Annotated in this window: 59 protein-coding genes and 2 tRNA genes (2 of these 61 running past the window's edge); 40 read left to right on the top strand and 21 right to left on the bottom strand. The window is 62.1% G+C overall.

Going from position 1 to position 54,498, the window contains the following annotated elements; translation table 11 throughout:
- On the top strand, positions 1-96 hold the 3' end of the coding sequence (locus J8I29_RS19400) for a DUF6600 domain-containing protein (RefSeq protein WP_209432920.1). Its footprint begins 1,074 nt before the window's first position; only the last 96 of its 1,170 coding nucleotides appear in the window; its start codon lies beyond the left edge, outside the window; it ends in the stop codon at positions 94-96.
- An 85-nt stretch (positions 97-181) separates the two neighbouring features.
- A complete protein-coding gene (locus J8I29_RS19395) occupies positions 182-1,006 on the top strand; it encodes a creatininase family protein (RefSeq protein ID WP_209432919.1) in 825 nt (274 codons plus the stop codon).
- Positions 1,007-1,193: 187 nt separating this feature from the next.
- Here the strand turns inward: J8I29_RS19395 and J8I29_RS19390 are convergent, their stop codons facing one another.
- The 4 genes from J8I29_RS19390 to J8I29_RS19375 all read right to left on the bottom strand — a co-directional run bounded on the left by J8I29_RS19390 (position 1,194) and on the right by J8I29_RS19375 (position 5,150).
- Complete coding sequence (locus J8I29_RS19390) at positions 1,194-2,273, bottom strand: ABC transporter ATP-binding protein (RefSeq protein ID WP_209432918.1); 1,080 nt, start codon at positions 2,271-2,273, stop codon at positions 1,194-1,196.
- 20 nt (positions 2,274-2,293) lie between these two features.
- Complete coding sequence (locus J8I29_RS19385; protein ID WP_105864985.1) at positions 2,294-3,079, bottom strand: ABC transporter permease; 786 nt, start codon at positions 3,077-3,079, stop codon at positions 2,294-2,296.
- On the bottom strand, positions 3,076-3,897 hold the full coding sequence (locus J8I29_RS19380) for an ABC transporter permease subunit (RefSeq protein ID WP_245197171.1): 822 nt from the start codon (positions 3,895-3,897) through the stop codon (positions 3,076-3,078). The genes J8I29_RS19385 and J8I29_RS19380 overlap by 4 nt, the downstream gene beginning before the upstream one ends.
- A gap of 149 nt (positions 3,898-4,046) precedes the next feature.
- The gene (locus J8I29_RS19375) at positions 4,047-5,150 is read right to left on the bottom strand and encodes an ABC transporter substrate-binding protein (protein WP_209432916.1); all 1,104 of its coding nucleotides are present in this window, start codon (positions 5,148-5,150) and stop codon (positions 4,047-4,049) included.
- Between the two features lie 393 nt (positions 5,151-5,543).
- Here J8I29_RS19375 and J8I29_RS19370 point away from each other — a divergent pair, with 393 nt between their 5' ends.
- Both J8I29_RS19370 and J8I29_RS19365 read left to right on the top strand, forming a co-directional pair.
- Positions 5,544-6,833 carry an adenylosuccinate synthase gene (locus J8I29_RS19370; RefSeq protein ID WP_209432915.1) on the top strand — a complete coding sequence of 430 codons (1,290 nt, stop codon included), beginning with the start codon at positions 5,544-5,546 and terminating at the stop codon, positions 6,831-6,833.
- 307 nt (positions 6,834-7,140) lie between these two features.
- Positions 7,141-8,451 (top strand): hypothetical protein, encoded by a 1,311-nt coding sequence (locus tag J8I29_RS19365; protein WP_209432914.1) that lies wholly within the window; start codon positions 7,141-7,143, stop codon positions 8,449-8,451.
- A gap of 118 nt (positions 8,452-8,569) precedes the next feature.
- Here the strand turns inward: J8I29_RS19365 and rnk are convergent, their stop codons facing one another.
- Both rnk and rpoH read right to left on the bottom strand, forming a co-directional pair.
- A complete protein-coding gene (gene rnk / locus J8I29_RS19360; RefSeq protein WP_209432913.1) occupies positions 8,570-8,971 on the bottom strand; it encodes a nucleoside diphosphate kinase regulator in 402 nt (133 codons plus the stop codon).
- Positions 8,972-9,398: 427 nt separating this feature from the next.
- On the bottom strand, positions 9,399-10,286 hold the full coding sequence (gene rpoH, locus J8I29_RS19355) for an RNA polymerase sigma factor RpoH (protein WP_105864979.1): 888 nt from the start codon (positions 10,284-10,286) through the stop codon (positions 9,399-9,401).
- 533 nt (positions 10,287-10,819) lie between these two features.
- On the opposite strand from rpoH, the gene J8I29_RS19350 reads away from it, so the two are divergent.
- Entirely contained in the window at positions 10,820-11,185 is a 366-nt protein-coding gene (locus J8I29_RS19350) for a DUF883 family protein (RefSeq protein ID WP_105864978.1), read from the top strand.
- Positions 11,182-11,580 (top strand): hypothetical protein, encoded by a 399-nt coding sequence (locus J8I29_RS19345; protein WP_209432912.1) that lies wholly within the window; start codon positions 11,182-11,184, stop codon positions 11,578-11,580. The genes J8I29_RS19350 and J8I29_RS19345 overlap by 4 nt, the downstream gene beginning before the upstream one ends.
- A 162-nt stretch (positions 11,581-11,742) precedes the next feature.
- Here J8I29_RS19345 and J8I29_RS19340 read toward each other — a convergent pair whose 3' ends face one another.
- Positions 11,743-12,789 (bottom strand): RluA family pseudouridine synthase, encoded by a 1,047-nt coding sequence (locus J8I29_RS19340; RefSeq protein ID WP_209432911.1) that lies wholly within the window; start codon positions 12,787-12,789, stop codon positions 11,743-11,745.
- 221 nt (positions 12,790-13,010) lie between these two features.
- Between J8I29_RS19340 and J8I29_RS19335 the strand changes: the two genes are divergently transcribed.
- The 7 genes from J8I29_RS19335 to J8I29_RS19305 all read left to right on the top strand — a co-directional run bounded on the left by J8I29_RS19335 (position 13,011) and on the right by J8I29_RS19305 (position 18,394).
- Positions 13,011-13,086 (top strand) — tRNA-Glu (locus J8I29_RS19335).
- A 269-nt stretch (positions 13,087-13,355) separates the two neighbouring features.
- Complete coding sequence (locus tag J8I29_RS19330; protein WP_209432910.1) at positions 13,356-13,604, top strand: hypothetical protein; 249 nt, start codon at positions 13,356-13,358, stop codon at positions 13,602-13,604.
- Between the two features lie 13 nt (positions 13,605-13,617).
- The gene (locus J8I29_RS19325; RefSeq protein ID WP_209432909.1) at positions 13,618-13,824 is read left to right on the top strand and encodes a helix-turn-helix domain-containing protein; all 207 of its coding nucleotides are present in this window, start codon (positions 13,618-13,620) and stop codon (positions 13,822-13,824) included.
- A gap of 59 nt (positions 13,825-13,883) precedes the next feature.
- Positions 13,884-14,651, top strand: a complete 768-nt coding sequence (locus tag J8I29_RS19320; RefSeq protein ID WP_209432908.1) for a hypothetical protein — start codon at positions 13,884-13,886, stop codon at positions 14,649-14,651.
- A gap of 276 nt (positions 14,652-14,927) precedes the next feature.
- Positions 14,928-17,627 (top strand): DUF3987 domain-containing protein, encoded by a 2,700-nt coding sequence (locus J8I29_RS19315; RefSeq protein ID WP_209432907.1) that lies wholly within the window; start codon positions 14,928-14,930, stop codon positions 17,625-17,627.
- 288 nt (positions 17,628-17,915) lie between these two features.
- Positions 17,916-18,080: a hypothetical protein gene (locus J8I29_RS19310; RefSeq protein ID WP_209432906.1), complete on the top strand. Its 165-nt coding sequence runs from the start codon at positions 17,916-17,918 to the stop codon at positions 18,078-18,080.
- Positions 18,077-18,394 (top strand): hypothetical protein, encoded by a 318-nt coding sequence (locus J8I29_RS19305; RefSeq protein ID WP_209432905.1) that lies wholly within the window; start codon positions 18,077-18,079, stop codon positions 18,392-18,394. The genes J8I29_RS19310 and J8I29_RS19305 overlap by 4 nt, the downstream gene beginning before the upstream one ends.
- Positions 18,395-18,403: 9 nt before the next feature.
- Here the strand turns inward: J8I29_RS19305 and J8I29_RS19300 are convergent, their stop codons facing one another.
- The gene (locus J8I29_RS19300) at positions 18,404-19,102 is read right to left on the bottom strand and encodes a recombinase family protein (protein ID WP_209432904.1); all 699 of its coding nucleotides are present in this window, start codon (positions 19,100-19,102) and stop codon (positions 18,404-18,406) included.
- A gap of 135 nt (positions 19,103-19,237) precedes the next feature.
- Positions 19,238-19,729 carry a hypothetical protein gene (locus J8I29_RS19295; RefSeq protein ID WP_209432903.1) on the bottom strand — a complete coding sequence of 164 codons (492 nt, stop codon included), beginning with the start codon at positions 19,727-19,729 and terminating at the stop codon, positions 19,238-19,240.
- A gap of 455 nt (positions 19,730-20,184) precedes the next feature.
- Between J8I29_RS19295 and J8I29_RS19290 the strand changes: the two genes are divergently transcribed.
- From J8I29_RS19290 to J8I29_RS19275, 4 genes are read left to right on the top strand one after another with little or no spacing between them, the layout of a single operon-like run.
- Positions 20,185-20,751 (top strand): hypothetical protein, encoded by a 567-nt coding sequence (locus tag J8I29_RS19290; protein WP_209432902.1) that lies wholly within the window; start codon positions 20,185-20,187, stop codon positions 20,749-20,751.
- Positions 20,748-21,209, top strand: a complete 462-nt coding sequence (locus J8I29_RS19285) for a hypothetical protein (RefSeq protein ID WP_209432901.1) — start codon at positions 20,748-20,750, stop codon at positions 21,207-21,209. Before J8I29_RS19290 ends, J8I29_RS19285 begins: the two co-directional genes overlap by 4 nt.
- A gap of 9 nt (positions 21,210-21,218) precedes the next feature.
- Entirely contained in the window at positions 21,219-22,688 is a 1,470-nt protein-coding gene (locus tag J8I29_RS19280; protein ID WP_209432900.1) for a hypothetical protein, read from the top strand.
- Positions 22,688-24,829 carry a hypothetical protein gene (locus J8I29_RS19275; RefSeq protein WP_209432899.1) on the top strand — a complete coding sequence of 714 codons (2,142 nt, stop codon included), beginning with the start codon at positions 22,688-22,690 and terminating at the stop codon, positions 24,827-24,829. Before J8I29_RS19280 ends, J8I29_RS19275 begins: the two co-directional genes overlap by 1 nt.
- A gap of 243 nt (positions 24,830-25,072) precedes the next feature.
- Here J8I29_RS19275 and J8I29_RS19270 read toward each other — a convergent pair whose 3' ends face one another.
- The 3 genes from J8I29_RS19270 to J8I29_RS19260 form a co-directional block, all read right to left on the bottom strand.
- Entirely contained in the window at positions 25,073-25,822 is a 750-nt protein-coding gene (locus J8I29_RS19270; RefSeq protein WP_209432898.1) for a hypothetical protein, read from the bottom strand.
- Positions 25,823-26,007: 185 nt separating this feature from the next.
- Positions 26,008-26,193: a hypothetical protein gene (locus J8I29_RS19265; protein WP_209432897.1), complete on the bottom strand. Its 186-nt coding sequence runs from the start codon at positions 26,191-26,193 to the stop codon at positions 26,008-26,010.
- Positions 26,194-26,440: 247 nt separating this feature from the next.
- A complete protein-coding gene (locus J8I29_RS19260; protein ID WP_209432896.1) occupies positions 26,441-27,457 on the bottom strand; it encodes an IS110 family transposase in 1,017 nt (338 codons plus the stop codon).
- 404 nt (positions 27,458-27,861) lie between these two features.
- Here J8I29_RS19260 and J8I29_RS19255 point away from each other — a divergent pair, with 404 nt between their 5' ends.
- Complete coding sequence (locus J8I29_RS19255; RefSeq protein WP_209432895.1) at positions 27,862-28,770, top strand: hypothetical protein; 909 nt, start codon at positions 27,862-27,864, stop codon at positions 28,768-28,770.
- Positions 28,771-28,785: 15 nt separating this feature from the next.
- Here the strand turns inward: J8I29_RS19255 and J8I29_RS19250 are convergent, their stop codons facing one another.
- Entirely contained in the window at positions 28,786-29,541 is a 756-nt protein-coding gene (locus J8I29_RS19250; RefSeq protein ID WP_209432894.1) for an SOS response-associated peptidase, read from the bottom strand.
- A 128-nt stretch (positions 29,542-29,669) separates the two neighbouring features.
- On the opposite strand from J8I29_RS19250, the gene J8I29_RS19245 reads away from it, so the two are divergent.
- From J8I29_RS19245 to J8I29_RS19235, 3 genes are read left to right on the top strand one after another with little or no spacing between them, the layout of a single operon-like run.
- Positions 29,670-29,891, top strand: a complete 222-nt coding sequence (locus J8I29_RS19245) for a hypothetical protein (RefSeq protein ID WP_245197152.1) — start codon at positions 29,670-29,672, stop codon at positions 29,889-29,891.
- 26 nt (positions 29,892-29,917) lie between these two features.
- Positions 29,918-30,244, top strand: a complete 327-nt coding sequence (locus J8I29_RS19240) for a hypothetical protein (RefSeq protein ID WP_209432893.1) — start codon at positions 29,918-29,920, stop codon at positions 30,242-30,244.
- A gap of 15 nt (positions 30,245-30,259) precedes the next feature.
- Positions 30,260-30,727, top strand: a complete 468-nt coding sequence (locus tag J8I29_RS19235; protein WP_209432892.1) for a thermonuclease family protein — start codon at positions 30,260-30,262, stop codon at positions 30,725-30,727.
- 15 nt (positions 30,728-30,742) lie between these two features.
- Here J8I29_RS19235 and J8I29_RS19230 read toward each other — a convergent pair whose 3' ends face one another.
- The 3 genes from J8I29_RS19230 to J8I29_RS19220 are packed head-to-tail and all read right to left on the bottom strand — an operon-like array spanning position 30,743 to position 32,841.
- Positions 30,743-31,315 carry a hypothetical protein gene (locus J8I29_RS19230; RefSeq protein ID WP_209432891.1) on the bottom strand — a complete coding sequence of 191 codons (573 nt, stop codon included), beginning with the start codon at positions 31,313-31,315 and terminating at the stop codon, positions 30,743-30,745.
- A 3-nt stretch (positions 31,316-31,318) separates the two neighbouring features.
- On the bottom strand, positions 31,319-31,660 hold the full coding sequence (locus J8I29_RS19225) for an STAS-like domain-containing protein (protein WP_209432890.1): 342 nt from the start codon (positions 31,658-31,660) through the stop codon (positions 31,319-31,321).
- Entirely contained in the window at positions 31,657-32,841 is a 1,185-nt protein-coding gene (locus J8I29_RS19220) for a hypothetical protein (RefSeq protein WP_209432889.1), read from the bottom strand. Before J8I29_RS19220 ends, J8I29_RS19225 begins: the two co-directional genes overlap by 4 nt.
- A 423-nt stretch (positions 32,842-33,264) precedes the next feature.
- On the opposite strand from J8I29_RS19220, the gene J8I29_RS19215 reads away from it, so the two are divergent.
- Complete coding sequence (locus J8I29_RS19215) at positions 33,265-33,537, top strand: helix-turn-helix domain-containing protein (protein WP_245197151.1); 273 nt, start codon at positions 33,265-33,267, stop codon at positions 33,535-33,537.
- Between the two features lie 16 nt (positions 33,538-33,553).
- Here the strand turns inward: J8I29_RS19215 and J8I29_RS19210 are convergent, their stop codons facing one another.
- On the bottom strand, positions 33,554-34,801 hold the full coding sequence (locus J8I29_RS19210) for a site-specific integrase (RefSeq protein ID WP_209432888.1): 1,248 nt from the start codon (positions 34,799-34,801) through the stop codon (positions 33,554-33,556).
- Positions 34,802-34,922: 121 nt separating this feature from the next.
- On the opposite strand from J8I29_RS19210, the gene J8I29_RS19205 reads away from it, so the two are divergent.
- A tRNA-Glu gene (locus tag J8I29_RS19205) sits at positions 34,923-34,993 on the top strand.
- A gap of 145 nt (positions 34,994-35,138) precedes the next feature.
- Here the strand turns inward: J8I29_RS19205 and J8I29_RS19200 are convergent.
- Positions 35,139-35,438, bottom strand: coding sequence for a hypothetical protein (locus tag J8I29_RS19200; protein WP_068285434.1), 300 nt, complete (start codon positions 35,436-35,438; stop codon positions 35,139-35,141).
- Positions 35,439-36,067: 629 nt separating this feature from the next.
- On the opposite strand from J8I29_RS19200, the gene J8I29_RS19195 reads away from it, so the two are divergent.
- Entirely contained in the window at positions 36,068-36,736 is a 669-nt protein-coding gene (locus tag J8I29_RS19195; RefSeq protein ID WP_105864975.1) for a FecR family protein, read from the top strand.
- Positions 36,737-36,808: 72 nt separating this feature from the next.
- Here the strand turns inward: J8I29_RS19195 and J8I29_RS19190 are convergent, their stop codons facing one another.
- Positions 36,809-37,384, bottom strand: a complete 576-nt coding sequence (locus J8I29_RS19190; RefSeq protein ID WP_209432887.1) for a DNA-3-methyladenine glycosylase — start codon at positions 37,382-37,384, stop codon at positions 36,809-36,811.
- 164 nt (positions 37,385-37,548) lie between these two features.
- Here J8I29_RS19190 and J8I29_RS19185 point away from each other — a divergent pair, with 164 nt between their 5' ends.
- From J8I29_RS19185 to J8I29_RS19160, 6 genes are all read left to right on the top strand, one after another.
- Positions 37,549-39,144: a glucan biosynthesis protein D gene (locus J8I29_RS19185; protein WP_105864973.1), complete on the top strand. Its 1,596-nt coding sequence runs from the start codon at positions 37,549-37,551 to the stop codon at positions 39,142-39,144.
- A 138-nt stretch (positions 39,145-39,282) separates the two neighbouring features.
- Positions 39,283-39,936, top strand: a complete 654-nt coding sequence (locus tag J8I29_RS19180) for an alpha/beta hydrolase family protein (protein WP_245197150.1) — start codon at positions 39,283-39,285, stop codon at positions 39,934-39,936.
- A 133-nt stretch (positions 39,937-40,069) separates the two neighbouring features.
- The gene (gene purE / locus J8I29_RS19175) at positions 40,070-40,594 is read left to right on the top strand and encodes a 5-(carboxyamino)imidazole ribonucleotide mutase (RefSeq protein WP_105864971.1); all 525 of its coding nucleotides are present in this window, start codon (positions 40,070-40,072) and stop codon (positions 40,592-40,594) included.
- Positions 40,591-41,685 carry a 5-(carboxyamino)imidazole ribonucleotide synthase gene (locus J8I29_RS19170; protein ID WP_209432885.1) on the top strand — a complete coding sequence of 365 codons (1,095 nt, stop codon included), beginning with the start codon at positions 40,591-40,593 and terminating at the stop codon, positions 41,683-41,685. Before purE ends, J8I29_RS19170 begins: the two co-directional genes overlap by 4 nt.
- Positions 41,686-41,821: 136 nt before the next feature.
- Positions 41,822-42,055 (top strand): 30S ribosomal protein S21, encoded by a 234-nt coding sequence (rpsU, locus tag J8I29_RS30310; RefSeq protein WP_068285423.1) that lies wholly within the window; start codon positions 41,822-41,824, stop codon positions 42,053-42,055.
- Between the two features lie 392 nt (positions 42,056-42,447).
- Positions 42,448-43,317 carry a tetratricopeptide repeat protein gene (locus tag J8I29_RS19160; RefSeq protein WP_105864969.1) on the top strand — a complete coding sequence of 290 codons (870 nt, stop codon included), beginning with the start codon at positions 42,448-42,450 and terminating at the stop codon, positions 43,315-43,317.
- 213 nt (positions 43,318-43,530) lie between these two features.
- On the opposite strand, the gene J8I29_RS19155 is transcribed toward J8I29_RS19160, so the two are convergent.
- The gene (locus tag J8I29_RS19155; protein WP_209432884.1) at positions 43,531-44,988 is read right to left on the bottom strand and encodes a hypothetical protein; all 1,458 of its coding nucleotides are present in this window, start codon (positions 44,986-44,988) and stop codon (positions 43,531-43,533) included.
- A 312-nt stretch (positions 44,989-45,300) separates the two neighbouring features.
- On the opposite strand from J8I29_RS19155, the gene J8I29_RS19150 reads away from it, so the two are divergent.
- The 3 genes from J8I29_RS19150 to J8I29_RS19140 all read left to right on the top strand — a co-directional run bounded on the left by J8I29_RS19150 (position 45,301) and on the right by J8I29_RS19140 (position 47,847).
- On the top strand, positions 45,301-46,359 hold the full coding sequence (locus J8I29_RS19150) for a GTP-binding protein (protein ID WP_209432883.1): 1,059 nt from the start codon (positions 45,301-45,303) through the stop codon (positions 46,357-46,359).
- A 200-nt stretch (positions 46,360-46,559) separates the two neighbouring features.
- Complete coding sequence (locus J8I29_RS19145; RefSeq protein WP_105864966.1) at positions 46,560-47,582, top strand: hypothetical protein; 1,023 nt, start codon at positions 46,560-46,562, stop codon at positions 47,580-47,582.
- A gap of 4 nt (positions 47,583-47,586) precedes the next feature.
- Positions 47,587-47,847, top strand: a complete 261-nt coding sequence (locus tag J8I29_RS19140) for a hypothetical protein (protein ID WP_105864965.1) — start codon at positions 47,587-47,589, stop codon at positions 47,845-47,847.
- Positions 47,848-47,906: 59 nt separating this feature from the next.
- Here J8I29_RS19140 and J8I29_RS19135 read toward each other — a convergent pair whose 3' ends face one another.
- Entirely contained in the window at positions 47,907-48,293 is a 387-nt protein-coding gene (locus J8I29_RS19135) for a RidA family protein (RefSeq protein ID WP_209432882.1), read from the bottom strand.
- Between the two features lie 154 nt (positions 48,294-48,447).
- On the opposite strand from J8I29_RS19135, the gene J8I29_RS19130 reads away from it, so the two are divergent.
- From J8I29_RS19130 to J8I29_RS19100, 7 genes are all read left to right on the top strand, one after another.
- The gene (locus J8I29_RS19130; RefSeq protein WP_105864963.1) at positions 48,448-49,464 is read left to right on the top strand and encodes an ABC transporter substrate-binding protein; all 1,017 of its coding nucleotides are present in this window, start codon (positions 48,448-48,450) and stop codon (positions 49,462-49,464) included.
- Positions 49,465-49,588: 124 nt separating this feature from the next.
- Complete coding sequence (locus tag J8I29_RS19125; RefSeq protein WP_245197149.1) at positions 49,589-50,383, top strand: ABC transporter ATP-binding protein; 795 nt, start codon at positions 49,589-49,591, stop codon at positions 50,381-50,383.
- Positions 50,384-50,433: 50 nt separating this feature from the next.
- On the top strand, positions 50,434-51,273 hold the full coding sequence (locus J8I29_RS19120; protein ID WP_209432881.1) for an ABC transporter permease subunit: 840 nt from the start codon (positions 50,434-50,436) through the stop codon (positions 51,271-51,273).
- A 2-nt stretch (positions 51,274-51,275) separates the two neighbouring features.
- Positions 51,276-52,634, top strand: coding sequence for a cytosine deaminase (locus J8I29_RS19115; protein WP_348536083.1), 1,359 nt, complete (start codon positions 51,276-51,278; stop codon positions 52,632-52,634).
- Positions 52,635-52,672: 38 nt separating this feature from the next.
- Positions 52,673-54,082, top strand: a complete 1,410-nt coding sequence (locus J8I29_RS19110) for an FAD-binding oxidoreductase (RefSeq protein WP_105864960.1) — start codon at positions 52,673-52,675, stop codon at positions 54,080-54,082.
- 2 nt (positions 54,083-54,084) lie between these two features.
- A complete protein-coding gene (locus J8I29_RS19105; protein ID WP_209432879.1) occupies positions 54,085-54,393 on the top strand; it encodes a cupin domain-containing protein in 309 nt (102 codons plus the stop codon).
- Positions 54,393-54,498 carry the 5' end (the start) of an NAD(P)H-dependent oxidoreductase gene (locus tag J8I29_RS19100; RefSeq protein WP_105864958.1) on the top strand. The gene runs 476 nt beyond the window's last position, so only the first 106 of its 582 coding nucleotides appear in the window; it begins with the start codon at positions 54,393-54,395; its stop codon lies beyond the right edge, outside the window. The genes J8I29_RS19105 and J8I29_RS19100 overlap by 1 nt, the downstream gene beginning before the upstream one ends.

Raw genomic sequence — 54,498 nt, 5'->3', positions numbered from 1 at the left:
ATCACCCCCTCCAGCAACCCGGCTACGCCCAGTTCAGGCCAGCGCCGTCGCTGGCGGCCACGGCCGAACCCCGACGGGAATCCGTCGTCACGGTGAGTGATCCGGTGATCGCAGCAGGCGAGGCGTTGAAATAGCGCCTCGCAGCGGTATGGTTCAGGCAGTCCCCGTGCTGGATTCGATCATGCCCACCACCGCCTCCCTACCCCGCCGCCATTGGTTCGAGATGACGACGGAGGATTTCCGCACCGGCGATACCGCCAACTGGATCGCCGTGCTGCCGATCGCTGCCGTCGAGCAGCACGGGCCCCATCTGCCTGTCGGGGTCGACAGCATGATCATGCAGGGCTATCTGGAGCGCGCCATCCCGCTGATCCCCGCCGATATCCCGGCGACCTTCCTGCCGATCCAGACCATCGGCAAATCCAACGAGCATCTGGAATTCCCCGGCACCCTCAGCCTCTCGGCCGAGACCGTGATCCGGTCCTGGACCGAGATCGGCGAGAGCGTGCATCGGGCCGGCATCCGCAAGCTTTTGATCGTCAATTCCCACGGCGGCAACATGGCGGCGATGGACATCGTGGCCCGCGAACTGCGCGTGCGCCACGGCATGCTGGTCGCCTTCACCTCCTGGCACATGTTCGGTTATCCGAAGGGCACCTATTCCGATGACGAGACGCGGCTCGGCATCCATGCCGGCGAGATCGAGACCGCTCTGATGCTTGCCTTTCGCCCCGACCTCGTGCGCATGGACAAGGCCAAGGATTTCCGCCCGGTCACCTACGAAATGGAGCAGACCTTCAAATATCTGCGCACCGGCCGCCCCGGCGGCTTCGGCTGGATGGCCCAGGACATCCGCCCCGAAGGCGCGGCGGGCGACGCCAGCAAGGCGACGCCGGAGCATGGCGAACTCTCGGCCGCGTTCGGCGCACTGGCCCTGGTCGATCTGCTCAGAGACATCAGGGATTTCGACCTCTCGCGGCTGAGAAACGGGCCGTTGAAAGGGTAACTTCTTCTCCCCTTGCGGGTGTTGTCCAACCCGCTTGGAACGGCCTGGATGCCCTGAAGGCGCAAATGAGGGGGCGACGCCCCCCCCTCATGGTCGGCTGCCGGTCAAGGAGCTGTCAGGATGGCGCGCGAGACACCTCATCCGATGATGCGCAACGCCTTCTCCCATAAAGGAGAAGGAAGCCAGCTCAGGCCGCGACCTTCTCCACTTCCTCGAGCAATTGCAGGTCGCCACGGCCGAAGGACACCGTGACATCCTCGCCCATCTGCGGCGGCGGCGCGCCCGGATTGTTGAAGGTGTCGAGCGAGACCACGTTCTCGTTGAAGCGCACGCGGATGCGCACGATCGAGCCGAGGAAGCTGACGAGTTCGATGCGGCCGGTGAGGCTGTTGCGCCCCTCGTCGCCCGCGCCCAGCACCACGGCTTCGGGGCGCAGGGCCAGCGTACGCGTCTCGCCATTGCTGGCACCCTGCAGGCCGCGGCTGGTCACCACCTCCTGCCCGTCGACGGAGAAGCGGCCAGTGGCGGCATCGACGACCTTGCCGGTGAGAAAGTTGAGCGTACCCACGAAAGAGGAGACGAAGCGGGTCTTGGGAAAATTGTAGATCTCGAAGGGCGTGCCGACCTGTTCCATCTGTCCGGCGCTCATCACCACGATGCGGTCGGACATCGACAGTGCCTCTTCCTGGTCATGCGTCACGAACAGCGTGGTAATGCCGAGTTCCTGTTGCAGCACCCGGATCTCGTCGCGCAGGGATACGCGGATCTTGGCATCCAGCGCAGAGAGCGGCTCGTCGAGCAGGAGGATCTTCGGGCGGACCGCGATCGCACGGGCCAGTGCCACGCGCTGCTGCTGGCCGCCGGAGAGCTGGAAGGGATAGCGGTCGGCGATCTGCGGCAGCTTGATCATCTCCAGCATCTGCTTGACGCGGCTATAGATCTCCGCAGGCGGCTTCCTGGCGATCTTCAGGCCAAAGCCGATATTCTCGGCCACCGTCATGTTGGGAAACAACGCATAGGCCTGGAACACCATGCCGACATTGCGCTGGTTGGGCGCCAGGCCGGTGATCTCCTTGCCATCCATGCGGATGGACCCCGACGACGGCGATTCGAAGCCGGCCACCATGCGCAGGACCGTGGTCTTGCCGCAGCCGGAGGGGCCCAGCAGGGTGATGAATTCCCCCTTCTGCACCGACAGATCGAAACGCTTCACCACCTGGTTGGCGCCGAAGCTCTTCTGCAGCCCGGTGATCTCGAGAAAGGACATGCTGGCCTCCCAGTGCTGGTTCAACGTGCCGCCCGCGCGCCGCGCGAGCGGCCGACGAGCTGCAGCAGGCCCATGCAGGCCCAGGTGATGATAAAGGCGACGATGGCAAGCGCCGAGGGCTCATAGGCCCGGTTGGCGCCGATCAATTGCAGATAGGTACCGAAGACCGGCCGGTTGAGCAGGCTGGCGAAGGTGAACTCGCCGATGACGATGGCAAAAGCGATGAAGGAGCCGCTGAGCACACCGGAGCGAATATTCGGCAGGATGACCTGCCAGAGGATGGTGAAGCCACTCGCCCCCAGGCTCTGGGCTGCCTCGGTCAGAGTCTTGACGTCGATGGCGCGCAGGCCTGCATCGACGGACCGATACATATAGGGCAGCGCCAGCACGACATAGCCGAAGGTGAGCAGGAGGTCCGTGGTCCATTCGCTGTCGGTCAGCGGCAGCCAGGACGAGGAGTTGAACATCCGGATATAGCCGAAGACGATAATGATCGCCGGAATGACCAACGGCAACAGCGTGATGAATTCCACCGGCGACCGCCAGCTCGGCAGGCGCAGACGCACCAGATAGGCTGCCGGCACCACCAGGACGATGCTCAGCACGATGGTGGCGAGCGCAAGCAGGATCGAACGGACGAAAGCATGCTGGAATTCCGCCTGGGCGAACACCACGCGATAGGCTTCGAAACTATATTGCCCGCGCAGCATGCGCAGCGAGAACTCGAAGGTGGAGAGCAGCGGGATGATGAAATAGCTGATCGCCAGAAGGATGATCAGCCAGGACAGCACGGAGGACTTCTTCATCGCACCCACCGCTCGCTATAGCTGCGCAGCCAGATATAGGCGCCGCTGGAGATGCTGGTGATCACCACCATGCCGAAGGCGATGGCATAGCCCAGATTGGGATTGCTGAGCACGTCGCCTCGGATCTGGGCGAAGAGCTGGATCGGAATGATCGGCAGGCTGGATCCGGTCAGCGCATAGGCGGTCGCCACCGCACCGAAGGCATTGGCGAACAACAGCAGTGTCGCACCCAATATGCTCGGCAGCAGGATCGGCAAGGCGATATGCTGCCAATAGTGGAAATTGCTGCCGCCCAGTACGGCATTGGCCTCGCGCCATTCGCGCTTCAACCCGTCGAGAGCCGGCGCGATTACCAGCACCATCAGCGGAATCTGGAAATAGAGATAGACCAGGGTCAGGCCGGTGAAGCTGAGGATGTTGAAGCCCGTCGAGTAAAGGTTGAAGCCGAGGTAGTCCCTTAGCAGGACGGTGACGAGCCCGACCCGCCCCAGAGTCGCCAGAAAGGCGAAGGCCAGCGGCACGCCGGCGAAATTCGAGGCGACACCCGAAAACGTCATCACCGCGCCGCGCATCCACTCCGGCAGGCCGCCGAGAATGACCGCATAGGCCACGAAGAAGCCGATGAAGGCACCACCGAGGGCCGAGGCGAAGCTGATCTTGATGCTGAGCCAGAAGGAGGAAACGATCGCCGGATTGGTGAAGAGCTCGGTGATGTTGCCGAAAGTGAAATGTCCTTCCCGGTCGAAGAACGCCCCGACCAGCAGCAAGGCCGTGGGAACCACCAGGAAGAGCAAGGCAAAGAGCACGAAGGGAGCCATGCCCAGCACGGCAAGCCCTCCGCCGGCTCTGGCCGAGCCCGGAGCTGCAGCTGGGACGGTGTTTGTGGTGGTATTCATCGCGGCGACCACAATAGCACGCGTCCTGCCCGGAGAGCCCGGACAGGACGCGCAGGAGAGGACAATCGATCTTACTTGACGGCGGCGCCGACCACGCTGTCCCAATCCTTGGTGATCTCGGCCTTGGCCGCGCTCTGCTCATCCAGGGTCGGGAACACCGCCTTGGCGTAGGCCTCGGCCGGCGGGAGCTTGGCAAGCAGGTCTGCCGGGATCTTCTTGTTGGCGACGAGGTCGTTGAAGCGGATCGGATGGCAATAGCCCTTCAGATAGCCGATCTGGCCTTCGTCCGAATAAAGATATTCCATCCACAGCTTGGCGGCGTTGGGATGGGGCGCATACGCGCTGATGGCCTGGACATAGACGCCGGCAACCACGCCGCTGGCGGGAATCACCACGTCGACGTCCGGATTGCCCTTGAGCGTGTCACGATCGGTAAGGGCGTTGTAGTCCCAGCGCAGCACGATCGGGGTCGCGCCCTGGGCCAGCGAGGCGGCCTTGCCGATAGTGGGCACGAAATTGCCCTTCTTGTTGAGCTCGGCGAAGAATTTCAGGCCCTCGGCAGCGGCCTTGCTGGCATCGCCCTTTGCGGCCGACAGGCCGGCGGCATAGACGCCCTGGATGGCTTGGTTCGCGGTGCGGGGATCACCCGCCAGCGCCACGGCATTGGCATAGTCGGAGCTCAGCAGGTCGGACCAGTCCTTCGGCGAATTCTTGACGATGTCCTTGTTCACCTCGAAGGCAAGCACGCCGTAATAGTCGCCATACCAATAGCCGTCGGCATCCTTGGCATTGTCGGGAATGGAAGCCCAGGTCGCCACCTTATAGGGCTGGATCAGGCCGTCCTTCTTGGAGGTCGGACCGAAGGAAAGGCCGACGTCGATCACATCGGGAGCCTGCGGACCGGTGTTGCCCTTGTTGGCCTTGATGGCCTCGACCTCATCGCCCGAACCGGCATCGGGGTTGAGTTCATTGACCTTGAGGCCATACTTGGCCTTGAAGCCTTCGATGATGGCGCCATAACCGCACCAGTCATGCGGCAACGCGATCGTCGTGAGTTGGCCTTCCTTCTTGGCGGCGTCGATCAGCTCCTGGCTCTGGGCAAACGCGCTGCCCACCGAAGCCGCCAAAGCCAGTACGGATACCGATGCGATACCCAGCCACGTTTTCCTGCTCATCGTCCAACTCCTTGATGGTGCCGCAAGGCCCATTTTATCCGTAAGGGTTTTTACAGCGGCGCTGGTATCAATGACGGTTGACACTTTTGTGTCAATAGAAGCTGTCATATATGACAGCCCCCAAATTCACTGTTTGCAGCTATTTTTACGGGTTTACGACATCCGCCCGATCCGTTAGGAAGTGAAAAAGCCCGGCCATCGGATGAGCCGGGCTTTTGCGTGTCCGGGTTTTGGAATTCCGAGCGAAGGCGTTTTTGCGATTTGGTGGGACCACCAGCAGGAAAGCAAAACGCGTCGGAACGAACGAGTTGGGGCAAAATGGCGTTTCCATTCGAACCCGTTTTGCTCTGAGGAATTCCGGGGCCGAGGGCCAGAGAGAGAAGGGAGATCACCATGGCCAATGTCGTCGTGGTCGGGTCGCAATGGGGCGACGAAGGCAAGGGTAAGATCGTCGACTGGCTGTCGGAACAGGCCGACGTCGTCGTGCGCTTCCAGGGCGGGCACAATGCCGGCCACACCCTCGTCATCGGTGACAATGTCTATAAATTGTCCCTGCTGCCCTCGGGCATCGTGCGCGGCAAGCTCTCGGTGATCGGCAATGGCGTGGTGCTCGATCCCCGCGCCTTCGTCGCCGAGGTGAAGAAGCTGAAGGAACAGGGCGTGTCGGTGACGCCCGAGGCCTTGCGCATCGCCGAGAACACCCCGCTCATCCTTTCCCTGCACCAGGACCTCGACCGCCTGCGCGAGTCGGCGACCGACGGCACCAAGATCGGCACGACCGGGCGCGGTATCGGCCCTGCCTATGAGGACAAGGTGGGCCGGCGCGCCATCCGCCTGATGGACCTGGCCGACCTTTCCGCCCTGCGCCCGAAGATCGCCCGCCTGCTCAACCACCACAATGCCCTGCGCCGCGGCACCGGCCAGGGCGAGATCGATCCGGAGGCGCTCTATCAGGAACTGGCGGACATCGCGCCGCAGGTCCTGCCCTTCATGGACGATGTCGGCGCGCTGCTCGACAAGGAGCGCAAGGCCGGCAGCCGCATCCTGTTCGAAGGCGCCCAGGGCGCGTTGCTCGACATCGACCACGGCACCTATCCCTATGTCACCTCCTCCAACACGGTAGCCGGGCAGGCCGCCGTCGGCTCCGGCCTCGGGCCGGGCGCGCTCGATTATGTGCTGGGCATCACCAAGGCCTATACCACGCGCGTGGGCGAAGGCCCGTTCCCGACCGAGCTCACCGACGAGACCGGTCGCCTGATCGGTGAGCGCGGCCGCGAGTTCGGCACGGTCACCGGCCGGGCCCGCCGCTGCGGCTGGTTCGACGCCGCGCTGGTGCGCCAGACCATCCGCACCTCCGGCATCACCGGCATCGCCCTCACCAAGCTCGACATTCTCGACGGATTCGAGACCATCAAGGTGTGCGTGCGCTACGAGCTGGACGGTCGCGAAATCGACTATCTGCCGGCCAGCCAGGCCGCCCAGGCCCGCGTCAAACCCATCTATGAGGAGATCGAGGGCTGGCGGGAAACCACCGCCAAGGCCCGCTCCTGGGCCGACCTGCCGGCGCAGGCGATCAAATATGTGCGCCGCATCGAAGAGCTGATCGGCGCGCCGGTGGCCGTGCTCTCCACCAGCCCCGACCGGGACGATACGATCCTTGTGCAAAATCCCTTTCAAGTCTAAGAGCAGACCTAATCCCGTCAGATTCGGGCATTAGTGCGTGATCTGCTGCGATGGCACTGCGCGGGTTGCGACCCGCGCAGTGCCTGGATTGTCCGGCGGCGATCTTGTTCTCCGGAGCAGGATCGGGCGTGGTTTCCGCTACGTCATGGCGGCAAGGCCTGTCTGCAGCGGATCATGGGCCCGGAGCAAAGTGCGATTTCTCCGAATCGGATTTTGCTCTTACGTCTTGTTTTGACGCATTTTCCTAATCGAAAAGTCGACGACCTTTTCTGGGAAGTGCTTTCGTGAAGAGATCGAGACAGAACGCGTGTCGACGGACTATTTTCCTCCCATTCAGCGAGCCGTGCAGGGTCTTTCCCCCAATACGCAGGAAACCCGTCAGGCGCTCTATGAGAAAGCCCGCTCCGCTCTTCTCCGCCAGCTCAATGCCGCCGATCCCGCGCTGACCGAAGGGCAGATCGCCCGGGAACGCAACCTGCTCGAAGAAGCCATCCGGCGCGTCGAGCACCATTACGACGAGGCCGAGTTCACGCCTGAACCGGTGGCCTCCGAGCGTCCGGCTGCCCCCCAATCACAGTCCGACACTGCATCGACCGGCGACGAGGCATCCCAAGACGAGGCCTCGACCCCTGCCTCGCCGCGGCCCAATGGCCTACCGGCTTTTGCCGAGCGCAAGGCCGAGAAGCGGCGGCCGCAGGCGCCCCGCCGCAACAGGTCCAACGGCAATCTCAGGCGTTATGCCCTCATGGCCGCGACAGCGGCCATCATCATCGGCGGCGGCGCCGCTACCGCGCTCTATTTGCGCGGAAGCGACGACAGCCCCGTGCTGGCGCCCCAGCAGGCGGCCGCGCCGCAGGCAGCGCCCAAGCCCGCGCCCGAACCCGGCAAGTTGAACGACCGGCTCGGCGGTACGCCGGCTGCGCCCCAGACCGAGGTTGCCACCGGCAATCCCCCGCCCCCGGCGCCCGCGCCAGCCACCCCGGAGCCCGCTGCGCCGGCCCCGCAGGCTCCGTCTGCGCCCGCGCCATTGCTGCCCTCGACCCAATCCGAAGCGCCGGAGGGCCAGCGCGCGCGCCTGATGGAGGAAGATCCGAGCGCTCCCATGAAGGGCCGCCTGTTCGAAGGCACCGTGAATTGGCGCACGGAATCGCAGGCCAGTGGTACCAATGGCCCGCTCGATACCGTCGTCGTCGGTGAGATCAACGTTCCCGACCGCAAGATGAAGGTGCTCCTCACCCTCAGGCATAATTCCGACCGTTCACTGCCGGCGAACTATCTTCTGAACATCCAGATGAGCGTGCCGGCCGACTATCCCAGCGGAGCGGTCGGCGACGTCAAGAGCGTCAACGTCAAATCCGATCCGCAGGTCCCGGGCCTGCAACTCGACGGCGCCTTGATGAAGGTCACCACGGGCGTGTTCCTGATGGGCCTGCTCGACCCGCCAGACGAGAAGGGCCGCAACGCCAAGATGTTGCAGACTAACCAGTGGTTCGATCTGGTGTTTACCTTTGCCAATGGCCGCAACGCCGTGTTCACCTTCGAGAAGGGACCGACGGGCGAGAAGGCCTTCAACGACGCCATGGCAGCCTGGAACGCCGACGCCGCCGCGGCGCAATAGCCTTCCAGAACAAAGTGCGATTTCTCGGAATCGCACTTTCTCTCTAACTCTTTGTTTCAAGGCGTTTTCTTGATCGATAAGTCTATCGGCTTGTCTGGTAAAACGCTCCGGCGCCCCCTCAGGGCGCTTTCACGGCCGTGACGTGCAGTTCGTGCTCGCGGCCGTCACGGGCCTTCCAGGTGATCGACTGCCCCGGCGACAGGCCCAACAGGGCCGTGCCGATCGGCGTGAGGATCGAGATCTTGCCTTCGGCAATGTCGGCCTCGCCCGGATAGACCAGCCTTACCTCGCGCTTAGCGCCGCCTTCGGTCTCGAAGGTGACGACAGAACCGATCTGCACCACGCTGTGCCCCACCTCGGTCGCCGGAACGATCTCTGCCCGGTCCAGCTCGCCGAGCAACGCCTCGGCCACTTCCGGGAACCGATCGAGGGCCGAGGTCGCGAGTTGTGTCAGACGCTCGAAATCGACGTCGTTCACGATGATGCTGGGCCTGGCCTGATTCTTCAGGGGGTGATTCATGATTGGATACCTTAAAAGTTGGGCGCGATACGGCACGCCCGCTCCACCCGCGGCTATCCGCTGGCTGGGCATGGCGACAAGAACGGATGCACCGGCCCTCGCGCTTGGCGCGAACCTGCCGGCTGAGGCGTTGCGATGTGACGGACTGAGAATGCGCCGGATGATAGGCCGCACCTTAGAGGAGCGGCGCGCCCCGAAGCTCGGAGCGCAAATGGCCGAGCCCGGGGCTACGCTTCCGCGATCGGGAAAAGACGAAAGGTGGTTTTGACCACGGTGCTCATGGCTCCACCATGTTGGTCGAAGTCGATCCTGTCAAGCCGGCGCGGGCAATGCCTCTCCACCGGCGAAAATGCGCATTGTTTGAATCGCACTTTGCCCAAGGAAAAGCCGCCCGAAGGCGGCTTCCCATTCGTTATCGCAAGCAGCCTCAGGCCGGTGCGTGCGCCGCTTCCAGACGAGCGACACCGGAGCGCACCGCCGCCTGCACCTTTTCGAAGGCTCTTACCTCGATTTGGCGCACTCGCTCACGCGAGACACCGAACTCGTCGGAGAGCTCCTCGAGCGTGATGGGGTCATCGGCAAGGCGGCGTGCCTCGAAGATACGGCGCTCGCGATCGTTCAGGACGGTCAGGGCCTGGCGCAACGCGGTGGAGCGGTTCTCGCTCTGCTCTGTTTCGGCCAAGCGGGTCTCCTGGTTGGCGGAATCATCCACCAGCCAATCCTGCCACTCGCCATCGCCTTCCTCGCGCACGGGAGCATTCAACGAAGCATCGCCGCTCAGACGGCGGTTCATCTCCACGACTTCCTGCTCCTGCACGCCGAGCGACTTGGCGATCGACTTGACCTGATCGGGACGCAGATCCCCCTCATCCAGCGCGGAAATCTGGCTCTTGGCCTTGCGCAGGTTGAAGAAGAGCTTTTTCTGGTTGGCGGTGGTGCCCATCTTCACCAGCGACCAGGAGCGCAGAATGTATTCCTGGATCGAGGCGCGGATCCACCACATGGCGTAAGTGGCAAGGCGAAAGCCTTTTTCTGGCTCGAAGCGTTTGACGGCCTGCATCAGGCCGATATTGCCTTCGGAAACCACTTCGCCCAGCGGCAGACCATAACCACGATAGCCCATGGCGATCTTGGCCACGAGCCGCAGATGCGAGGTCACCAATTGATGGGCTGCTTCACGATCGCCATGCTCGCGCCAACGCTTGGCAAGCATGTATTCCTGCTCCGGCTGAAGCATCGGGAAGCGACGAATTTCTTCGAGATAACGCGACAGGCCACTCTCGGTGGCCAAGACGGGAAGCGCGGCAGAAGCCATATGTTCCTCTCCTCTGAACCCCCATCGAGGGCGGTTCAAATCGCCATCCCTCATCGAGAGCAGACGGCGCCTATGTGATATGGGGACGACGCCGGCCTTTGTGAAGACCTTGTCAGATCTTTCGAAGGCGCGATATCTAGCGGCCCCGCATGTGCCCACCCCGGCAAATCTATCGACCTGCTTCTACCGAGGAATCTCACCCGCCATGGGGCATTCGTCACCCAGGCGGCCGAGCACGGACCAATCCCGATCACCAACTCATCATGCGCCCGATTGCGGCGATTTCGCGTTGCAATCTTTCACGGGCGGCCATGCATTAATGTGACAGCTCGGTAACAGTGTCAAATTAAGGGTTGTTAATCGATTTCAGGCGGAGGGAACCGCCACCCCTTCCGCGCGTTTACCGTAACACTTTGTTTACCTTGCACCAACCGCCAGCCGGCCTAACCTTTCCAGCAATGCCTTCCGCCATCGCAGTCGGCGATGCTGGAAACCGGCCGTGGCCCCACTGCTGACCAACGGGAGACATCAGTATGGACGGCGATAAGCGAACTGCTCAGGCCAAGGCCGATCTGTCCGAGAGCCTCGGCAAGGACCTCGACGCCCTGAGGGCGGAAGTGGCCCGCCTGACCGAACAGCTCAGCGCCTATGTCGATGCGGAGAAGAGTTCCTGGTCGAAATTTCTGTCCAAGGAAGCCAGGCACGCCAGGCAAGTGCTCGACGAGAAGGTGAACGAGGCCGGTGCCAAGGCCAGTGAACTTCGCGGCGCCGCGCAGGAGCAGGTATCGGACCTTCAGAAGGCGATGCTCGACTACATCACCCGCAAGCCGCTGCAATCGGTGGCACTCGCCGCCGGTATCGGCTTGATCCTCGGCCTGTGGAGCAAGGGGCGTTCGTGACTCGTCTCCTTGCCCTGGGCGCCCTCGCCAAGGAGGAACTGAGCGCCGTCCTGCGTCAGTACGGGACCGTGATCCTTTGGCGCTTCGTCGCCGGCTGCTGCCTCCTCGCAATGGTGATCGTCGGGCTGATCAGCCTGCACCGTTTCCTCGCTGAAACCTATGGCCCCTATTGGGCCGACGCGGCGCTCGGCGCCGGATTTGCGGTGCTGGCCGTATTGGCGCTGGTGATGGCTCAGGCCGCCGAGAAGAAAGCCAAGCGCCGCCGGCTCCTGGCCGCAACCCTGGTGACGGCGGCGGGCGTCGTCGAGGAGAGCTTGCCGAATAAGAAAACGGTCAGCGGCGCCCTGGCGCTCGCGGCCCTGGCTGGCGGCTTCTGGCTCGGCCGCAAGCGCTAGAGCAAAGCGCGTCCAAGCGTGAACGCTTATTTGCTCTAGCTCATTGTTCTGACGCGTCTTTGCGATTCTTGGTGACTCCGTCCAATCGCAAAACGCCATAGAGCGTCAAAAACGGCGGAGAGAAAATGCGATTCGGAGAAATCGCGTTTTCTCCAGGCCAATCTAGCCGTTGCGCAGCGCATCGGCCAAGGCTGCCAGGTCGGCCGGCAGCGGGCTTTCGAACACCAGATGCCTGCCGCTGACGGGATGCTCGAAACCGAGCAGCCGGGCATGCAGCGCCTGCCGACCGAGCCCGGCAAGCACCGCGCGGGGGACCTCCGGCAGCAGCGCAGCCTTGGTCTTGAAACCGCTGCCATAGACTGCGTCGCCGAGCAGGGGATGGCCGAGATGGGCCATGTGGACGCGGATCTGATGGGTTCTGCCGGTCTCCAGCCGGCATTCCACCAGACTGACCAACGGCTGCCCGCCTTGGCTGTCCGAGACTTGCCTGCCGAAGGCCTCCACCAGCGAATAATGGGTGATGGCTTCCCGCCCGCGCCCGAGCGCTACCACGGCCATCTTCTCGCGATTGCGCGTGGAGCGGTCGATGCCCGTCTCGATGGTGCCATGGGGACGCGTCGCGCCCCAGACGAAGGCCAGATAGGCCCGCTCCAACGGCCCGGTGCGGCCGTGATCGGCAAACTGGGCTGCCAGGCCCTGATGCGCCCGATCGTTCTTGGCAACCACCAGCAGCCCCGACGTATCCTTGTCGAGGCGGTGCACGATACCCGGCCGCTTCACGCCGCCCACGCCCGACAGCGAATCACCGCAATGAGCGATGAGCGCATTCACCAGCGTGCCGCTCTCATGGCCGGCGGCCGGATGCACCACCAGGCCGACGGGCTTGTCGATGACGAGCAGATCGTCGTCCTCGTAGACGATGGCAAGCGGAATGTCCTCGCCCTGCGGTTCGGCGGGCTCGGGCTCGGGAACCCGAAGCGCGATTCGCTGCCCCTGCTTGAGCATATGGCCGGCATCGAGCACCGCGCGGCCGTCGATCGTGGCATGGCCGGCTTCGATCAGCGCCTTGATGCGGGTACGCGACAGGGGCTGCAGATCGGGCCTGCTAGCGGCCGCCTGGCATTGGCGAACCAGGAAGCGGTCGATACGCTCGCCGGCTTCGGCGACCTCGAAAAACGTCTCTACGGAGCTGTTGGCGATGCTGTTCATGGGCGCCTACTAGAGCAAAACGCGCTCGAATGGAAACGTCATTTGTCTCTAACTCGTTGTTTCGGCGCGCCTTTGCGAGTCCTGGCGGCTCCGTCGAATCGCAAGACGCTTCAGGCATGAATGTCAGCCGTGCCAAGAATTCACATCGCAAATGGACAGATTGCGCAGATTGCCGCTTGCCGCCGTCCTGATTTGCCGCTATAGGCCCACTCCTTGCCGCTGCTCCCATCGTCTAGTGGCCTAGGACGTCGCCCTCTCACGGCGAAAACAGGGGTTCGAGTCCCCTTGGGAGCGCCAGCAATTTCAGGCGCTTAAGCAGTGCGCCTTGAGCTTCTGGCAAAGTCGTTGCTGTTTTCGTTGCAAATCGTATCCGTAGTCGTGGCTGCATAAGATTGCTATCGGGGCCTATTGTTGTCGCTCCGGTGCTGTGAGATAATGCTTCTGCAGCCGCGCTGCCATCTCTTTCATGCTTCCCTCCTGACCTTCTGCCCCGCCTGCGGCCGTTTCATCGGATCGTTCGGTCGCCGTATGCCTATTGGCCGGCGGCCGCCTCAGGAGGCGGCAATATGCCCACCAAATCGCTCCCCGAGCTGCAAGACACGCCCGCCTGGCGCGAACGGCCGCTCTTGCCCATGCGCACCGCGGCCGAGTTGGCCGGTATTTCGCGCTGCTCGCTCTACAAACTGTCGGCGCAAGGCCGCCTCAAGCTCAAGCGCCTAGCCGGCAGGGTGCTCGTGGAGACCGAGAGCTTCGCCCGGCTTGTCGAGAGCGCCGAAGAATGGGCCCCTGCCCGTTCGCGGCGATCGGCACGTTGAGGGGGCAGCATCTATGGCCAAGCGAGCTCAAAACCACCAACCCACCTCCGTGCTCACCGTCGAAGAGGCATGCGACTATCTGCGGATCTCCCGCAGCGGCCTCTATCGGATCATGAAGACGGAGCGTCTACGTCCCGCACATATCGGGCGCAGAACCGTTTTCCGCCGCTCCGATATCGACGCCTTCCTGGAAACCTGCATCGGGGAGGCGGCGCCGTGAAGTTCAACCCATCGCCCCGCTCACTGTTCGTGAAGGCGCACAACCAACTCGAGCCTCTCATGACCGAAGAGGCCCGGCACCTCTGGCAAAGCCGGCACGCGGCCACGCTCCCGCCCGACCAACGTCTCGCCTTTTGGTACCTGGTAACCGAGGGCATCCCGCCGCACCGGTGGCCGCTCGAGGCGATAGAGGAGATTATCATCAAGCGCTGGATGGCCGCGAACGGCATGAAGGGCAACGATCGCGTTGTCACCCAATTCGCACACACACGCCGGATGGAGCTCATCGCGGCGGCAACGGCTACCGATCTCCATTACGAAGCGCCTGAATGGCCCCTGCGCGACTGGATCATTCGGGGTGCGCTGCTGGGCGAAATAATCGAGAGGCAGCGCGAAGGCCGATCATGGAAGGCCAATACCGTTTGCGAAGCTGTGGCGGCCCGCCTTTCCGAGCCATCTCAAGCACACCGCCCTCGAAAAGACAGGCATTTAGACATCAGCCGCGAACGCGTTCGGCGCGTGTTCGACGACTTCAAGCTTGAATTGGCGGCCGCTTCGCGCGCCTGCGCCCCACTATCCGTGGCCACCTGGAATGTCGTGTACACGGTCGTCCGTCATATAGCCTGCGTGCTCGACCAGATTGACGCCCGAACTCCCGGCCGAAAGGAGTTTGTGCGTGGCGTGCAAATTCTGACCGCTGGCATTGCACATATCACGCCGACAAAGTTGGGGCTTGGAGGTAATTCCGATGGCTCGCAACATTTCCGCCGAAACACACTGGACCCGCCGCCCCCGCGTATCGTTGCAGGAGGCCGCGACAATTCTTGATCACTCCCCCGCGTGGGTTCGAGATCGCATCCTGTTGGGCAAACTGGCAGTGGCGCCGGGCCCGTGGCCGTTGAGCGTCACAACGGTCAGCCTAGCGCTGCTCCTGGCTGACAGAGGCGCCAGAAGGGCCCGCCAGGCGCTCCTCCGACAAAAGCAAGCGAAAGAAGGCCGGTCGCGTCGGCCGCAGCACCTGCGCCTCGTGGTCGACAACACGGCGCCCTAGAAACGAATTGGCCGGCCGCTCGTGGCGACGAGCTACCGGCCGGAGTATTGGATATGCTCTATAAAATTACCAAAAATGAGCCCCGCGAGCAAGTACTCGAGGCTGATCCCGACGAGGTTCTGACGTTCCTCAATGCTGTGTTCAGGCGCTGCAAGGTGGGGGAAGGCAACTACGCGCTACGGGCGTTCGAACATAGTGCCGACGGTCGTTGTGTCTTGCGCCGGGCGGTTCCATTCGACGGGAAGATCAAGGGTGTTTTGATCGAAGCTGCCAACGAGATAGCAGCCCGCTCCGCGCCGTCCGCCGTCTTGAGCCCTCCAGTGTGCATATTCGGCAACGAGACGAGGGACGGGAAAAGCACGGCCACGGAACGGAATGTGCTGGCCGCGCCTGCGATTGTCGTCGACCTCGACAAGGCGCCGCGCGCCGGTTTGGAGGCAGCCCGTTCAGTGCTCGGGCCGCCCACCCTTGTGGTCGAAACCGGCGGCCTGTGGGCGGCACCAGACGGCGTACAGCAGCCTAAGCTGCACGTCTATTGGCGCCTCAAATCTCCGGCCACCAGCGACCAGGAAAAGATCGACCTCAAGCGGGCGCGCAGGCTTGCCGCCTTGATCAGCGGCGGTGATCGAACAGCCGCCGCCCTTTCTCATCCGCTGCGCCTCCCGGGCTCCTGGCACACCAAAGGTGAGCCCCGGCCGTGCCGTGTGGTCGAGAACAATGGGGAGGCCGAGGTCGAATTGACCGCGGCTCTCGAGCTGCTGCAGGCGGAGGCGGACGCCCAAGGGCTAAAAGTCGAGAACAGCCGGCATGCCGACGGCCGCACCGGCTTCAAAGCCGAAACACCCCTTTGTAGAGATGACCTCCTAGCGCTCGCCGCGGCCATTCCTAACCCGGACGCCCCGGACTGGAATAACTGGAGCAATATCGGCATGGCGTTCTATGACGCCAGCCACGGCAGCGATGACGGAGAGGACGCATTTTACGCCTGGAGCGAAAAGGCGGCGAGCGTTCACGATCTCGAAACGGCGCAGTACAAATGGGACCACATCCGTCAATATCCACCGTCGAACATCTCCACGGGTACACTGGTGAGGTTGGCGAGCCGAGCACAACTAGGCTTTCAGCTCCCTAGCGGCGCCACGATCCATGAGGAACGTCGGGCCGAAGACTTCTTCGATCCTGTCGCGGGTAACCCTGACGCGGTCGGCGCTGACGGCCAGGAGTGGCCGGAACCGCTCGACATATTTGGCCACGAGGATCCCGCCAGCCTTTCGGAGCCGCCGCAAGGCGCCCTTCCCGAAATAATAGCCCGGTGGGCACGGAGCGAAGCTCGGCGAAAGGGCGTTCCTCTTACCTTTGCAGCGGCTTCCGCGATGACAGCCGTGGCCGCGGCCATCGGCGGCTCTCTGCGCATTCGGCCCAGGGTACACGATGACGGATGGACGGAGCCTGCCGCCTTTTGGACAGCACTTGTTGCGGATCCGGGGGGCGCCAAGAGCCCGACCATAAGCGCCGCGGTCCAGCCTCTGAGGGAGTTGGATAAGGAGCGCTGGAAGCTGGACAAGCCGCGGCATGACGAATGGTTGGCCGCTAGCAGGCGGCGGGGCAAAGACGCGCCCCCGCCCGGGGCCGAGCCTGCAATACGGCGCTGCGTCGTCGATGACATCACCATGGAGCAGCAGGTTCGCATTCATGCCGCGAACCCGAGGGGCTTGCTGCGCGCTCCGGATGAGCTGGCCGGGCTTCTCGGCTCATTGGGCGCCTACAAGAAGGGAGCGGACGCTGACCGCAGCCAGCTCTTGCGCCTTTTCGACGGCGGCGAAATCACAATCGATCGGGTGGGCAGCGGCACGACCCGGGCTGACAGCTCGCTTATGACCGTGCTGGCGGGAACGCAGCCGGACAAGATCCGGTCTTTGACACGCGATCTTGGCGCCGACGGCCTGCTGCAGCGCTGCATCTTTGTCCTGGATGATGGCGCCGATCGCGTCGGCATCGATGAACCCGCGGACGGGCAAGCACTGGCGGACTATCGGCATCTTGTCCGCCACCTGGCGCAAGCCGAGTACTTGCCGCTCACCGTAGTGCGGGCATCGCCCGATGCCCAAGCCGTGATCGTTGGCGCCTGGCGCAGGATATCGGCGCTCCAGCATCTGCCCGGGGCGTCGGGCGCGCTGCAGGGGCATATAGCAAAATGGGAAAAGCTCCTGTGGCGCATTGCGCTCGTCTTCCACTGCGTGAACGAATTCCGCAGAGCGGGGTGTGTGGATTGCGACATCCCCGTGAGCATGGAGACGGCGCGGCAGGCCGCTCGATTTGCCGGGCACCTCGTGCAGCACAGCATTGAATTCTATCGGCGCAACTACGACGCGAGCACGACCAACACGGAGGCGGTCGGAATAGCCGGATGGCTTTTGACCCGGCCGGACATATCGACGGTCACCCGTCGCGATATTCAACAAGCGAGGAAGAGCCTGGCAGGCGCCGACAACGTCAGGCAGCTGTTGAAGGCCATGGAAGAGCTCGTCATCGCGGGATGGTGCAAGGAGGAAGCTCGCAGGGTGGATGGGGGCACAAAGTGGAGCGTCAACCCCGCAGCGCACGAGCGCTTTATTGGCCGGGCTCAAAGGGAGAAGGAAGAGCGCAAACGCAAACACGAGCTCATCAAAGAAGCCGGTGCGGCGCGGCGTGCTCTGGCCGAAGCGCTCGAATTAAATTCCGCCCGAGGCTTAAATGAAGGGGCATTCGCATGAACGGCGACCAGATTTGTAGAAAATGTAGCTTGCGTGTGCGTGAGGTATATTGCCTTTTGAACCTCTCTCTATACCTATTTCTACAACTATGTATTCGCGCGCAAGAAGCTACATTTTCTACATTCGGCTGCTCGGGTAAAAATAGACGCCCGATCCCTCGCGGGGGGCAAACGGTAGAAAAACAGGCGTACGGCGCGGCCGGCGCCTGTACCGGCCTCGCGGCTCAAACTTTTGTGGTGCATCGTGGCTAACGGCTGGACCGACGCGCGCCGGGCAAGGATGTCGGCAATGATCCGTGAGTGGAAGCCGTGGGCTAAATCGACCGGCCCCAAATCCCCCGAGGGCAAAGCGAGAGTTTCGAAGAACGGTTACCGCGGCGGCTTTCGCGAAGTCGTCAGAGATGCGACGCGCGAGCTCAATCGTGCAATGGCAACGCTGGAGAATGACAGGTGAGCAAGGATCGCAAAAATACCCCGGCGTCAGCTCTCGAAAACGTCCGGCAATATATCGCCACTGAAAGCGCCATGGCCGCGGCCATTGCTCTCACGGAGGTTTGCCGGAGTTCGAAGGCGAGCCCGCAAGCGAAAGCCTCGGCCGGGGCCGCATTACTTCGCGCGAGCGGCTTATTCGACAAGCCATCGGAGAAGTTAATCCCGAAAGATCCGCACGAGATGACGGCGGAAGAGATCGCCATAGAGCTCGACAGATTGGAGCGCGCCGCGCTCAAACGGCAATCCGAGGCCAACGATCGCGACGCGTTCGCTTAGTGGTCGCTTTTACGCGAAAGCTCCAGCGGGCAGTTCGGCAATTCGAGCCCGCAGCCTGGCTACGCCCGCTGCGGTCCAGGCGCCGCGACCAGTAGGCGTCGGCACTCCTTCGGCGTTCAGGGCCGCGGCGACGGTGCGCAGGGCCGTGGAGCCCGTCGGGTCAATCCTCCGCAGGATCGGGGCAAGCGCCCCTGCATGGCCGTCCGCGGCCTCCGTACGGGCCGCCCGGGCTATCGCCGTAGTTTCGGCCGTCCCTGTTGTCCCGCGAAAGCCCCCGAGCTGCACGCCGCGCGCCTTGGCAGCCGCGAGCGCGGCTTTCGTCCTGGCGCTGATCATGCGGCGCTCTTCCTCGGCAACAAGCGCCATGATCCCAACCGTCATGCGATTTGCCGACGGCATGTCGACAGCGACGAATTCCACGCCCGCCTTCTGGAGACCGAGCAGGAAATGCGCGTCGCGCGCCAGCCGATCGAGCTTCGCGACGATCAAGGTAGCGCGGTGGGCACGGCAGAGGGCGAGCGCCTCGGTAAGCTTCGGCCTGGCGGCCTTGCTTCCGCTCTCGATCTCCACGAGTTCGCTTATCAGGGACCAGTCACCGCCGTTCAGGTAGTCGGCAACTGCCTTGCGTTGGGCCTCCAGGCCAAGCCCGGACTTGCCTTGCTTGTCTGTGCTCACGCGAAGGTAGGAAACGAAGCGGCCATGTGCCATCTGTAGAGCCGTATCATTGTGACCATCGAATGTTGCTCACAATGATACATGCACTGTGAACGGTCAAGGGGCCCGAAAACACAAAGCCCGGCGGTCGGCCGGGCTTTGCAACGGGAACCTCAAGTTGGCACGGCCCTATTGCTTTGTGGGCCCCTCCTCGACGCGGTTGCCGCATAGCTGAACAAAGGCATCATGGGCCAATTTCCGAACAGCGGCCGTTTCTGCGTGCAGTACGAGGCACTCTAGCTCGTCTTTGAGGTGCTCGCGATCATCTGCGCCTGATAGTTCTTGCACGGCCCTTCCGAAGGCGCGCATTTCCCTTTCTGCGGTTTCGGGGTCGCTGGAATTGGCCAACCGCGGTTTTTGTAGTTGTCTTTGGATCGCCGTCAGTCGGATTTCCTCCAGCGTCGCATCCCATAGACGTTGCATGTGTCGCGCTAAGCTAGGCCGCGGCCGCTTGCCGGGATTTTCGTAGACGGCGAGCCAATAGTGCCGCCGAGCCAGTTCATTCCCATTAATTGACCAATCGTCTTCGTTGGCGTTGTCGACAAGAGCCGCCGCTTTTTTGTGGTGAGTGATCAGGTCCCGTTCATTCCAAGTTTTACTTTGCTCGAATACCATTTTCATGCTCCTTTCAGGTTAGGAAGTTAAGCATATAAATGATGCATGTAAGTATTTGACTAGTCAACAGAAATTATGTATTAAGTTATTTCATACAAAATACACAAATACATACCGACATTTCAAATACTTACGAGCAATGTCAAAGATAGTTTTTGATTTTATATGACAATGTAGATTTTTGTATTGATACTTTTCATACAAATCATACAGCGATTTGACATCTTCAAGCGCCATCGATCCGAGACGCGGCCCCACTTGGCTCAGCCCCAGCCCGCCCCCTGCCGTCAGACCGATCAGCGCGCCGGAAGCGCCAGTGGCTGCCCATAGAAATTTGCGCCGATCTGGAATTCAGCCCTGCCAAGCCAACCCCCTCACGGTTGTGCAAAACATAAAGTTTTCAGGCTGTTGCGGTGCTCAAAATCCGCGGCCACGCTGGCGTCAGGGTATGCAACGTAAGGATGCAGATCGTGTTCGCCATCACGACCGCAGAAGATCAAACCGCCGCCATCGACGGGTGGTACACCTCCTCGATGCGCCGGGATGACCGCGTTGCGAACCTGCGCAGGCACCTCATGGATGCAGCCTCTGATCGCCCTCTCGTTGAGGTCGCATGGGCGTTGGAAAATGCTCTTGTCATTCTCCGCCGTGGTGGCCTCCATCTTTCCGCAGAACTCAGCGAGGAGCTGACGGCCGCCGTACATCAGGCCTTCGCCCGGGCCGCCGACCGGCTCCCCCTCCATAGCGTCGACGTCTTTGAAGGATTTGCCGCCATCCTGGATGTGTTGGGGGCCAATACCGAGTTTGGCGGCTCCCCGCGGCCCATGCCAAATTTTCTGCGGCGCGAGCTACATCACCGCACCGGCCTTTTCAGGGCTCAGCTCGAGGTCGCGGCACGCAGGGCCGAACTCGAGTTGCTGGCGAACTCAGACGACACTAGCAGCAGGAGCGAGCACGCAACACTCGCAGTTTGCAGCCTCTTGGCCTTTCGCTCTCTGTCCAAGCGCACCATGGAGCAATCCTTATGACGTGTCAGGCCGCCGCATGGTGCGGGCAGATCGCACTGCAATGCGACGCCATTGCCGAGGGGCAGGCAAGCATGGCCGTCTTCCTCCTGCGCGAGATCGTGGAAGCAGCCGAAAGGCCGGGGGCTGTTGAGCTCCTGCCTTACCAGGCAGGCGACTTGGCGCATCGACTGCAGCAAACGCCGCCAATTATTGCGGCTCGCTTCCCCAGCATCCCGAGGACAGCGATCGATCAAGCGATCGTTTGCGCGAGGTTGCTGGTCACGGGCTTGGCAACCCCTGGCTTTCTCTTCGCCGGCTATCTCCCGGCTTTAGTCAATCCGCCCGCCATTCTTGCCGCCGAAATCGAGATCGTCTTGCGCAAGCAAAGCATTGCCAGCCTCACCGAGCGATCCGCTCGGGCGCTCGCTGTCGCGCTGGCGGCTGCCGAGACGCCCAACGAAACAACCATTTTCCAGTGAGGTCGCAAGATGTCTCCCGTCCGTGCGAATGGCTACTATAACGATCCCCAGATCGGCCAGGCTTTTGCCAACCTATCCAGCCTGTTTGACCCGCCTTCCGGCGCCGAAGCTGCCAATTGGGCAGAGGCCAACCTGAGGCGGCAGAAACTCAGCACGATCCAGGGTATGCTTGCCAACCCGAACGACCCGCTTAACGATCGGCGCAGCACGATCATCGGCACCTACGCGCCGACGCAGAGCTATTACGCCGTCGATCAGAACAACGCGACGTCGCGGGCCAACAACGCCGCAGACAACACCCGAGCGCTGCAGCAGACCGGGATTGAACAGTCCGGAGCAAACTATCGTGCCGATACTGCACCCTTGAAAGAGGGAGAGGTCCGAGCGCCCGGTCTCGGTGATCGGTGGGGCGTTCAGGGAAACCCGACAACGGGGCTCGTCAAGCTGTCACCTGGCGAGCAGGTCACGTTGCCGGGCGGGCAAGTGCTTGCCGGCGCGCCGAAGCCTTTGACCATGGACGAATGGCAAGCGCAGCAAGCGGCCGGCTTGCGCACAAAGGGCGCGATTTCCGATCAGGACATCATCGATAGCGCCTTTGGCAAGAACAAGCCCGTCGAGGCCGTCGGTCCGGCCGGAAAGCCGATCTTCATGACGCCGGGCGCCGCGACGCGCACCGGGGCGGAGGTATTTGTCAAGCCCGACGCCGCGGCGCGCCCGGACGTCTTGAATTACACGCTTCCCGACGGCCGGCGCGGCACCGCTTTCGCAGGCCCCGACGGTGCACTCGTTGACAGCCAGACAGGGACCAGGCTTCCGGCAGGTGCGACCACCTTTAAGGGCCAGGCGCAGGGCGCGCCTGATCAGTTCGGGGGCAAGCCGACCGAAGCCAGCGACAAGGCCGCGGCGTTCGCTGTCCGGGGCGGCTTCGCCAATGACCGTATCAACCAATTGCTTGCTGGCGGCTTCGCGCCGAATGCGCGGGATTTCGAGAGCACACAGGGCGTCATTGCCAACAATCTCCCCGTATCGATCGCCAACCAGCTTCCAACCGACCAGGGGCAGCAGTTCGCCACGGCTTCAATCGACTTCCTGAACAGCATTCTCCGCCCCGATACGGGCGCCTCTTTCTCCGCCCAGGAGAAGGCCGACTATTTGCGGACCTTCATTGACCTGCCGGGCGACAGTGAGGGCACGCGCGCCGCAAAGAGGCAGGCCAGGAATTTGGCGATTGCGGCTGTGGCCGGCAATTCGCGCGGCGGCGCCGACCGCTTGGCGCAGGAGGTCCAGAAGCTCGGCCTGCCCGTGCCCGCGCTCCTGCTGAAAAATCTTCGATCCGACGGCCGCACCCCCGACGAAGGGCAGAGCGGGCCGCCCGAGGCGGCAGTTCAGGCTCTGAAGAACAATCCGGGCCTGGCCGAGCAATTTGACGCAAAGTACGGGGCCGGCGCGGCCGCGGCGATTTTGAGCGGGGGCCGCTGATGGGCAACTTTTTCGATCAGTTCGACAGCGGATCCACAGGCGCCAACTACTTCGACCAGTTCGACGCCCCAGAAGCGCCGAAGATGAACGTGAAGGCGCTGGAGTGGGCCTCACAGCCTGGTGTCGTGCGTCAATTCAAGGCTGAGCAGGAGCAGCTGCACGGCGCAACGGAAGGTAGAGGGCCGTCGTTTGCTGGCGACGTTGCGGCGTCGCTCGGCTCCGGCGTGTTGCGCGGGGCGGCAGAGACCGCAATGGCGCCGGTTACAGTCAAGCGCATGATGGAGGGCGGCGTCGATTGGGCGATGCGCAAGGGCGACGGCCTGGTGCGGACGATCTTCGGCGGTGCTCCGCTCAGCGAAGACGAGTGGAACGCGCGCCTCGAGCAGAGCCAACCGGCCCACGGCCTCGATCGCGCGGTGAACGGCGTGCAGGACCAGACGCGTCAGCAAATGAACGCTGGGCTCTATGCTCCGCGCACCACCCCGGGCAAATACGCCGATGCTGTCGGGCAATTGATTCCCGGCGCCGCGATGATGGCGACGCGGGCACCGTCGCTCATGAGCGGGGCGGCCCAACTGATCGGCGACGCGGTGGGGCCAGGGCTGGCGTCTGAGGCAGCCGGGCAGATGACAGAAGGCACCGCCTTGGAGCCGTGGGCGCGCGCCGCCGGTGCTTTTGCGGGCAATCTGGGCGCAGCCGGTGCCCGCTCCTATCTGCCGTCGGCAGATCGATCGGTTGCCCGGGCCACCGCTACCGTCACGCCGCAGCAATTCCAAGCCGCGCAGGATCTGCAGGCCCGCGCCGCGGTGTTCGGCGTCCCCCTGACAGGCCCCGAAGCTCTTTCGCAGGTGACGAGCGGGGCAACCCGTTTGCCGGACCTGCTGCGCGTTGTTGAAAACGCGCCTGGCGGCAACGGCACGACCAATGCTTTCTTTGCGCAGCGACCTCAGCAGGTCCGGGATGCCGTCGGCCGCGTGCTCGATACGCTGGCGCCGCAGGATGCAAATCCCATCACTCTCGGTCCCCGTGTCGCGGAAGCGGCGCAGGGAGCGCTGGAGGGCGTTCAGCGCGATATCAACAGGCAGACGCGGCCGCTCTACCAGGCTGCCGAGCCTCAGATCGTCAATAACCCTGCCGTTGACGCGGCGACCGCAGCCCCGGCTTACGTGGCCTCCCTGCAGCGCCTGAGGAGCGATCCGGTGTTGGGGCCGCAATACGCCCATCTGCCGGACAACTCCGTCGCGGTGATCGACGCAGTGACCAAGGACATGCAAGCCCAAGGCCGCACCCTGGCAAACAGCAGCGTCGCCGGCTTCAATCCCGAGCGTGCGGCCGCCTACAATAGCGGCGCCGCTGATGCCCGCAGTATCGCGCGGGACCCGGCTCAGGGCGGCGTTCAGGCCTATGACGATGCGTTGACGCAGCAGGCGAGCCTGCGAGCCACACAGCTGGAGCCGCTGGAGCAAGGCACCCTCGGCAGCCTGTCCAAGGCGGGCAGCACTCGGCAGGCCTACGAGGCCGTGATGCCGCGGCAGCCGCTCGTTGGCGGCGCGCAGGAGATCGGCGACGCCTTGACCCGCATTATCATGTCGGACCCCAATGCGCCCGTCGGTGCACTGGTGAGGCAGGGCATGGCAGACGTGTTCGACCAAGCCGGAAGGCGCCTGCAGGGCGGTTTGAACCAGTATGCCGGCGCCGGCTATGCAAAGGCGATCGGCGGCACCGATCAGCAGCGGGATAACCTCCGCGCCGTGCTCGGCGCGCTTCCCAGCGGCGGGGCTTCTGTGCCCTCGCTCGATAACGCCCTGGACGTGCTGGCCGCCACCGGCACCCGCGCGCCCAAGGGCAGCGCCACGGCGTTCAATTCGATGATCCAGGATGAGCTTTCAGCGCCTGGTGTTGTCGGCGCCCTTGCGACAGGGGTGAAGACGGGCGGACTGTCGTTCCTGCGGAATGCGGGTGACGCTGCCCGCCGCGCGGCCTTTGGCCGGGGGCTGAACGATCTTGCCGAGCTCTTCGTGTCGCCCGATAGCGTTCAGCGGATCCAGGCCATAGCGGAGCGCGGCGCCGCAAATCCGCTGGTGCAGGCAATCACGCAGACCGGCATGCAGGCGCCGATCGTCATGCAGAACGCTCAGTGAGCCATCAGGCTCGAGGCCGGGGCAGATGATCGAATGCCGGATCTCTGTTCCGGCTTCCCGCCGGATACAGGTTGGCCGGCCCATCGGGGCGTAGGTAGTTGACCGGTGTGCCGGCTCGCCTGGCACGCTTCCAATCGCGCGCCAGCTTCGACCATATCGCGCCAAAGGCTGTCGCCACCAATGCGACAAACAAAAGAGTGAATACCCAGCTCATGACGGCCCCACTTCTATGATCACTTAAAACTAAATTGCCTTTTTCGTCTCGTCTGTCATCCGATAGACATATTCAATGCCATATTTTTCTTTTAAGATCGGTTGGACTTTTTGAATTATTTTAGATAGTTCCCTAAATACGACGCCAGAATCTTCCAATGCAGACTGTATTACGCCATCCAGTTCGAAAATAGTTTTATCGAACTCCCCACGTCTTTCAAGTGGGACGGAAATACTAAACTCCCCTCCAGACCCTGGTAATATTTTTACAATTCTTGAGACGTCTTCTTTTAGACTGTTTATTGTTTCTGATAATGTAATCAGTCGAGAAAAAACTTCGTCAATCATAATTAGCGAAGTTGACATTTCATTGTCGTTTAATTCATAGATAATGCCCAATTCTTCAACAGATACCGTCACCGGGATAGGGGTATTTGCCAATTTTGGTACAGCTTGCCAGGGTTGAGTACTAGGGTCTTTCTTTTTAGAAATTTCAATGCTCTTATTAAGATGGTTGTATATAGCGGACGCACCGCTGCAAATCCGGACCAGTTTGTACAACAACGTATGCGCTAGAGCAGATTTGACTGCGTGCCGCTCTTCCAGTCGCAATTCTTTAGCTTGCCTATTAGTGTACAATTGCATAACAAACGTAACTATTCCACTGCCGAAAGCGCCTATAATCGCGCCAACAATGGCAGATAAAAATTCTTTACTGTTAAATATATCACTATTTTTACTAGTAAATAAGCCAGATGTGAATTCAATAATATCATTCATGAAGCTATACATACGCGTACCCGTTTTTCGCAAAGATCTCGTCATCATAAGATGACGCATTAAATTCTCGCAGCCGGTTTGCTGGACAGTCGCAATGTGCCGGTCGTTTGGTAGACAACGCGGCGACAGCGGCTGCAGTGCAGGCCCTGACCGCTCGGGCGGTCGTCTGGGGCTGACGACACCTGCTAGCTGTCGCCTTTCGAGCAAGTGCGCTTTGACTGGCTGATCGTTCCGTTGTTGCACAGGAACTTGCCATTCGAGGTGCAGGCTTTAACGCCGCCCTTCTTTCCGGAACACGGCGTGTTTCTAGCTTCGGCAATGCCGGCTGCCAGGATGACGCCGATCACGGCGATGATAGTCGCAATCTTCATGTTTGCCCCCAGTCCCCTCCACATGTGTGATTGGAACCTGGGGCGTGACGAGACCGTGAAGTTTGGTCGCCTACCATGACAAAAAGGACCTGGCCGGGCTACCTAATGAAAAGATCCGGCTGCACCCAGCGCGCCGGGATGGGGAAAAAGGGAGTGGCGGATCGCTGTTTTTTAACGAAGTTGCATACAGCACTTCATCCCCGCCACAGATCTCACCACTCCCTTGTCCCTCGCGGGACCTCGTAAACTACGCCTCCCAACGGTAGGGAGTGCGATCAAGCCATATTCGATGAAGGATGACGGCTAGACGACGGGACACGGCGGTGCGGGCAATTTTGGCGCCGCGGCGCTCAGCAACTCGCGCTCCCCAGACTTTCAGGGGAGAAGGCTTTGCATTTGGCCGAAGGAGAATTGAGGCAGCTGCTCTCAATATGTGCCGCAAGTAGGTATCGCCGAAATGGGAGATTTTTCCCCGCCGGTCGACCCCTCCAGATTGGTATGTTCGCGGTGTCATCCCGAAATGCGCGCCCATCGATCGTGAGCGTTTGAAACGAGTGGGGTCGTCGACCGTTGATCGGTAAACCAATGCCACGAGCGGCCCGACACCAGGCACGGTCATCAGGAGGTGGCAAATCTCGTCCGAGTGGGCTGCGGCAAGCACCTGTTTATGCAGAGCCGTGAACTGCTCTTCCAGGGTTTCTCTGGCTTGCAAAAGAGGTTGGATGATCTCGCTCAGCGCTAGTTGTTTTGCGACGAGTTTTCGGACATGCGCCTGATAGCCTTTTCGCGAGACGTGGCCGAGTTTGATACCGAAAGCGTGCAGCGTTCCCCTAATGCACTGCTCAGTTGCGATCAATTTTTGCTGGAGAAACCGGCGGTTGTTCAAGAGCGACTTGATTATCTGACGATCGAGGGATTTGACATGTACCGCCTTGAAGAACCCAAAGCGCATTATTTCGGCGATGCCGCGGGCATCATTGCGATCGGTTTTGTTGAGACGGGCTTTGAGCACTGAATGTGCGTGTCGCGTCTCGATGCAAGTCACTGGAAACTTACGCTGCTGCAGCTCGCGATACAGCCATTGCGAGATTGGACCCGCCTCAAGTCCCACGGCCGCGCATCGACGCTTTTCTTTAGCGAGGAACTTCGCAATAGGTTTGGGAGAACTCTCTACAATCCCCTCCCGAACAAAATTGCCAGCGTCGTCGACTACGCAGACACTTGTCGTTTCAACCGAAATATCTAGCCCCACGTAGAACTTCATTGTGCCGCCCTAGCTAGAGAAAATAGCGATGCATAGCCGCACTGTTTGCAGGGTGGATGACAACAGGATGTTGATGCGGCCTTCTCCTGGTCCTTGGAAAGACAGATTTGACCGATGATCGTGTTAACGTGGTGCTGCCTTACCCCGCCTCCCACAGGCACGTCCGCGCTGGCGAGCCCTGCCGTTCTGGCGTTGCGCGTGATGGCTGGATCTCGCAGCCCGGCCATGATGCACCGTTGCGCTGGCACCCTTTCCCCGTCGTGCTATCGTTCCGGGGCTAACCAGTTCTCCGAGACGTCTCCGGCGGGTAGGTCTAGTTGCCGTTTGGACTTCGGCAGGTGGGCCGCCCTTGCGGCCCAGCGGGTACGCCACATAGTATTCGAGTTCTTAGAGGGGCGCTGGCCATGGGTTTGAAGGCGATTGCTGGGTCAACAGCTAGTGCGATTGGCCGGGGTTTCCGCGCCACCTATCATTTCTTGCAATCAATTCTCCTCCCATTAGGGGCTATTTTGGCCCTTGCAGAGGCACTGTACCTTGCCTGGATCGACAAACTAGGAGGGGCAGGTGTAGCGGCTGCGCTATTCGTTCTCATCTTCTTATTCAAGCACTTCCCCCAATTGGAGAGCTTCAAGGGCCTGGGGATCGAAGCGAAGCTACGCGAGCGTTTGAAGGAAGCCGACGATATTATAGCGAGCATCAGACAGCTTTCGCTCGTGTCCGCCCAGCAGTCCTATTTGCAGCTTGCCTGGATGAACCGCCTAGGGACGCCATCCAATGCAGACAAAAGGGCGTTATCTGGTCGATTTCAGGATTTGCTACGACATTTAAAAATATCTGAAGCGGAGATTGAGGAGGCAAGGCGCCCGCTCATCGCGATGAACTTGTATGATTTGTGGCTTCAAGTCTACCGGGTCTTATCGGAGCGGGTTAACTACCGCATAAAACAGCTGACTAAGGAGCGCCAATCATTGGTGCCGGCTGGCACTCCAATGCAAGTAGGATCCGCTGAATATGCGAGAGCCTGCCAGATCGATGAAGAAACCAGACGGCTTAGGGAAGCGCTGGAATTCGACAGCGAACGCATGTTGAATGACGTGCTCGACTTAGATCGAGACCCGTTCGGCGGCGTTGTCAAGCGCGTGGGTCTTGGTGCCGAAGATACGCCCATCCTTCTTGGATATGCGACGAAGGCCCTGGCCCTTGCACGCGATATCAAAAAATCCGGCGGCATGACTGATGAGGCCGAAGCTTTCATCGGCGAGAACAAACACAACGAAACGGCCCGAGCCTATCGCGAATTATTCAGTGAATAGGACGGCCCGGTGGCATCAGGCCATACTCCCCCATCGAAATAAATCCGGCCTGGGGCGCGCTTCTGGCACATCGACAGGGTCAGAGACGTCTGCCGTCTTGTAGGACGGGCTGTTGACCTTGTTCGATATCGGCCAAATGTCCATGAGCTCCGAAGGGTACGGGACCATCAGGTCATCAGGATCCGGCTCGATGCATGCGATCCAGCGATCATAGTTCTCGGCTGCCAGGATTACCGGCATGCGATCGTGGATCGCTGCCATCAGGCTGTTTGCCTCGCAGGTCACTACGGTGAAGGTGTTGGTTTGCTGCCCCGTCGCGGGATCGATCCACGTGTCATAGAGGCCGGCGACCGCAAAAGGCTGACGGTCCTTCATGGCGATCGCGTAGGGCTGTTTCCTTTGGCCCTTTTTGAGCGGCATACCGTCCTCTAGGATCTTCTGCCACTCGTAGAAGAGCTGGATGGGCAGCAGGCAGCGCTTGCGCCGATAGGGCAGCTTGAACGCGCCGTTGGTCTTGACGGTCTCCTTTCTGGCGTTCGACGGGTATTTCCAGCCGGAGGGGTCTTTCAGCCAGGCCGGCAGCAGCCCCCATTTCATGGGTGTGTGGACGGTACGGCCGTGGCCGGGGTGCCGGCGGATGATCCAGAACCATTCGCCCGGCGCGCCGTTCCGGTTCTCTTTGTAGGCCCGGGCAAGCTCTTCCTCGGACGCGTCCATTTCCGAGCTGATGCCGGGCAGATCCGGGCCATTCTGATGCACTCTGCCGCACATATTGCCCTCCGTCTCAATCGCTGGCGCGGCGCCGCCGGCAACCTATACAATGAGAACGAAAAAAGAACAAACCGCTGGACACGACCAAACCGCGAGCCTAGCCTTCCGCCGCCCTTGGAGGGGATAGAATGATAGCACGATCGGTCGACAACAAGGCGGCGGGGCCGCCGCTGGACCTGGACACCCGGGTCGACAAGGCGATTGCAGCCTGTGACGGCGACGCCAGGGCGGCCGTACGGGCTCTGATCATCCTGACGGATCACCTGCAGGCCGACCTGGCAGCCCAGACTGAGGCGGCTAGCCGCCTGGCCGAGGGCATCTCCCGAGGCTTCATGCGGGGCCGCTGGTGATGCGCCGAAACGAGCTCTATCCGCCAATGATCGACCGCGGCTGGCCCCACCAAATCCTTCTCCCTCAGGAAACCTGCGGAGGCAGAAACTATGACGTCGTCCACGGCTTCTGTCGCGACGAAGGCTTGAGCCTTTGCCCCCGGGGGCATTCGGTAAGCCGGGATGCAGTGCATTACGTGGTCTTCTGCTTTGCCGATCGGGAGCATGCGGAACGCTTCAAGGCGCGCTTCGGTGGGGAATGGTTCAACCGGAAGGCCTGGAACGACGAGGAGCGGGCCGCCTGCATGGCGCGGAAAGGGTTGCACAAGGTGCGCGGCCGATGGGTGCCGATATCGAAACCGCCCGGCCGCTGATGCTATGAGGGAAGAATGAAATCAGTTCTGCGTATCGTCTTTGGCATCCTTCTCCTCACCGCGCCGGCTGGCGCCGCCACCTATGAGGCTGTCGATGGCAACCGCATCATCGTCCTCGATGGCGACACCGTCGCGCTACCTTGCAAGAAACCAGGGCGGGGCTGCGCGGAGCGGGTGAGGCTGCGCGACATCGATGCGCCGGAGGTCTTCCACCCCGATTGCGCGGAGGGCCTGCAGCAGGGCCTTAAGGCGAAGGCGAGGCTGGTACAGCTGATCAGGGGTAAGGCGGTCTATGTGGAGCGTGATGGTCACCGCGATCTCTACGGGCGCACCCTTGGGGCGCTCCGGATCGGCAACCCCTCCGGGCTCAATGCCGGCATGCAGTTGGTTCGCGAAGACTTGGCCCGGCCATGGAAGGGCGGCGCCGCAGCGCGGGAGGAACGCCGGTTGTGGTGGTGCGGGCCTCAAATGCCCGATCACTAGAGACCTGTAACGGCGCTACTTTTTCCAAGGCAGCCGAAGCTGCGATGTCGATTTTGACAAAAAGGATGCGCTTTTTCGGCAGTGTCCAGCCAATGCATCGCGAAAGTTTGACGCCGCGGCCTTTACAGTTAAGGCGTCATCAACCGACGACCGGATGATGACGATCAACTGTGCGCCCGCACTGTGGACCTGGCGCACCCTATCGGGCTCAAACTTGACCTTCACCGTTTGAAAGTCGCCGCCTTGTATGGCTTCTTCCAAGCGCGTAAATCTGGACCATATTTTGATTTGGTTCTCGCTCGAGAACCGACTGCAAAGCGTCTGAATTAATCCCTCGAGCTGCAGCCCCAAGCCGATAAGCTCGGCCTCGGCGCGAAGCCTTTCGACGGGCCGCGGCGTCTGTTGCGTGTCGATCGGTAGATCGAGAAGCCAATATTCGCTCGATTTAGCTACATAGTCATCGATGAGTGCACAGACCCTGTTTACACGGTCATTCCACGCGTCACGCCCATACTGCCACCAGCGCAGCACCGTACCGCCAGCGAGCGTCAAAACCGCGGTCAGAATGGCAACGAAAAAGGCCTGCATGCCTTAAGCAGCCGCTGCCCGCATGTAATCTTCAATTTGCGTAGGGTAGGTGCTTACGCGCGGGGTCTTGGCCTGAAAACGGATGAGCCGCAGAGCTTCTTCCAATGTAACTTCGCCGGAACGAAGCAAGCCGCCGAATGCCTCCTCCAAAAAGGAGGGAGGGAGCCCTGCAACGCCATCAATAGAAATGACGACGTGAGATCCTTCAACTTCCGCCCGCCTTATCGAAGGCAAAAGATGCTCTTGGAGGAAACGCTCGCCACTGTACGGCCCATCTTCATAGTGCCGCCCACCGGGAAATGGCGTAAAATCCCGGGCGATATTGATGATAAGATCTTCGCTCATGTCATCACCGGAAGCTTAGCGCGCCATACGATCAATGTCCCGCGGATAGGGGTAACGTTGGTACTCACCACAGGTTCCATTCCCTTATAACGCGTGTATTCGCCCCTTCGGCTGCGGATTGCGACATAGCCATCGTCACACAACTCGATGACATTGTCGATGGCGGGGAGACCCTTACCTCTGTTCTCGCGTCCTGTGCGGGATTTTCCCAGTCGCATGGCTAGTGAAATTGAAAAACCATCCGCGCTATCGTCTGTCACCGAAAGAGGGCGACCCCGAGCTTTACGCCAAAGTCGCTTGAAAATGTGACTGAGCGGCCACTTTGGCGCCGGCCCCGCAAGTGATACCGGGATAGATACACCGTGGTCATATATGGAGCATACCAGTTCCCTGGTAGAGGTATCGAAGGATCCGGACATCCACCACAGTCGCGTCGCTGCATTCTCGTCAGCCATCGTGGCGTAAGCATGGTTCGCCGTGTTCAGGATCGCCTCAAACAATCCCGCGTAGATTTCAGGCGGCAACAGCTCGAACGACAGCCCCAGATCCGACAAGAAAGAGCCTATCTCGGGGCCAGGGGCGTCGCCACAAGCTCTAAACCTTCTGATCGTTTGCGTGCCACTGACGAAAATAGGAGCGGTCGGCCGGTCTACGCCGCTGAGTTCCAGGAACCCCACCGCCGCGAGCATCGACCGGACGTCTGGCTTCCACTTATAGATATCGATTGCGGACGGGCGCCAACGACCAAGCGTAGAAGCTCTATGATACTCTGAGGCTATCATTAGCGCTACAGGAATAGTTATTCTATCAATTGTAGAGAAATCCCAATAGCTGTTAAATATTGGCGCGGTCGCAAATGCTCTTCTCTGCCGCCTATTGAATGAAAAAGACTTGCCCGACCGCAATGTATTTGAAAGATCATTTACAAATGCGATCGTAGGCTCATAGTTTTCAAGAACGCTCAACACGGCAGGAGCGGCCTTAATAGGCCCTTTTGCAAGTCCCTGACGGCGTTTGCCATCCTGATATACCTGAACAGGTAAATATCCTGGCGGGAGCGGATGACGTCCATGCTGCGCCTCCGCCCATTTTCCACTCTTCCAGCGGTATGGCCGGGGCCGGCCGCCCTGTTGAGCGCGACGGATCTGCCATCTACGCGCCTTCGGCGAAAGTTTCTTCAACTGAGCATTCCGAGAAACTGCAAAGCGCTATAGCTCAGCGGGCCGCCCGGAGCGCGAATAGCTAAAAGACGATATTTAGGAACGGACCCCATTGCAAGCATCGGACGGATATCCCAGCAATTATTCACTGTATAGAATGGAAGGTTCGTACGAGCGAGGACGCCGAACTGTCCTCAATGCGATTTTTAGATCGGGGTCAACGCAAGATGGTCCAGGCGGGCACAGTGTCAATCGGCCCTTATAGTGGCCATCCCCCTTTCGACTGCGGCTGCAACAATCAAAGACACCCGCGCCTCACCACCTTGCTTGAGCACAATCAGGGAGATCGTTTCGAGCCCGGCGGAGATCGAAGCATTTGCCCTTGCGGTTGAGAAACTTTCGCGGCCTTTGGGATTGTCCAGGTTGAGCCGGGAGGTTCCTTGAATGATCAAGCTTTTGACGGAGGCTGAAGCCGCCAAACTCCTGCGCTGCACTCGCTCGAAAATCAAACAGCTTGTGCGCGAGGGCAAGCTACCACATCTGCCCGGGCCTCCGGTGCTCATCGACGAGGCGGACCTAGAGGCTTATGTGCAGAATGAAAAGCGCATTGTGCCGGGCTCGGGCGGGCTGACTAAGGCCAAGTACGACGAGGTCTGCAAACTCGCCAGGAGGGTATGGCTCCAGCACAGATTTGCCCGGAAGGCGCGCGGGAAGTGACCTGGCCACCGCTCAGTCAGATCTGCAGATCCGGCGCGGTTCTCCTGATCGTGTCAGCGACGAAGGACGGCGCCAAGTGCGCATAGTGCCGATCGACCATTCTCGTATCTGCATGCCCAAGTGCTTCGGCGACCACGATGAGCGGTGCCCCTGCCCTCACCATCGTACTGGCGTATGAGTGCCGGAGCTCGTGCAGGGAGATCCTTTCGAGCTTGGCCGTCGCGACCGCAGCCTTAAAGGGGCGTTGATAGGTCGCTGCCTTCCACACCTGCCCCCCGCGCGTCAGCAGCGGCTCATCCCCTGCCCTCTTGTCGATGCAGCGCTCGAACAGAGACACGCCGCCGGCCGTCAGCGGGATATGGCGCGCCTTGCCGCTTTTGCTCTCTGCGACAAACACGGATCCGTTCGCCTGGTCGAAATCGCGGACCTTGAGACGGGCCAGTTCGCCAAAGCGGGCGCCCGTCATGAGAGCGGCAGCAACGAGCGTCCGCAGATCGCCCTCGGCCGCCTCGAGCAACGCTTGCTGCTCAGCGGTCGACAGGAAGCGAACCCGGGCCGACGTCGTGCCGCGATAGGGAAGGACCAACCGCCAGGCCGTGTCGTCCTGGACGAGCCTTTCGCGGAAGGCCCAATTGAGGGCGGATTTCAAAGTCGTGAGCGTCCGGTTTGCCGTATCGCGCCTGCGGCGTAGTGTCTCAGGGTCCGACAGGTCGACCTTTTGGATATTGGTTTTGTCGGCCTTCTTGCTGGTCCGGCGCAGTTTGGTGTCGGACACCAGGCTATCGCGCCACTGGCGAACTTTCTCGACGGTCAACTGCGTGACGAGCATTTTGCCCAGCGTCGGCCGGATATGCGTCCTTGCCCGGGACTTGGCGTCGTAGAGCGATTTCATTCCCTCCGCGCCGCGCGCCACAAGGTACTTATCTATTATATCGTTGACCGTCGGCTGGCCGGCCGGCGCCGCCCCAATCACCTGGAGCGTTTTCACCCACGCCCGGGCCGCGTCCTTCGCCTGTTCGGATGAAAGAATGTCTTGCCCGTTGGGCGCATGGACGTCGTCCGCCCGGCCAAGCTTCGTCTGAACGCGCTTGCCGTCCGGACCGCGAGAAGCCGCCAGCCACGTCCCGCCCTTCCCGGTCGTGCCGCGCCCGCGGCGATACCCGAGGCGCACGCCAGGGCTGATCACCTCCCATTCGGGAGCGTCTGAGGTGGCCAAGCCGGCGCGGCTGGTTCGGCTTGCAAGCTGGCTACGGCGGCGCGCCATGTGAGGGCTCTTGATTTTCGTTGCTCGTTTCGTTGCTATCTATCGCACGAAACGAGCTGACACAATAGGAGAAATTGCTGGATAACTTATTGAAATATCGTGAGTATCAGGATGCGTCATTATAGTTCACAAGGTGTCAGTTAACGCCCTCTCACGGCGAAAACAGGGGTTCGAGTCCCCTTGGGAGCGCCATTCGCTTTTCAGGCGCTTAAACAACCATTCCCACATATCGGCTGATCTACGGCGCTTGCCGCTGATTCACGCGCCAAACGAAAAGCGCCGCGGTTTCCCACGGCGCCCGGCAGATTTTCGTCAGGGACGGGAAGCGGCCGACGCGTCAGCGCATGCCGACCAGACGCTTGGGCGTACGATATTCCACCACCACGGCCCGCGGCGCGACAGCCGCGCGGGGGGACTTCGCGATCGGCAGGCTGAGACGGCGCTCGACCGGCTTCACCGACCGCTTGGCAACCGCACGCACTTCCTCGACGCCGACACCGAGCAGCGATGCGGCGATCTCGACCTGCTGGTCGAAGTCGTCATTGAGACACTCGGCGGCGAACAAGGCTTCCTCGATGGTCGGAAGGGCCTGCTTGACGCGCCTGCTGCCGAATTTGGTGTTCCAGGTCTCGCTCACGGATCTATGCCTTCTCTTTCACTTGCCGCCACCATAGCAGGATTCGCGCGATGTTGCAGTGCAACAAAGGCTGAGCAGCTATGCGTTGCAATTCCGGCAAATGTTGGGATCGCCGCGCCAGAACACCTTCTGCCGCTTATGACGGGTGGCCGGGGCTGCCGCCCCCGGCATGCCCGCCGACCTTCCGGCCTGGATCAGCAATAGTTTCCAGCCAAACAAGTACCCTGCCTCCCTACCTTACCCTGATCAACATTCCATGCATGGTTAGGTTATGAACCGGCCTGGCACCTGGGGTATGACGCTTCAAATACCTTTGCGTAAGAAATACCCATAAAGAATAAATTACCCAATGGAATTCCAGGAAATCACCTCCCTAAATCGTCTAATCCTGACAATTCTAAGTCCGCCATTTCCATAGCGACTGCTGTCAGAACACCTGACGCTATCTGATCGCAATGCGATACACTGCGTTAGACTGCGATGCAAAAACGCAACAGACTGGCTGGTTTCCAAAGGATGAGCTCTGAACATGCTTAATAACCCTTCACTTTTCGGCTGTCGCAGCGCTATGATGCCTCCGATTAGACGCCGCGTTGATCCCACCTTCGAGTAACGGTTCGATATTTGTCATGACATCACGTTTCCCGCGCCTGGCACTGGTGCTGTTCATCCTGCTTGCTGCCTTCTCCACGCAGACGGCGGCCGCCCAGACCGCCCCGGCGAAGCAGGGACCCGAAGTCATCGGCGACGTCGTCGGCCTGACGCCGGCCGTGCACGGCTCAATGTCCGGGCGCCTCGAAATCGGTTCCAGCGTGCATCAGGGCGAGAAGATCGTCACCGGCCCGAGCGGCGTGATCGAATTGCGCTTTCTCGACAACACCCATCTGATGCTCGGCTCGAAATCATCGGTGACACTCGACAGCTTCGTCTATGCCGGCAATGGCAAGGCCAAGTCGGTCGTGCTGCAGTTCGCCAAGGGTGCCTTCCGCTTCGCCACCGGCGATTCGGCCAAGAGCGCCTACAAGATCCATGCCCCCCAGGCTTCGATCGGCGTGCGCGGCACCAAATTCCAAGTCGATTCGCGCACCCCCACCAGCGCCATCACGCTCTATGAGGGCAAGACCTTCATCTGCCCGCCTCGGCGCCCCATTCGCTACTGCAAGCTGGTCAAGCCGGGCGAAACCGCGCTGGTCGGCGAGGATCGCGTCATCCGTATCGTGCCTGCCGCGAGTTCCCCGACGGAGCATTGCACGGGCACCCCCAATTCCAAGATCTGCGACACCTTCGGCGGCAAATAACGGCCTCCAAGCAAACGCAACACCTCCTTGGCGGGCCCCTTCTGGGGCCCGTCCCGTTTCGCGCCCGGGATTTCAGAACTTCTTGCTGAGGAATTTCGAGCCACTCCAGCCGAAGCGCCAGGGCCGCTCGACCGCCTTGCTGATTCCGATGCGGGGTCCTGTGGCGATGGGCGGCTCATGGGCCCGCCGCAGGAGCTCAAAGGGTGGCTGCGTCAGCGCCAGCCCATTCTGGCTGCCGGTCAGCCCCAGGGCCTGGCAGAGCCGCCCCGGTCCGGAGCACAGCAGGGCCGGGTTGGCGAGCCCCCTCCTCTGCGCCATCCGCTCCAATCCGGCCACCGGCTCGAGCGCCCTCAGCAGCACCGCGCTGGCGCGCCCGGGTTCTCCGGAGACGATGTTGGCGCACCAGTGCATGCCATAGGACAAATAGATGTAGATATGGCCCGGTGGGCCGAACATCACGGCGTTGCGCGGCGTCGGCCCGCGGAAGGTGTGGGAGGCCGGATCGTCGCGATCATAGGCTTCGGTCTCGACGATGACGCCCCCGACGCCATCGACCAGGAGCGTCATGCCAATCAGATCTCTGGCAACGGCGAGAACGTCGCGGCGGTAGAACGCGGGGGGAGCGTGGGCCTGGGAGGAATCGAGCATTCTCGGATTTGAAAGATTATTGGGCTCTTTTGCGGGTTTTTGCGCGAAATTCTCGGTCAAATTAATCTATTGTCACGAAATCGGCTCGGTTTGAAGCGTCGCGGCATTGACAGGCGATAATCCCTGTTTAGCTTGCGGGCGCAGTAGAAGTTAGGAACTTTTTGATGAACGACGCTTTCGACCGGCGGCTTTTCCTCAAGGGAGCCGTAAGTCTCTCGACCCTGATGGCACTGGGCCTTCCCACCGCAGCATTTGCCGATGAAGGCGTGCTGACCTTCGGTCCGCCTGCGCCCTTTTCCTTCGAGGGCCTGATCGAACGCGCCAAGAAGCTGGCGACCGAGGCCTATGTTCCGACCGAAAAGCCGGCGCCGGACATCACCTCCAAGCTGACCTATGAAGAGCTCGGCAAGATCAAGTTCAAGACCGAGGACGCCCTGTGGGCCAACGGCCCGGCGCCCTTCCCGGTCACCTTCTTCCATCTCGGCACCTTCTTCCAGAAGAAGGTCACCATCAACGTGGTCGAAGGCAAGAACGCCAGCGAGATCATCTACCGCAAGGCCTCTTTCGACATGCCGCCGGACAGCCCGGCACAGGCCATGCCCGACGGTGTCGGTTTTGCCGGTTTCCGTTTCCAGGAGCCGCGCAACGGGCCGGTCGACTGGAAGAAGAATGACTGGGTCGCCTTTCTCGGCGCCTCCTATTTCCGCGCCATCGGCGAGCTCTACCAATATGGCCTGTCGGCCCGCGGCCTCGCCGTCAATGCGGCTGACCCTAACCCGCCCCACCAGGAAGAATTCCCCGATTTCAAGGAGTTCTGGCTGGAAGCCGTCCCCGGCTCCGCCGACCAGGTCAAGGTCTATGCCCTCCTGGACGGCCCTTCCGTCGCCGGCGCCTTCTCCTTCCTGATGACCCGTGCCAAGGCCGTGCTGATGGATATCGAGGCGCAGGTCTTCACCCGCAACGACATCAACCGCTTCGGCCTGACGCCGCTGACCTCGATGTACTGGTTCTCCGAGACGGCCAAGCAGACCGCGATCGACTGGCGTCCGGAGGTGCACGATTCCGACGGCCTGGCGATGTGGACGGGCGGCGGCGAGCATATCTGGCGCCCACTCAACAACGTGCCGGCCACCACGACTTCGACCTTCACCGACGCCAACCCGCGCGGCTTCGGCCTCCTGCAGCGCGACCGTCTGTTCGACCACTATCTCGACGGCGTCAAATATGATCTGCGCCCCTCGCTTTGGGTGGAGCCGCTGGCGCCGTTCGGCGAAGGCACCGTCCAGCTCATCGAGATCCCCACCAATGACGAGATCCACGACAATGTCGTGGCGATGTGGGTGCCGAAGGATCCCGTCAAGGCGGGCCAGCAATTCACGCTGAAATATCGCCTGCATTGGGCCGCGGACGAGCCCTTCCCCACCAATCTCGCCCGCGTGGTGGCGACGAGGCTGGGCAATGGCGGCCATCCAGGCACGCAGCGGCCGGTGGGCCTGCGCAAATTCGTGATCGAGTTCCTGGGCGACCCGCTCAAGGACCTGCCCTATGGCGTCAAGCCTGAGCCGATCATCACCACCTCGCGCGGCGAATTGTCCTACATCTTCACCGAAGCGGTACCCGACGGCATCAACGGCCATTGGCGCGCCCAGTTCGACCTGCACGCCACCGGACCGGAGCCGGTGGAAATGCGCTGTTATCTCAAGCTCGGCGACAAGGTGCTGAGCGAAACGTGGCTCTATCAGTATCATCCGTTCGCATAGCGCCGGATGGTCTGAGACATCACGCTTCGGCGATCCGGGGGTACTGCGCCCCGGAAATCCACGGCGGAAATGACGAGATCCTGCCGTGCCCGCCACAGGGCCCGGCGCCAAGGCTCCGCCTTGGGGGAGAACAAGGACATGGCCACCTTTATCCTGATACCCGGAGGCTGGCAGGGCGGCTGGGTCTACCAGAGGGTGGCGGAGATCCTGATCGCGCACGGGCACAAGGCGGCGCCGGTCACGCTTTCGGGCCTCGGCGATGTTCCCGCCCCCACGGCCAATCTCGAGACTCACATCGGCGAGGTCGTTCATGCCGTGGGATCTCTCGGGGACGATCTCGTCCTTGTCGGGCAATCCTATGGCGGCATGCTCGTGAGCGGCGCGGCTGATGCTGCGCCATCACAGATCCGGGCATTGGTCTATGTAGACGCTTATGTGCCGGATACCGGCGACTCCGTCTGGTCGCTGACGACGCGGCGTTTTCGGGATCTCTTCATCGCTGGCGCGAAGGCTGACGGACTGACCTGCGCACCGCCCGCCTCCATGGATCCCCGCTGCAGGCCGCATCCGATCGGAACGTTTCTCCAGTCCATCAGTCTCGGCGGGCGTTGGCGTGAGGTGCCGCGCAAGACCTTCATCGGCGCATTTGGGTGGGAAGGCAGCCCGTTCCTCGACCTCCACCGGCGCCTCAGCAGCGAACCGGAATGGTCGACCTTTGCTTTCGATTGCGGACACAATGTCGCGCGGCTGAAGCCCGAAGCGCTCGCCGAAATCTTGCTGGCCCAGGTTTGAGCACCAGGGACCACGATTCGCCCGTTCGCGGCCTTTGCATAAAATGCGCCATGCGGTGAAGCGCAGAACGATGCGCTGCCTTCCCAAAGCCGACGTCTTGCTCTAGACACCCCTTTTACCGAAGGGAGTCCCGATGCCATCCAGCACTACGGCTGGGCAGGCCGTACCTGTCGCCATCATCATGGGAAGTCAGTCCGATTGGGCCACGATGCGCCATGCAGCGCAGACCCTGGATACGCTCGGCATCGGTTATGAAGCTCGCATCGTCTCGGCTCACCGCACGCCGGACCGCCTCTACGACTTTGCCAAATCGGCCAAGGCGCAGGGCTTCAAGCTGATCATCGCCGGCGCTGGCGGCGCGGCCCACCTGCCTGGCATGGCCGCGGCGCTCACGCCCCTGCCCGTCTTCGGCGTTCCTGTCGAATCCAAGGCGCTTTCGGGCGTCGACAGCCTGCATTCCATCGTGCAGATGCCGGCCGGCATACCCGTCGGCACCCTGGCGATCGGCCGGGCCGGCGCCGTCAATGCCGCCTTGCTCGCCGCTGCGGTGCTCGCCCTCGGCGATGAGGCCTTGGCGACGCGGCTCGAACGCTGGCGCGCCGCCCAGACGGCTGCGGTCGCCGATCATCCCGTTTCCGACGACACGGTGAAGGCATGAGCCAAGGACTGCACACGCCGCGCGTTGCGCCGGGCGGAACGCTCGGCATTCTAGGCGGCGGCCAGCTCGGCCGCATGCTGGCCCTGGCAGCTGGCCAGCTCGGCATACGCTGCCATATCTATTGCCCCGATGATACCAGCCCGGCCTTCCAGGTCGCCGACCGCTTCACCTGCGCGGCCTATGAGGACGAAGCGGCGCTTGCGGTGTTCGCTCAGAGCGTGGACGCCATCACCTACGAGTTCGAGAACATCCCTGCCGCAACGGCAGCCATCCTCTCCGCGGCCCGGCCCGTCCTCCCTGCGGTGCGGGCGCTGGAAACCACCGCGGACCGCCTGACGGAAAAGAGCTTCGTGCGCTCGCTCGGCATCGGTACCGCCGAATTCCGGGCCGTCGACAGCCATGCCGACCTTGCCTCCGCGGTTGCAGCCCTGGGCCGGCCCAGCGTGCTCAAGACCCGGCGCTTCGGCTATGACGGCAAGGGCCAGACCATCATCCGGCCCGGCAGCGACCTGTCGGAGGCGCTGGCGCGCATGGGCGGCCAGCCCGCCATCCTGGAAGCCTTCGTTCCCTTCGAGGCGGAAGTGTCGGTCATCGCCGTCCGCGCCGACGACGGGACCGTTCGTACCTATGACCTCACCGAGAATTTGCACCACGATCATATTCTCGACCAGTCGATCGTGCCTTCGCACTTTTCATCCCTGGTCGAGGTCGAGGCCCGCGCCATCGCCGCCCGGATCATCGCCGCGCTCGACTATGTCGGCGTGCTCGCCGTCGAGATGTTCGTGACATCGGACCGCCAGGTCCTGGTCAACGAGATCGCTCCGCGCGTGCACAATTCCGGACACTGGACGCAGAACGCCTGCCTGGTCAGCCAGTTCGAGAACCACGTGCGCGCGGTCTGCGGCTGGCCGCTCGGCTCCACCGAGCGCCATTCCGACGCCGTGATGACCAATCTGATCGGCGACAGCGTGCATTCCTGGCAGGGTCTGGCCGCCGAGCCGAATGCCTCGGTGCATCTCTACGGCAAGCGCGAGGCGCGTCCCGGCCGGAAAATGGGCCATGTCACACGCATCAGCCCGAGATCTCGCTAATCCATGCTAATCAATATGGACAGCGGCCATCCCTTCTGTTATGACGCCGCTTCCAAATTCGGCGGTGCCTTGGCACCGGGGTTTCCTGTTGCCAAGCCGCCGCAGCGATTCACACCAGGATAATAGGACAGCACGCGTGCAGGTTCTCGTTCGCGATAACAATGTTGATCAGGCGCTGAAGGCGCTCAAGAAGAAGATGCAGCGTGAAGGCATCTTCCGTGAGATGAAGCTGCGCGGCCACTACGAGAAGCCGTCCGAGAAGCGCGCCCGCGAGGCTGCCGAAGCCGTTCGCCGCGCCCGCAAGCTGGCTCGCAAGAAGCTGCAGCGCGAAGGCCTGATTCCCGCAACGCCCCGCGTTGTGAAGAAGTAAGTCGGATTTTCCGACCAAACGACTGGTTGGGACGAACGCCCGGGCAATTTGGCCGGGCGTTTGTGTTTGTGCTGCCGCTTGACGGGAGTCTCCGGGAATCGCCAGGACGCGTTCGAACAAGAGGGTGGAGCCGGTCGTCAACCGGCAGGATGGGCGGAAAGGTTTTACTTTCCGGCAAGGTTAATCCGGCAGATTGCTCCCCGTATCGCTTTTTCCACTCTGCCCGGACCATCATGGCTCAGTTTCCGTCTTGCCCCCACCGCGCCTGGCCGCAAGGCCGAGCACAGGCATTGCGGGCGCCGGGATGGGGCCGGTAGGATGGGCAGCAGTTGGATCACGGCCAGATTTGCGGCCTCCTTGTAAAATCGTCTCGATGGACCCGGACCGACAAGATGACACTTTCCACGACAATCACGGCAGAACCCCCACCCAGAAGCTCCATTTCCCGTATCGCCGCCCTCCTGATGCTGGGCGTTGCGGGCTTCGGCCTGGTCGGCTGCGCCTCCACCGGCGGCGGTGGCGATGACGGCGATGCCAGCAGCCGGCAGGTCTCCTCGGCCGATATCGGTTCGCTTTCCTCGGTAATCGAAAAGAACCCCAACGATCCCGAAGCCTGGAACATGCGCGGTTCGGCCTATGCGCGTTCCAACCAGTACGGACCGGCCATCTCCGACTTCAACCGCGCGCTGCAGATCGATCCGAACTTCGTGCAGGCGCTCGCCAACCGCGCTCTGGTCTACCGCAAGACCGGTCAGACCGGCCAGGCCCTTGCCGACTACAATCAGGTGATCACCAACGATCCCAACTATGCGCCCGCCTATGTCGGCCGCGGCAACATCTACCGCCTGCAGGGCCAGACCCAGCAGGCCATGGCCGACTACGACAAGGCCATCAAGATCAAGCCCGAAACGGCGGAGGCCTATTACAATCGCGGCCTGATCCGTCAGGCCGGAGGCAATCACGAGGTGGCGATCGACGACTTCACCTCGGCGATTTCCAACGATCCGCGCGCGGAGGCCCCCTATTATTCTCGTGGCAGCTCCTATCTGCAGTTGCAGAAATACAAGGAGGCGCTGTCCGACTTCGACCAGGCCCTGCAGATCAACAACCGCAACGCCGCCTCCTGGGCCGGCCGCGGTTATGCCCAGGCCGGCTTGAACGACACCCAGAAGGCGCGCGAAAGCTTCCAGCGCGCCCTGGCGATCGATTCGAGCAATGCCGCGGCCAAGAGCGGCCTCAGCCGCCTCGGCGGCGGCGCCTGAGCGCGGACGCGGACTTAAACCGCGTCGAATGGGACACAGCGATCCTTCCCCGACTTCGGGGAAGGTGTCGTTTTGCGGAAATGGTGGAATGAGAGAGCGGCGCTGCTTGGGACCGTCGGGAATTTCGTGTCCGGCAGGCGTTTGACCTATGCGGCCCTGACTTTGATGAGGCGCCCGTCGAATTGCCGGTAGATGGCATGACGACGGCGGGTCTTAGACAATCGCCATTCGATGCAGCTTTATACCCAGGCGACGTTCGTCCGAATTGATGCCCTGTTGCTTGGGGCTGAGCGCGGCATCGATGCCGATCGAAATTTCCAGCGTCGAACCAATCGGAGCCGGCGGCAGGGCAATCTGCAATTCGCGTCTTTCAGCGGTTGCCAAGATGATTTTTTCCGTGAACCCGGCAGGGTGAGAAGAAATAGTCAGCTCCTGTTGGCGGTTCGCATCTGGTGCGAACGCGCTGAGTGTCAGAACCAGTGTCGATGCCATCCCGTCATTGCAGGCAGGCATCTGAAGAACGGCCAATGTGCCGTCGCTCCGGACGCCGTCCGGCTCCGTTCCACTCCAGCCGAACACGCAGTAAGGTTGGATATTCGTCGTTGTTTCGCCGCGCGAAAGCGGCGAAGGGAGAATGGCCGTCGCAGGTCGCGGAAGCCCCCAACTCGCCCCGAAAAGACGACGCAACGGGGAAGCTGGGGAAGCACGACTTGGCATCTGGACTGCCTGATCGAGCAGTTCCCCCCAGAAGGAAGCGCTCGAAGCCCGGCCATCGATGCGCTGAAACGGGCCAATCACGCCGGGCTCGACAAACTCCACATCGGGGCTGATCAGCCGGACGCCTGGCTTGTCGAAATACAGGGCTTCCGTCGCCACACTCGATGAAAGAGTGACGACAGCTCCAACCCACGGAGCTGCCATCAAGGCGTAGATGTTGTCGCGCGTGAAGCGGCTTTTGGGCAAGGCGCGATGAAGCGTGACAAGATCGGGATTTCCAGGCGCGTAGGGATGCGGCTTCAGCAGAATTTGGCGCCCGGCCGCGATCTCGTTCACTTGATCGACAAAAGGCGCTGCGCCTTGAATGCGGCTCCCTGCAATCAGGCTGCTGTCATCGGGGACCTGCCCTGCGAACACGATTGCCTCTGACTGGACGGGCAGCGGCTGCATTCGGGCCTTGAGTTCTGCTGCGCCGGCAACGACCTGTTCGGGGGGAGCGGATCGTTCGGCAAGCAGGGCCTGGAGCGCGGAATCGTTGCTGCGCATGCGCAGGAACAAATCCGCACAGAAGCGAATGGGATCGATCGAGATATCGATCAGTCTTTGTCCGTGGGCATTGAGAGCGCGGATGAGATTGGGGGGCATCTCGAATCCCAGCACCAGATCAAATGTCCGAAGCCGCTCAAGCATCGGCATGATGAGGTTGACCACGTCTGGATGGGAAAAGACATGCGCCCATCCGCTCTTGTCCGGCGGCCAACCATGGCGTGCTGCGAGTTCCTCGAGCAGGGAAGGTTCGCCATTCGCCAGGATTGAGACACGCTCGACCTCGACTCGAAGCGGTCTCAAAATCTGGAGGAATCTATTGTGGAACCAGTGACCAATGACAGGATCCGCTTCGGGCATGCCGAGCACGCTGGAGCGAAAGATATCGTGGATGGTGGCTACTCTCATCGGTTCACATCGGTTGAATCGAGGGATGCACTATGGCCTGGATCTGCACGGGACATCTGCAGTCTGTCGACCGATACAGTATAGTCACGCCCGCTCCGCCGTTCCCAGAGCACAAAGATGGCAAGCGGCTCCCAGAGCCAGGGAAAGACAACCGCATTCCATCTTCCGAGCGGCAGGAAGAATCACACTTTGGGGCTTACATCCCACGGCATCGATCCAATATAAGGCTGAGCGAATGCGGCCGGGACGAATGCGCCCCCGGCTGCACGCCTATCCGTTTTTCAAGAGCGCGCCCGCGCTCCGGAGATTGCCATGGCCGATACGATTGCTTCGCAGGATAAGACCTCCGACAAAATTCCCGTCACCGTTCTCACCGGCTATCTCGGCGCCGGCAAGACCACGCTGCTGAACCGCATCCTGACCGAACCGCACGGCCAGCGCTTCGCCGTCATCGTCAACGAGTTCGGCGAGATCGGCATCGACAACGACCTCATCGTCGATGCCGACGAAGAAGTTTTCGAAATGAACAATGGCTGCGTGTGCTGCACCGTGCGCGGCGACCTCATCCGCATCATCGATGGCCTCCTCAAGCGCAAGGGCAAGTTCGACGCCATCCTGGTGGAGACCACGGGCCTGGCCGATCCGGCCCCGGTGGCGCAGACCTTCTTCGTCGACCAGGATGTCGCCGAGAAGACCCGCCTCGACGCCGTGGTCACCGTGGCCGACGCCAAATGGCTGAAAGATCGCCTCAAGGACGCCCCCGAGGCCAAGAACCAGATCGCCTTCGCCGACGTGATCGTGCTGAACAAGACCGACCTCGTCACCGCACCCGAACTGCATGAGGTCGAGATGCGCATCCGCGCGCTCAACCCCTATGCCAAGCTCCATAAGGCGACGCGCTCCAATGTGGCGATCGCAGACGTGCTCGGCCGCAATGCCTTCGATCTCGACCGCATCCTCGACCTCGAGCCGGCCTTCCTCGAAGTCGACGAGCACGACCATGACCATGATCACGACCATCATCATGGCCATGATCATCACCACCACGATCACGGCCTGAAGCACTATCACGACGAGACCATGCAGTCCCTGTCGCTGAAGATCGACGGCGATGTCGACCCGGCCAAGTTCATGCCCTGGATCGACCGCATCGCCCAAAGCGAGGGACCGAATCTCCTGCGCTGGAAAGGCATTCTCGCCTTCAAGGACGAGCCGCGCCGCTTCGTGCTGCAGGGCGTGCACATGATCGTGGACGGTGACCTCCAGCGCGAATGGAGACCCGACGAGAAGCGCGAGTCTCGCCTGGTGTTCATCGGGCACCATCTCAACCGGGACGAGCTCGAAAAGGGTTTCCGCGCCTGCGCAGCGTAGGGAGGAGATTGCACCCCTCATCCGGCTTCCGCCACCTTCTCCCGCAAGGAGAGAAGGGATTTCAATGGGATGTGTCGAGCCGAATCAAACTCCTTCTCCCCTTGCGGGTGTCGTCAACTCACTTGAGTTGACTAGAGGTCCCGGCAGGGGGATGAGGGGTGAATCGCCGCGCACCCCCAGAACATCCCCGCCTCTTGTCTATGAGCCCCGCCTTGAACACCACTTCCTTCCCCTCTTTGTCCGAAAGCGTCACCCCGATCGAGGCTGGCAGCCATGTGCTGGCCTGCCATTGGCTGGGCCGCACGCCGGTCTTCGCTTTGGCCGATGGCACGGTGCTCAGGGCGGAGATCGGCGAAGAAAAGCGCGATGCCCTGTTCGGTGATGCGGGCCTGCTCGCCGTCACCGCCAACGCCAGCACGCTCGTCGCCGGCGGCGACGATGGACGTATCATGGCCCTCTCCGCCAATGGCGAGATCAGCCAGATCGGCGAGGCTGGCAACAAATGGATCGACGCGGTGGCGGTCTCGGCGGGCGGCGCGACAGCCTGGTCGGCCGGCAAGGCCGTCTATGCCCGTGACGAAAAGGGCAATGTGAAGCAGTGGACGGCGCCTTCCAGCGTGCGGGGCCTGGCCTTCATGCCCAAGGGCTACCGCCTCGCCATCGCCCATTACAACGGCGTGTCGGCCTGGTTCCCCAATTCGAGCGCCGCGCCCGAATTCTATGAATGGAAGGGCAGCCACCTCGACATCACGATTTCGCCGGACAACCGCTTCATCGTCACGTCCATGCAGGAAAACACCCTCCATGGCTGGACGGTCGCCGAAAAGAAGCACATGCGCATGTCGGGCTACCCTTCCAAGACGCGCTCCTTCTCCTGGTCGCATGACGGCAACTGGCTGGCGACCTCGGGTGCCGATGCCGGCATCGTCTGGCCCTTCCAGAGCAAGGACGGCCCGATGGGCAAGGCGCCGCGCGAATGCGGCATTCGCCACGCCAAGGTTACGCGGGTCGCCTTCCATCCCAAGGCACTGGTGCTGGCGCTCGGCTACGAGGATGGCTGCGTGCTGCTCTGCCGGCTGACCGACGCCTCCGAGATCCTGGTCCGCCGCGCGGTGCCGGGCTCGGGCATCACGGCGCTGGCCTGGGACAAGAACGGCGCCCAGCTTGCTCTCGGCGCCGAGGATGGCGCCGCCGGCATCCTCACCTTGCCCGGAGCCGCCTGAGGCGATGTTCGGCCTGTTCCGCAAATCCAGCCAGGCCGAGCGCGACAGGGCCGCCGCCATCAAGCAGATGGTTCGGGAGATCCTCGCACTCGGCGAGGAGACCACCATCTCCGTCAGCGAAATCCAGTGCGGCGATGCCGCCTGCCCGGGGACCGAGACGGTGATCCTGGTGATGCAGCCGGGCGTCAAGACCAGGGCCTACAAGGTGCTGGCGCCGCTGCTGGAGGTCGAGCGCGCCGAGGTCGAACAGGCGCTGGCCGGGTAGCGCTTGAGGTCCCTGGAACTACAGGTGCCGGGGCAGGATATCCGCTGGGAGCGCCGCGCTCATGCCTTTGCCGCCACCACCTCCACCTCGACCTTGAACGCCTCCCGTGTGAAGCCGGAGACGATCATCAGGGTGGAGGCCGGCGGCGGATCGGCGACCACGGCGTCGCGGGCCTTCATGTAGCCGGCCATATGTTCGCGGCCGGTGACATAGGCATTGATCCTGACGATGTCAGCGAGCCCCATGCCGGCTTCCGCCAGGATGGCTTCGATGGCCTTGAAGATCAGCCTGGCCTGCGCCTCGGCGCCCTCCGGGATGGCCTCGTCCGGGCCGATGCCGAGCTGGCCGGAACAAAAGACCAGGCGGGCGCCGGCCGGCACCTCCATGGCGTGGCTGTAGCGGGCGAAGGGCGCGCGCAGCGCGGGCGGCGTGATGGCGCGAAGCATGGCGGGGAAGGATCTCTTCGAAAATCTCGTCGGCGCAAAATTAATCGTGATTACGACTTGTGCAAGTATGAATTGGCGCTAACAATCGGGCCTCGGCGTTACGGCCTTTCAATACCGGCGCCTCGCAAGACGAACCCGAACTGAGGCGACAGGAATGAACAGCATGCTCAAGACCGCCGTGCTTGCAGCGACGGCAGTGGTTTTTGCCGGCTTGAACGGCGCCTATGCCGAGGACCTCGTGAAGGTTCGCTTCGGCACCAACTGGCTGGCCCAGGGTGAGCATGGCGGCTACTACCAGGCGGTGGCGGACGGCACCTATAAGAAGTTCGGCCTCGACGTCGAAATCGTGCAGGGCGGCCCCACCGCCAACAACGCCACAGCTCTGGTCGCCGGCAAGAACGATTTCTACATGGGCGGCAATCTGGTCGAGGTCTTTTCCGCCGCCAAGGAGGGCATTCCCCTCGTCGCGGTGGCGGCCACCTTCCAGAAGGACCCGCAGATCCTGATGACGCATCCCGGCGTCGGCCTCGACAGCTGGGAAGATCTGAAGAAGGCTAAAACCATCTTCATCGGCCCCGATTTCCAGGCCACCGGCTATGCCTGGATGAAGGCGGCCTTCGGCTTCACCGACGAGGTCGTCAAGCCCTACGACTTCAACCCCGGCCCCTTCATCGCCGACAAGGGTTCGGTCCAGCAGGGCTATGTGGCGTCCGAGCCGCTCCAGGTGGAAAAAGGCGGCGGCTTCAAGCCCAATGTCTTCCTGATCGCCGACCAGGGCTGGAACACCTATTCGACCCTGATCGTCACCCGTCAGGACATCATCGACAGCAAGCCCGACGTGGTGCAGAAATTCGTCGATGCCTCGGCGATCGGCTGGGCCACCTATCTCTATGGCGACAACAAGCTCGGCAATGCGGCGATCCAGAAGGACAATCCCGACATGACCGACGAGAACCTCGCCTTCGCCGTCAAGCAGATGAAGGCCTATGGCATCGTCATGTCGGGTGACGCCGAGAAGAGCGGCATCGGCGCCATGACCGACGAGCACATGAAGTCCTTCTTCGACAAGATGGTCGCGGTCGGCCTCTACAAGCCCGATTTCGATTTCAAGAAGGCCTACACGCTGAAATTCGTGAACAAGAATGTCGGCTCCGACCTGATCAAGAAGTGAGTATTGTGGACTGTATCTCATCGGCCGGGTGGAAGCGCTCTGTTTTGCTGGGGCAGCGCTACCTTTACTGTGAAAATCCGTCTCGCGAGGGCGACCCACCGATCGGATATGCCGGAGGCCCGTCTTGAACCCTCCTGCCCGCCCGACCGTCGTCTCGCTGCGCGACGTGGGCAAGACGTTCTCCTCGGGCACCACCGCGCTCCAGCATCTCGATCTCGACATCCGCCAGGGTGAGATCCTCTCTCTGCTGGGGCCGTCGGGCTGCGGCAAGTCGACGGCCCTGCGCATCATCGCCGGGCTTGGCGAGGCCTCCAGCGGCAATGTGGCCTGGGCGGGTGGCGGCATGGATCACTCCCGCGACGTCGGCTTCGTCTTCCAGGAACCGACGCTGATGCCCTGGGCCAGCGTGTTCGACAATGTCTGGCTGCCCTCACGGCTCAAGGGCGTGTCGCGAAAGGCTGCCCGCGATGCGGTGATGCAGGCCCTCGACAGCGTCGGCCTCACCGCCTTCGCGCAGGCCTATCCGCGCGAGCTCTCCGGCGGCATGCGCATGCGCGTCTCCATCGCCCGGGCCATGGTGACCCGCCCACGGCTCCTCCTCATGGACGAACCTTTCGCCGCGCTCGACGAGATCACCCGCCAGAAGCTCAACGACGACCTGATGCGCCTGCAGGCCGAACTCGGCTGGACGGTGGTGTTCGTCACCCATTCGGTGTTCGAAAGCGTCTATATTTCCGACCGCATCGTGGTGATGGCAGCCCGGCCGGGACGTGCTTTCGCCGAACTCATCATCGATGCCGAACGCCCGCGTGGCGCAGCCTTCCGCACCACGCCTGTTTATGTCGATTATTGCCGCCAGGCCTCCGCCGCGCTGACCTCGGCCATCGGCAGGGCCGCCGAGACCATCGACGGACATTGATCGCCAAGAATTTGGATCGCAAAGGTTGGATCGAGAGGACCGGGAACAGGATGAGCGCGATCAGTTCGGCGGACGATGCCACCACCCCTTCCGCACCATCCCGCCAGGGCCCGCCGGCCCTGCTGAAATGGCTGCTGCCATTCGCCTTTCTGGTGGTTGTGCTGGGACTTTGGGAATATTGCGTCGCCGCCGGCCTCACGCCGATGAAGGTCGTACCGGCTCCCAGCGAAATCTGGGCCGCCTTCTTCCGTGAATGGGAAACACTGGGGCCGGCCTGGCTCTTCACCCTGGAAGTGACCTTGAAAGGCTTCGTGCTCGCCGTGGCGGGCGGAGTTTGCCTGGCCATCCTGTTCTCGCTGTCGCGGCTGGTCGAATATACGCTCTACCCCTATGCCATCATCCTGCAGGTCACGCCGGTCCTGGCCCTGGCGCCGCTCTTGCTGGTGATCTTCTCGCAAGCCACCGTGCTCCTGATCTGCGTGTGGCTCGTCGCCTTCTTCCCGGTGCTGGCCAACACGCTGATCGGCCTGCGCTCGACCGACCATAACCTGCTCAATCTGTTCGAGCTCTACCGCGCTTCGTCCTGGCAGAAGCTGTGGCTGCTGCGGCTGCGCGGCGCGCTGCCTTACTTCCTCGGCGGCGTACGCATTGCCGGCGGCCTGTCGCTGATCGGCGCCGTGGTATCGGAGCTCGCCACCGGCGCGGGCGGCGCCCGCGGCGGGCTTGGTTATATCATCTATCTCGCGCCGCGCTATTTTGCCTATCCGCGGGCCTATGCCGCGCTGGTGCTGCTGTCGCTGAGCGGCATCGCCATCTTCCTCGCCCTGTCCTATCTGTCGCATCTCCTGCTGCACAAATGGCACGAGAGCGCGCTGAAGCGGGAAAACTGACCGTGTCCAAATCCGTCCAGACTGCCGCCAAGATCCCACCCGCTGGCCGCTGGGCGGTCGAGGCCAGCGTGCCGGCCTGCCTGGTGCCACAGAGGCTCGCCGGCATCGACCAGGACGGCCTGGCGCGCATATCCCTGACCGTCGCCGACGGACGCATCGAGGCGATCGAGGCCGTGACGGGCTCCTCCGATGCGCTCAGCACCGGCATGGTCTTTCCGAGCTTCGTGGAACTGCACACCCATCTCGACAAGGGCCATATCTGGCCGCGCCGCCGCAATCCCGACGGCACCTTCTTCGGCGCGCTCGACAATGTCACCCTGGACCGCGAGGCCCATTGGTCGGCCGCCGACGTCGCCGCCCGCATGGATTTCTCGCTGCGTTGCGCCTATGCGCATGGCACGTCCGCCATCCGCACCCATCTCGATTCGATCGGCAAGCAGATCGGCATCTCCTGGCCTGTCTTTGCCGAGATGCGCGAGAAATGGGCCGGCAGCATCGAGTTGCAGGCGGTGGCGCTGTTCTCCATCGAGCATGTGGCGGATCGTGCGCATATGTCCGAGATCGCCGCTGCCCTGCGCACGCATGACGGCATTCTGGGCGGCGTCACCTATATGGTGCCCGAACTCGACCAAGGCCTGGATACGCTGTTCCGTCTGGCCGCCGACAATGGCTTCGACCTCGATTTCCACGTCGACGAGACCCAGGACCCCACCGCCCGCTCCCTGCATCACATCGCCGAGGCGGCCTTGCGCCATCGTTTCGCCGGCCGGGTCACGGTCGGTCATTGCTGTTCCCTTGCCCGCCAGGAAGAAGACGAGATCAAGGCGACCATCGAGAAGGTGGCCGAGGCCGGCATCGCCGTGGTCTCCCTGCCGATGTGCAATCTCTATCTGCAGGACCGCGTTTCCGGCCGCACGCCCCGCTCGCGCGGGGTGACGCTGCTGCATGAATTGCAGGCCGCCGGCGTTGATGTCGCCGTCTCCTCGGACAATACCCGCGACCCCTTCTATGCCTATGGCGATCTCGATGCCCTCGAGGTCTTCCGCGAGGCTGTCAGGGTGGCCCATCTCGACCACCCCTTCGGCGACTGGCCCAAGGCGATTACGGCGACGCCAGCCTCGGTGATGGGCATCGATGCCGGCCGGCTGCGCGTCGGAGGGCCGGCCGATTTCGTGCTGTTCAAGGCCAGGAACTGGACGGAGCTACTGTCCCGGCCTCAGGCAGACCGCATCGTGGTGCGCAATGGCCGGGCCATCGATACCACTTTGCCCGATTATGAAGAGCTGGATGCGCTGCTGGGGGCGGGTCTTCAGACCCGCCTGCTTCCAACCACCCCTGATCGCTCGAATCGGCGGGTCTGAAGACCCGCCCCCCGAAAATCTCCGCCAGGTTCGATCGCATGACCGATATCGCCGCCCTCAAGGCCCGCCTGCCTGACATTCGCATCGAGGATCACCCGACCCTGGTCAGGCAGAAGAGCCGTGACTTCTTCTGGTATTCGCCGGTGCTCAAGCGCGAGCTCGACCACGTCACCGGCGATTGCGTCGTCTTCGTCAAATCCACGGACGATGTCGTCGCCACGCTCGCCGCCTGCTATGCGCTCGACATCCCGGTCACGCCCCGCGGCACCGGCACGGGCAATTACGGCCAGGCCATGCCGCTGTCGCGCGGGGCCGTGCTCGACCTGTCCTTCATGGACAAGATCGTCTCGATCGAACCGGGCGTGCTGGTCGCCGAGGCCGGCGCGGTGATGGCCGAGATCGACAAGCAGACTCAGGCTGATTCCGGCCAGGAATTGCGGCTGCACCCCTCGACGGCCAAAACCGCAACCATCGGCGGTTTCGTCGCCGGCGGCTCCGGCGGTGTCGGCTCGATCACCTGGGGCGGGCTGCGCGACTGGGGCAACGTCACCCGTCTCAAGGTGGTGACGATGGAGGCCAGCCCGCGCATCCTCGACCTCACCGGCGAGGATCTGCACAAGGTCAGCCATGCCTACGGCACCAATGGCATCATCACCGAAGTCGAGATGCCGCTGACCACAGCCTTCAAATGGATCGACGTGATCGTCGGCTTCGATACGCTCGCCGAGGCGGCTGCCTTCGCCAACGAGACGGGCGAGGCCGACGGCATCCTCAAGAAGCAGCTCGCCGTGGTCGCCGCGCCGGCCGCGCATGACTACTTCAACCGGCACCGGCGCTGGATCCCGCGCGACAAGCACGTGGTCTGCGCCATGATCGCCCCCCAGAACTACGATGCCTTCCTCACCATCACCCGCCGCCGAAGGGGCGCCCAGCTGCTGTTCTCGACGTCCGATATGAGCGAGGCGGACCGCAAGGGCCTGCCCGACATCTACGAACTCGGCTGGAACCACACCACGCTGCGCGCCCTCAAGATCGACCCCGCCATCACCTATCTGCAGACGCTCTATCCCTTCCCCAACCAGCTCGAACTCGTCTCCAAGATCCATGCCGTCTTCGGAGACGAGGTGGTGGCCCATCTCGAATTCGTGCGTTTCGACGGCAAGATCACCTGCTTCGGCCTGCCGCTCGTCAAGTTCACCACCGAGGCGCGGCTCGAGGAGATCATCCGCATCCATGAGGACATGGGTGCGCCGGTGTTCAATCCGCACCGCTATACGCTCGAGGAAGGCGGCATGAAGCAGACCGACGAGGCGCAGCTCGCCTTCAAGCGCGAGGCTGATCCCAAGGGCCTGCTCAATCCCGGCAAGATGATCGCCTGGGACGATCCCGATTATGATTATTCTTCGAACCGGACCTATCTGTTCCGGGGCATGCAAATGGAGGTCTGAGTATGTGTGGCGCTCATAATCAGGATGACACCAATCTGGCGACCGGAACGTTGCAGGTCGATGACGAGCGGGTGCGAATCACCCGCTACGACTTCCAGCCCGGCCAGGAAACGGGCTGGCACCGGCATGAATATCCCTATGCCGTGGTGCCGCTGGTCGACGGCACGCTGCGCATCGTCGACGCCCAAGGCGAAAAGCTGGTGCCGCTTTCCGCCGGCACATCCTATTCGCGCCCGGCTGGCGTCGAGCACAACGTCTTCAACGGCGGCCAGGCCCACATGGCCTTTGTCGAGGTCGAGATGAAGGGCTGATGCGGGTTCTCGTCCTCTTCTCGCATCCCTGCGAGGAATCCTTCGGCGCGGCGCTGCATGGCTGCGCCGTGGAGGCCTTGCGCAAGTCTGGTCACGAGGTCGATG

The organism is Labrys sp. LIt4 (assembly GCF_017813775.1).
Lineage (GTDB): Bacteria > Pseudomonadota > Alphaproteobacteria > Rhizobiales > Labraceae > Labrys > Labrys okinawensis_A.
The sequence above is the reverse complement of the archived record's forward strand: the minus strand, read 5'-3'. Positions and strand labels throughout refer to the sequence as shown.

Excerpts from the sequence above, each read along its gene's own strand:
- J8I29_RS19395 (WP_209432919.1), top strand. The coding sequence starts at position 182 with ATGCCCACCACCGCCTCCCTACCCCGCCGCCATTGGTTCGAGATGACG.
- J8I29_RS19390 (WP_209432918.1), bottom strand. The coding sequence starts at position 2,273 with ATGTCCTTTCTCGAGATCACCGGGCTGCAGAAGAGCTTCGGCGCCAAC.
- J8I29_RS19385 (WP_105864985.1), bottom strand. The coding sequence starts at position 3,079 with ATGAAGAAGTCCTCCGTGCTGTCCTGGCTGATCATCCTTCTGGCGATC.
- J8I29_RS19380 (WP_245197171.1), bottom strand. The coding sequence starts at position 3,897 with ATGGCTCCCTTCGTGCTCTTTGCCTTGCTCTTCCTGGTGGTTCCCACG.
- J8I29_RS19375 (WP_209432916.1), bottom strand. The coding sequence starts at position 5,150 with ATGAGCAGGAAAACGTGGCTGGGTATCGCATCGGTATCCGTACTGGCT.
- J8I29_RS19370 (WP_209432915.1), top strand. The coding sequence starts at position 5,544 with ATGGCCAATGTCGTCGTGGTCGGGTCGCAATGGGGCGACGAAGGCAAG.
- rnk (WP_209432913.1), bottom strand. The coding sequence starts at position 8,971 with ATGAATCACCCCCTGAAGAATCAGGCCAGGCCCAGCATCATCGTGAAC.
- rpoH (WP_105864979.1), bottom strand. The coding sequence starts at position 10,286 with ATGGCTTCTGCCGCGCTTCCCGTCTTGGCCACCGAGAGTGGCCTGTCG.
- J8I29_RS19350 (WP_105864978.1), top strand. The coding sequence starts at position 10,820 with ATGGACGGCGATAAGCGAACTGCTCAGGCCAAGGCCGATCTGTCCGAG.
- J8I29_RS19340 (WP_209432911.1), bottom strand. The coding sequence starts at position 12,789 with ATGAACAGCATCGCCAACAGCTCCGTAGAGACGTTTTTCGAGGTCGCC.
- J8I29_RS19330 (WP_209432910.1), top strand. The coding sequence starts at position 13,356 with ATGCCCACCAAATCGCTCCCCGAGCTGCAAGACACGCCCGCCTGGCGC.
- J8I29_RS19325 (WP_209432909.1), top strand. The coding sequence starts at position 13,618 with ATGGCCAAGCGAGCTCAAAACCACCAACCCACCTCCGTGCTCACCGTC.
- J8I29_RS19320 (WP_209432908.1), top strand. The coding sequence starts at position 13,884 with ATGACCGAAGAGGCCCGGCACCTCTGGCAAAGCCGGCACGCGGCCACG.
- J8I29_RS19315 (WP_209432907.1), top strand. The coding sequence starts at position 14,928 with ATGCTCTATAAAATTACCAAAAATGAGCCCCGCGAGCAAGTACTCGAG.
- J8I29_RS19310 (WP_209432906.1), top strand. The coding sequence starts at position 17,916 with ATGATCCGTGAGTGGAAGCCGTGGGCTAAATCGACCGGCCCCAAATCC.
- J8I29_RS19300 (WP_209432904.1), bottom strand. The coding sequence starts at position 19,102 with ATGGCACATGGCCGCTTCGTTTCCTACCTTCGCGTGAGCACAGACAAG.
- J8I29_RS19295 (WP_209432903.1), bottom strand. The coding sequence starts at position 19,729 with ATGAAAATGGTATTCGAGCAAAGTAAAACTTGGAATGAACGGGACCTG.
- J8I29_RS19290 (WP_209432902.1), top strand. The coding sequence starts at position 20,185 with ATGCAGATCGTGTTCGCCATCACGACCGCAGAAGATCAAACCGCCGCC.
- J8I29_RS19285 (WP_209432901.1), top strand. The coding sequence starts at position 20,748 with ATGACGTGTCAGGCCGCCGCATGGTGCGGGCAGATCGCACTGCAATGC.
- J8I29_RS19280 (WP_209432900.1), top strand. The coding sequence starts at position 21,219 with ATGTCTCCCGTCCGTGCGAATGGCTACTATAACGATCCCCAGATCGGC.
- J8I29_RS19275 (WP_209432899.1), top strand. The coding sequence starts at position 22,688 with ATGGGCAACTTTTTCGATCAGTTCGACAGCGGATCCACAGGCGCCAAC.
- J8I29_RS19270 (WP_209432898.1), bottom strand. The coding sequence starts at position 25,822 with ATGAATGATATTATTGAATTCACATCTGGCTTATTTACTAGTAAAAAT.
- J8I29_RS19265 (WP_209432897.1), bottom strand. The coding sequence starts at position 26,193 with ATGAAGATTGCGACTATCATCGCCGTGATCGGCGTCATCCTGGCAGCC.
- J8I29_RS19260 (WP_209432896.1), bottom strand. The coding sequence starts at position 27,457 with ATGAAGTTCTACGTGGGGCTAGATATTTCGGTTGAAACGACAAGTGTC.
- J8I29_RS19255 (WP_209432895.1), top strand. The coding sequence starts at position 27,862 with ATGGGTTTGAAGGCGATTGCTGGGTCAACAGCTAGTGCGATTGGCCGG.
- J8I29_RS19250 (WP_209432894.1), bottom strand. The coding sequence starts at position 29,541 with ATGTGCGGCAGAGTGCATCAGAATGGCCCGGATCTGCCCGGCATCAGC.
- J8I29_RS19245 (WP_245197152.1), top strand. The coding sequence starts at position 29,670 with ATGATAGCACGATCGGTCGACAACAAGGCGGCGGGGCCGCCGCTGGAC.
- J8I29_RS19240 (WP_209432893.1), top strand. The coding sequence starts at position 29,918 with ATGATCGACCGCGGCTGGCCCCACCAAATCCTTCTCCCTCAGGAAACC.
- J8I29_RS19235 (WP_209432892.1), top strand. The coding sequence starts at position 30,260 with ATGAAATCAGTTCTGCGTATCGTCTTTGGCATCCTTCTCCTCACCGCG.
- J8I29_RS19230 (WP_209432891.1), bottom strand. The coding sequence starts at position 31,315 with ATGCAGGCCTTTTTCGTTGCCATTCTGACCGCGGTTTTGACGCTCGCT.
- J8I29_RS19225 (WP_209432890.1), bottom strand. The coding sequence starts at position 31,660 with ATGAGCGAAGATCTTATCATCAATATCGCCCGGGATTTTACGCCATTT.
- J8I29_RS19215 (WP_245197151.1), top strand. The coding sequence starts at position 33,265 with ATGATCAAGCTTTTGACGGAGGCTGAAGCCGCCAAACTCCTGCGCTGC.
- J8I29_RS19210 (WP_209432888.1), bottom strand. The coding sequence starts at position 34,801 with ATGGCGCGCCGCCGTAGCCAGCTTGCAAGCCGAACCAGCCGCGCCGGC.
- J8I29_RS19195 (WP_105864975.1), top strand. The coding sequence starts at position 36,068 with ATGACATCACGTTTCCCGCGCCTGGCACTGGTGCTGTTCATCCTGCTT.
- J8I29_RS19190 (WP_209432887.1), bottom strand. The coding sequence starts at position 37,384 with ATGCTCGATTCCTCCCAGGCCCACGCTCCCCCCGCGTTCTACCGCCGC.
- J8I29_RS19185 (WP_105864973.1), top strand. The coding sequence starts at position 37,549 with ATGAACGACGCTTTCGACCGGCGGCTTTTCCTCAAGGGAGCCGTAAGT.
- J8I29_RS19180 (WP_245197150.1), top strand. The coding sequence starts at position 39,283 with ATGGCCACCTTTATCCTGATACCCGGAGGCTGGCAGGGCGGCTGGGTC.
- purE (WP_105864971.1), top strand. The coding sequence starts at position 40,070 with ATGCCATCCAGCACTACGGCTGGGCAGGCCGTACCTGTCGCCATCATC.
- J8I29_RS19170 (WP_209432885.1), top strand. The coding sequence starts at position 40,591 with ATGAGCCAAGGACTGCACACGCCGCGCGTTGCGCCGGGCGGAACGCTC.
- J8I29_RS19160 (WP_105864969.1), top strand. The coding sequence starts at position 42,448 with ATGACACTTTCCACGACAATCACGGCAGAACCCCCACCCAGAAGCTCC.
- J8I29_RS19155 (WP_209432884.1), bottom strand. The coding sequence starts at position 44,988 with ATGAGAGTAGCCACCATCCACGATATCTTTCGCTCCAGCGTGCTCGGC.
- J8I29_RS19150 (WP_209432883.1), top strand. The coding sequence starts at position 45,301 with ATGGCCGATACGATTGCTTCGCAGGATAAGACCTCCGACAAAATTCCC.
- J8I29_RS19145 (WP_105864966.1), top strand. The coding sequence starts at position 46,560 with ATGAGCCCCGCCTTGAACACCACTTCCTTCCCCTCTTTGTCCGAAAGC.
- J8I29_RS19140 (WP_105864965.1), top strand. The coding sequence starts at position 47,587 with ATGTTCGGCCTGTTCCGCAAATCCAGCCAGGCCGAGCGCGACAGGGCC.
- J8I29_RS19135 (WP_209432882.1), bottom strand. The coding sequence starts at position 48,293 with ATGCTTCGCGCCATCACGCCGCCCGCGCTGCGCGCGCCCTTCGCCCGC.
- J8I29_RS19130 (WP_105864963.1), top strand. The coding sequence starts at position 48,448 with ATGAACAGCATGCTCAAGACCGCCGTGCTTGCAGCGACGGCAGTGGTT.
- J8I29_RS19120 (WP_209432881.1), top strand. The coding sequence starts at position 50,434 with ATGAGCGCGATCAGTTCGGCGGACGATGCCACCACCCCTTCCGCACCA.
- J8I29_RS19110 (WP_105864960.1), top strand. The coding sequence starts at position 52,673 with ATGACCGATATCGCCGCCCTCAAGGCCCGCCTGCCTGACATTCGCATC.
- J8I29_RS19105 (WP_209432879.1), top strand. The coding sequence starts at position 54,085 with ATGTGTGGCGCTCATAATCAGGATGACACCAATCTGGCGACCGGAACG.